The following is a 57,671-nucleotide window of genomic DNA, read 5'->3' on the forward strand; positions in this document are numbered from 1 at the left end:
CATCCGCATTCGTCTCGTGTCCTGCGCGGAAGACGCGGTCTTTGATTTCATTCGTAATGTGCGGGATAACTTGGACCGTTCCGCCCAGATAATCACCTCGGCGTTCTTTTTTGATGACGTTTGAGTACACTTTACCTGTGGTGATATTGCTGAACCGATTCAGGTTGATATCGATAAAACGCTCATAGTGACCAAGGTCAAGGTCGGTTTCTGCACCATCATCAGTTACAAAAACTTCGCCGTGCTGATAAGGGCTCATTGTTCCTGGGTCGACGTTGATATACGGGTCGAATTTTTGGATTGTCACTTTCAATCCTCGATTTTTCAGCAAACGTCCAAGTGATGCTGCTGTAATTCCTTTACCTAATGATGAAACCACTCCGCCTGTAACGAAGATATATTTTGTTGCCATGAAGTATCCCTCTTTCTATCCATTTCATTTGGTCGGCTATTCTATATATTGAAATTAAACCAGCGTCTCTATCCAAAACTCTTAACAATAAATGATAAGAGAGTCAGAAGGACAACGTTTAAAAAACAAAAAACGCTCCCCGGTAAAGGGGAGCGTTATAACGTTCATTCGAAAATTAAAGAGCCCAAATAAAATATTACCCATTTGGTCCTCGAAAGTCAACCTTAGGATTCTTCTTCCTCATCTTCATCGCCGACGAAGCTTACGTCCTCTTTGACAATCTCTTCTTCTTCCTCATCAAGCTCGTCCTCTTCATAATCACCTTCGTAATCATCGTCGGTGTCATCAAGGTCCAAGTCTTCATCGGTCAGCTCGATTTCGTCAAGGTCGTCCTCTTCTTCATCGTCAAAGCCTTCAACACCCAGCTCATCTTCAAGCAGCTTGGAAGGTTTTTTCTTTTTCTTCTTACGCTTCTGTGGAAGGGTCGCGATTTCTTCTTCCAGCTGCTCCACCGGATACCAGGATTTCAATCCCCAGCGGTTTGTACCGATAGTCATGAAGCCGCCATCAACGTTCAAATCTGTATAAAACTGCGAAATATTAGCTTCCTTCTGGCTTGCAGTGAAATTTTTCATTTTAGCAATACGCTCGAAGATTTCATTGAAATCTAACGCTTGTCTCTCATCTTTTAAAATGAGGATAGCAAGGTCGATCATGGAAATCTCTTGAACCTGCTCTTTGCTCAATTCTTTAACTGTCACGGTGCTAGCACTCCTTTATTCATTCATAGTCCATAAAAACAGCATACGAATGACATATAATCATAACCTTCATTATATGGTTAGCTTTAACAAAAATCAATCGTTGTATAAGGAATGGACGATCTTATTTGGTGCTGGTGCAATTTTGACGTAAAATAGAAGCAGATAATGAAAAAGGAGAGACATAATAGATGTTAAAAACACACCCCTTCAACTGGATCACCGCCGTTATTCTCATCATAGCACTCGGCATCTGGCTGTATATGAATTTTGGCTATATCCATGAAAAACACTTAACAGAAGCTGTCCTTGAAGAGAAATCTCATGATGATGAAGGCTACTATATTACGGTCGATGGAGAAGAAATCGTCGTAGAAGATGAAAGTCTCTGGATGGTCCTTGAGGAAGACGAGGCCTATGAGGTCACTTATGAATCGTATGGTCAGAAAAAACCGATGATCGTCGATATTAACCAGGCCCACGATGATGACTCCGTTGGTGGCGGTCACTGATAAAGGAACGAGCTTCTCACTGAGGAGCTCTTTTTTTCTTCCAATGGGTAAGTTTGAGATGGTTATACTATGTCAATTGTCTATATAGCAGGAGTGTGGGAGACTTAATTTCGAGACTTTCGTGAGTGGATAGGGCGGCGGGGAATGGCTCGCTTTCCGTGGGAGCGCGGTGAGCTTCCTCGGACGTCCCGTCCTGTGGGATCTCACTAAGCACTCTCTTCCCACAGGAGTCTCCCCATCCCCCTCCGCTCCTTCCTATATTAAGTTCTTCTCGAAATCACTTTAAGTAAGAACATACTAAATAAAATACGACAGATATACTCCTCCAAGTGTCAACCCATTATCTTCCATACTTAATGTGCATCGAACCAGTGTCGAGTTCATACGCCGCTGAACGAAACGATTCCGCTCTTACTAAAAAGTACCACATTATATTAATAAGCCATTTTCAAAATTACTGTTAAAAATACCGTTCAATGTCTTTTTTTATACTGCTTCTCTGTATCTGAGATTCTACATTGGAAGTTTCCGTTCCCTTAATCGTCGAAGAGGGCTTCGGAAATTGCGAGACTCCTATTTGGTAAGAGTATATGGTGATATTCGCAGTACTTCATCCTTAGTTATTATCATACGTCCTTGAAATTTGATCCATTTTCATACCTTAAAGTCAATTTTTTCTTAAAAAGTACGTTTCGAGCAACTTACAATCGTAAGGTGGCTTTAGAAAACGGTGAGACTCCTGCGGGATGTACATGATAGGTGAGATCCCGGAAGGCGAAGCCTGAGGAAGCCCACCACATGCCCGCGGAAAGCGATCCGTTTTCTAAAGCCACCATCTCCTCATATAAATGTCTCGAAACTGAGTCTCAAACATAAGTAGAGCTTATTATGAATACCAACACTGACATGTAATCAAAAACTAAAAAAGAACCCTCACAAAGAGGGCTCTCTACTCATCATTCCATTATGTTAGAAGGCACCTGATCCTCCACCGCCTCCGCCGACTCCAGTTCCTCCCCCCGCAACTCCGCCGGAGGAACCAGACGCAGCCGAGACTTCCTGATCAACTGTAGTAAAGCTGTTGTTTAAGGTTCCAGCGAGGACAAGAAAGATAACCCAGTCATGGTTAGACGCAGGTGTCATAGAAAGATCACGTTTCCCGAGCCCAATTTGATATAAAAGAGCAGGGAGCTGCTCATCTTTATCCCAGGATTTCCACTCGTCTCCTTTCTTCAAAGGTTTTAGATCTCCTTTTAACCTATGCCCTGTTACTGTTAAAGGTCTGTAGACGATCGAAAACGTTATAAAAAAGAGCATAAGAATTAAGGAGAAGAACATCCATGGCAGCTGACCGTTGATAGGAAAGAGAACGAGAAAAGGAAGAATGGACAGCGCAGCTATGATTGCCGTCCAGTTTAAGCCTGAAAACTTTTCCTGTAGATCATGCTGTTTGTATTCTTTCTTTACTTCTTCCTGCCACATTCTATAATGCTCCTGGTATTTTTCATGGTTCTCTTCATCTTTGGCATACGCCTCAAAATCTTCTGTGCTAAAGGTCTGTCCGTCCCCCACCTCATCAAACAGCCATTCAATCAGAATACTTTCGTGCTCATATTCCGTAGTCCTGCTGCTCAATTCGAATTCATGATCTGAGACCTTTTCAATATTTCCTTTTCGGTACAAATCTAGTAAAGCAGACGTTAACGCCTCTGTTGAAAGCATTCCGTGATTCATAAAAGCAATCATACCGGGCAGGCTTAACGAATCTTTAGGAAAACGACTGCCGCCGCTTTCCTGTCGTCTAGCTTCACGAATGGTTTCCGTTCGTTTCCTCCACGCTATAAAGGTAAGAGCAAGTGCAACGGCTAGAAATGCTCCGAAAATAGTAGGAGCCCAGTTCCCCCAACGTTCCTCACGCTGCGCTTTTTTTAACATCGCTGCATACAGGTCAGCTTGATCTTCTTTAATGGCTGGAAGTATCTCCTGGTCGCTTGAAGCCCCCGCAAAAATTGCCGCATCATAAGCGACTCTTATGTTTCCTTTGCTTCCATCAGGAACTTCACCAAGATGGAAAGTCACACTGCCATATTTATTGATTTCTTCCGTGTCATAAGCTTCCTCCTCACCGTAAGCCGCTTTTATATTTGCTGGTTCTGGCGGCACTACGGTAATGGTCAAGTTCTCGTAAGTAGACTCATTGCTGTCATCAAAGAATGGCCAATAAAACTGAGCGGCATCTGAATATATTTCTACTCCATCCTCGATCGTGTAAAAAAGATCGATGGTTACCGTTTCATCCTCTCCGCCGCGGAAGATTTTATAAAGCTCGTCTTCCTGCTCCACCTTTAAATCACTGCCGTTCTCAGCAGCCCGAAAATCTGTTATAGAAGTTCCTTCTTTAGGAATTAGACTGCGGGTAATTCCATTGAAGTCACCATCAAAACTGTACGTATGGGTTTCCTTCACTTCAACTTCTCCACTTTCCTGTAAGGAAGCTTGAATATCCGTCTGATCGATCTCAAAGTCAACCGCCAGGGCATGTATCGGCGTAACAGCGAGTAAGAAGAGCAGTATGAAGCCACCTATCCATTTTTTCATGTTCGTCCCTCGCTTTCTTGTTATATTTACGGTGTAAGATGGGAAAAGGATTCACTTTTCTTGGGTACAACCAAAAGGCCATCGTGCTGATATTCATATAGTCTACCTAATGTGGAAGATAGGTTTCGTTATTTTTCTTAGAAAAATGGGGGTCTTGGAAATAGATCGCTTTCCGCGGGGATGACGGCCAGCCTCCTCGAGCTAACGCTCTCCGGGGTCTAGCCAGTCCATCCATTCCCGCAGGAGTCTCACCATTTCCAAGACCCCATTACCATGATAAAAGCAACGAAACCACCATTAACTGAACTCAAAGAGATAACAATTAAAAGGCTATAATAGTAGTTTTATCTCTATTTTTAATATTCTAGATAAGAGTGAACCTGGTCAATTCCGAGAGTTTTTCTTAAACACAAGGGGCGGCGGGACACGGATAGCATCTTTATGTGAAGCAGTGTATGAACTAGACTGAGCTGGCGTAGATAAAGGAAACATGAAGAACGGAATGATTCAATGTTGACTTATCTTACAGAAGTGAAGGAAATTCGATAAGGAATCCTATAACTATTATACCAATACAGCTTGTAAGATATTTGATTGCCAATTAAACGTGTTCGTGAAAATGTAACCGAATATACATAGCAGAAAATACAGTGCTAATGCACCTCTTCTTTTAGAATGAGGTGCACCATATTAGGTTCATTTTAGTTTTGAGTTATATCTTTCGAATACTCGAATGTTGTTATTTCTTTTGCTACCGTTTCTTTCATTTTATTCCAGCATTCTCCACTTCACAAAGCAAAAATACCATCCGTCCCTTGTGTCTTTGCTTCAGATTCTTTAGTTGTTACTACCATCGGAACACTGGTATTTCGGGTGCTGAGCGGAATATGAATCATTCTTCCTTCACTACCTGAATAGTCTACACCTTCTGCAAATTTAACACTTAAACCGAAAACTTGATCGTTCTCTTTAATTTTTTTCATACACCAGGCACATCTCAACATATAATGTCACATCCTTTTTTATAGCTTATTAATAAAAAAGCGTGACGTTAATCCATTCCTATGCCTTCTTTTAGTAAGATCAAGCGGAGAAATAATAAGTGAGTTATTCAACAATATGGCAGGATGGTTGAAGACTTGATTTCGAGACCATCAGGGCCACGGAGAATGGCTCAGGCCACTGAAAAAACCATTCTGCCTTTGTCGTTGCTAGTCACGAATCGCTTATCGGTGGATGCTTGCCGCGGGCACGGCCTCAGCTAACTTGGTCAAGAAGAGCACTTGACCAAGTGGATCTTCGGCTCGCGCTGTTCCCGCAGGCGTCACCACCGAACGCTCATCGTGGCCTCAACAGAGGGAAAACGAAAAAAAGTGTTTTTCACTAATGTGGTTCTCGAACTTGAATCATTCCATCGTCCCGTGTCATGATGATTCCCTTCTCATTCCGAAACTCCAGCTCAGTCTAGTTCAAACCGGTCTGAACAAAGCCATGTCACATGAATAAAAGGGGTTTCGAGCTAACTTCCCGCCTTAATTATTAAGTGAAACTCTTTGGCAAGCCGCTTGAAACGAAAGGTATAGCTGCAAATGCTTTTCTATCTGTAAAGTGGTTTCGAGAGCCTTATTAGGCAGAGGGGCGGAGGGAAACGAGGAGACTCCTGGGGGATGAGCGGGACAGGTGAGATCCCGGAGAGCGAAGCTCGAGGAAGCTCACCGCCCGCCCCCCGGAAGGCGAGCCGTTTCCTGGAGCCCCTAAATTCCAACTTTGTCTCGAAACGGAGTCTTCTACATAAGGGGCTTAAATGGAATCTCAACAAGGAACTTTAACAAACACTTTATTAATAGCATATCAATTACTGGTAAAATCATTAAACCTCTTGTCGGGCTTGGAAACTGATTTAAAGGAGATAAGAGGCTCCCACAAGGATAGGATAGAAATTTGATTGCTATTACTGCCTTTCAATGTAGAACTGGGTGACTCCGGGAAAATCTATATCGCAAGGAAACGGGGAGACTCCTATGGGATATGCGGGTCAGATGAGACACCACAGAGCTCGAGGAGCCTCTGACTCTTACTATTATCTCGGAATCCATTATTCAAGCATACTGCCATATCTTTCTCTCTCTACTCGCAAACGAGAAAACCCGCCACCCCATAACTACAGGATGACGAGTTTCACTACTTACATATTCCGACGGTACTGCCCGCCTACTTTATACAAAGCATTCGTGATTTGGCCGAGACTGGCGACTTTTACGGTTTCCATCAATTCCGCAAAAATGTTCCCTCCGCCGCTTGCGACTTCCTGAAGACGTCTGAGTGCGGCATCGGCTTCTGATTCATTGGCACTCTGGAAGCTGCGCAGTTCTTTGATTTGATGCTCTTTTTCTTCTTTGGAGGCGCGTGTCAATTCCATCGAGTCGATCTCCTCTTCGGATGGCGGGTTCGGATTCAAGTACGTATTGACACCGATAATCGGCAATTCTCCTGAATGCTTTTTGCCCTCGTAATACAAGGATTCTTCTTGAATTTTTCCACGTTGGTACTGCCGCTCCATGGCGCCGAGTACGCCGCCGCGGTCGTTGATGCGTTCGAATTCCTGCAGGACGGCTTCTTCGACGAGATCGGTCAGCTCACGGATGATATAGGAGCCTTGCAAGGAGTTCTCGTTTTTTGTCAGGCCGAACTCTTTGCTGATGATCATTTGAATGGCCATTGCGCGGCGTACGGACTCTTGTGAAGGGGTGGTGATCGCTTCGTCGTAAGAGTTCGTATGCAGAGAGTTGCAGTTATCCTGGATCGCGATGAGTGCCTGCAGTGTCGTCCGGATGTCGTTGAAGTCGATTTCCTGGGCGTGCAGGGAACGGCCGGACGTTTGGATGTGGTACTTCAGCTTCTGGCTGCGTTCGTTGGCGCCGTATTTATTTTTCATGACGATCGCCCAGATTCTGCGGGCTACGCGGCCGAGCACGGTATATTCGGGATCGAGTCCGTTCGAGAAAAAGAACGACAGGTTGGGCGCGAATTTGTTGATATCCATGCCGCGGCTTAAATAGTATTCGACGTACGTGAAGCCATTCGCTAGCGTAAACGCTAGCTGTGTGATCGGGTTCGCTCCAGCTTCGGCGATGTGATAGCCGGAAATCGAAACGGAGTAGTAGTTGCGCACTTCGTAATCGATAAAATACTGCTGAATATCTCCCATCATGCGCAAGGCGAATTCCGTTGAGAAGATGCACGTGTTCTGTCCCTGATCTTCTTTTAAAATATCGGCTTGTACGGTTCCGCGGACGACGTGGATGGTTTCTTCTTTTATTTTCGCTGCTTCTTCACGGTCAGGCTCGCGGCCGTTTTCTTCCTTGAATTTATGGAGCTGCTGGTCGACTGCCGTGTTGAAAAACATCGCTAATATGATGGGGGCTGGTCCGTTGATCGTCATCGATACGGACGTGGTCGGGTCAGTTAAATCAAACCCGGCATAGAGTTTTTTCATATCTTCAAGCGTACAGATGTTCACGCCGCTTTCGCCGACTTTTCCGTAAATATCCGGACGTTCATCGGGATCTTCTCCGTATAACGTCACGGAGTCAAAAGCGGTGCTTAAACGCTTGGCATCGTCGCCTTCGGATAAATAATGGAATCGTCTGTTCGTCCGTTCAGGCGTTCCTTCTCCGGCAAACTGGCGCTTCGGATCCTCCCCTTTTCGTTTGAACGGAAACACGCCTGTCGTAAATGGAAAAGCGCCAGGAACGTTTTCCTGCATGAGCCAGAGCAGACGGTCTCCCCAGTCGTTGTAATTCGGCAATGCGACTTTAGGAATTTTCAAGCCTGATAAGCTTTCTGTCGTAATGTCCATCGTTATGTCTTTATCTCGTACTTTGAAGGTGTACGTATCTCCGCTGTACCGTTCGTGCAAATCGTCCCAGTCGTTTAAAAGGGAGGTCGGCTCGCGGTCGAGCTTCTCTTCGTAATCTTCAATCAGGCGTTCGATGCTTTCTTTGTGCTCCTCATCATCAAGCAGAGCGACCGTGCCTTTTAGCTGATAAAGCTTTCGGGCCTGCTCCGCCTGATTGTTCGAATACTTATGATAATCACGAACAGCTAACGAAATGTCGCGTAAATACTGCTGGCGGTCGTTTGGAATGATGACATTTTGTTTTTCGACTTTGTCTACACGCTCTAACGTCGTTTCATCCTGCCAGTTATAGTCTGCGTTCAGCTTATCGACGATGCCGGCGAACAGCGTATTCGTGCCCGGGTCGTTAAACTGGCTGGCAATTGTACCGTAAACTGGGAAAGCCGATGTGTCCGCATGGAACAGCATGTGACTCCGTTCATACTGCTTACGCACTTGATTTAGCGCGTCCTCAGAGCCTTTTTGTTCAAATTTATTGATGACGATAAAGTCGGCAAAATCAATCATGTCTATTTTTTCAAGCTGAGACGGCGCACCGAATTCAGCCGTCATGACGTACATCGACAAGTCGGTCACATCGGTAATCGCGGCATCGCCCTGGCCGATCCCGCTCGTTTCGATAATGATAAAATCCATTCCGGCTGCTTTCATCACTTGAATCGATTCTTCTACAGCCGTTGATAATTCAGAACGGGCGTCTCTTGTAGCGAGAGAGCGCATATACACGCGGGGGTTGAAAATGGCGTTCATCCGGATCCTGTCGCCTAATAAAGCGCCGCCGGTTTTCTTCTTCGTTGGATCGACGGACAGGATGCCGATTTTTTTGTCGGGAATTTCATTGATGAAGCGGCGGATCAACTCATCTGTCAGTGAGCTTTTTCCTGCTCCGCCTGTACCGGTGATGCCGAGCACAGGAATTTTTTTCTCTACCGCTTTTTCGAGAGCGCTTTCAAAAGTTGCCACGGCTTCGCGTTCTTCACGCGGCGTGTTTTCCACATACGTAATAAAGCGCGCGACCGACTGATGCTCGCCTTTTGTCAGACCGGCGACCGCTTCTTCGATGTTTTGCAGCGGCGGCAGGAAGTCGCATTCTTCGATCATCATATTGATCATGCCTTGCAGACCGCGTTCGCGTCCGTCTTCTGGAGAAAAAACGCGTGCCACGCCATATTCGTGCAGCTCTTTAATTTCACGAGGGATAATCACTCCGCCTCCCCCGCCGTAAACGCGGATGTGTCCCGCTCCCCGCTCGCGCAGCAGATCCATCATATATTTAAAATATTCCACGTGACCACCTTGGTAAGACGAGATGGCGATACCTTGAACATCCTCCTGGATCGCCGCGTTCACGACGTCTTCGACTGATCGGTTATGGCCAAGGTGAATGACTTCCGCTCCTGTCGACTGGAGAATGCGGCGCATAATGTTGATTGAGGCATCGTGTCCGTCAAATAAACTCGATGCGGTCACAAAGCGGACCGGATGTTTCGCTTGATATACTTCAGGCTTTTCCATAGGACGCCCTCCTCGTTAGGATAATTCTTTTTCTTCTACTTTCAATCCGTGCAGCAGCAGCTGGATTTGCTGTTCTGTATACGTTTCGAGCGTGAAGCTTCGCTGCAGGATCCAGCGCCGGAAGCCCCACATTTGTCCCTGAACGAAAATGTTGTTGGCGACTAAGGCCACTTGCTCCTGTGAGATCGTGACGGGCAAACTGTTTGTAATGACTTTTTCAAGCATGGCAACCATTTCCCGTTCCTTTTGCAGCACGTAATCCTGTGCATCCTTCGATAACGATTTGACTTCTTGATACATGACGAGTACTTCTCCCTGCATATCATCCATCAAATGAAAATAAGCGCGGATTGCAAGGACGAGGTTTGCAATGCTTTTTTCATGCTGATCGATCGACTGCTCCATCCGCTCCTTCACACGCTCATAAATCGAATCACACACGAGAAAAAGCACGTCTTCTTTTTTTCGAATGTATTCGTAAAGCGTGCCGATACTGAACCCGGAGGCTTTAGCGATTTCACGCGTCGTCGTTTTGTGGAACCCTTTTTCCGTAAAAAGAATGACAGCGCCTTTGATCATTTGCTGACGTCGTTTCTCTACAAGGCTCTCATCTTTGATCGTTGAAGGAACTTGTTTGTTCGTCATCAGTCGTCACCCTTCCATGCGTGATACCAGGAGCGTGCCAGTTGATATGGATCGGCCTCCGGGTCGGCCAGCTGTGTACGTGCGGCTTCGTTACCCTCGATATGCTGCTTTACATCCCGCCATATTTCTTCACGAATCAAATCATATACTTCGAGCTGCAGCTGCTGCTTTCTCTGTTTTTCCCCCTGGTTCGTTTCATAAAGGTAGGAGCGGTGCCTTTCCATCCCCTGCCATACCTCTTCCATTCCTTTATTCTCTGTCGAAATGGTTTTGACAATGAGCGGATGCCACCCTTTAGGCTGGGCTATCATCATGTACTCTTCGAGCGTTGCTTTCAATCGGCCGACGCCTTTTAGATCCGCTTTATTGATGATGAATAGATCCGCGATTTCCATAATTCCCGCTTTAAAAATCTGCAGTACGTCCCCGCTGTTCGGCGTAATCACAAGGCCTGTCGTATCGACGACTTTCATGATATCGAGTTCTGATTGGCCGACTCCGACGGTTTCCACTAAAACGATGTCAAACCCATAGGCATCGCACACACGAATCGCGTCTTTTGTCGCCCTTGCCAGTCCTCCGAGACTCCCTCGTGTTGCCATACTGCGGATAAAAATGCCCGGATCCATAAAGTGCTGGTTCATCCGCGTTCGATCGCCTAACAGCGAACCGCCGCTGAAGGGACTCGTTGGATCCACGGCAATGACAGCGACGGTCAGTCCTTTTGACCGCAAATGCGTGAGCAGGCGGTTAATCAGCGAGCTTTTCCCTGCTCCCGGCGAGCCGGTAATCCCGATGTGATGGGCTTTTTTTTGGATGGAAAAGATATCACTCATCAAACTCAGCTTCTCGGGATCGTCATTCTCAATTAACGTAATGGCACGAGCGAGGGCCCGCATATCCTGCTGCTGGATTTTTTCTGCTAATTGATGCATCGCCAGCCCTCCTCCTGTCATTTATTTAGTCACCATTCGACCGATAACTAAGCGCTGGATTTCATTCGTTCCTTCATAAATCTGCGTAATCTTCGCATCGCGCATATAGCGTTCCACAGGATAATCCTTCGTATAGCCGTAACCGCCGTGAACCTGTACCGCTTCAACTGTAATGCGCATTGCGGCATCACCCGCATAAAGCTTCGCCATCGCGGAAGCCTTGGCGTATGGCTTTCCTTCTGATTCTAAGTAAGCAGCCTGGTAGGTAAGCAGGCGAGCTGCTTCGGTTTCAGTCGCCATATCGGCAATTTTGAAAGAAATTCCCTGATGCTGGGCAATCGGTTTCCCGAACTGCTCGCGTTCTTTTGCATAGTTGACCGATTCATCGAGAGCTCCCTGGGCGATTCCTACGGCTTGCGCAGCGATTCCGTTACGCCCGCCGTCAAGTGTCATCATTGCGATTTTAAAGCCCTGCCCTTCATCGCCAAGCAGATTTTCCTTAGGAATCCGGCAATCTTCGAAAACCAGCTCCGTTGTCGGAGATGAGCGGATGCCGAGTTTTTTCTCCTTTTTCCCGAAGGTGAATCCAGGGGTTCCTTTTTCAACAATAAAAGCACTGACCCCGCGGCTGCCTGCTTCAGGATCGGTTTTGGCAAACACGATGTAAATATCCCCTACGCCTCCGTTTGTTATCCACACTTTGCTTCCGTTTAAGACGTAATGATCGCCGTCCAATTTGGCTTGTGTGCGCATGGAAGAGACATCACTGCCCGCTCCCGGTTCAGAAAGCGCATAAGCTCCAAGCTTTTCTCCACTTGCGAGCTGGGCAAGGAACGTCTTCTTCTGCTGTTCATTGCCGAATTTATAAATCGGCCAGCTCGCTAACGAGATGTGTGCAGAGAGCGTCACTCCTGTAGAAGCGCAGACACGGGACAGTTCTTCCACGGCAATAACGTAGCTGACGAAATCCGAGCCAATCCCTCCGTATTCTTCGGGCCACGGAATTCCAGTCAGTCCGAGCTCCGCCATTTTGTCAAAAATTTCGCGGTCGAACCGCTCCTCTTCGTCACGTTCTGCCGCTGTCGGTTCGACTTCCTTTTTGGCGAAGTCGCGGACCATTTTTCTAAGCATTTCCTGTTCTTCGGTCAGTGAAAAATTCATATCATGTGCCTCCTAATCTTTCGTTAAGTGATTACTGATGACGATGCGCTGAATTTCGCTCGTACCTTCATATATCTCGCAAACTTTGGCGTCACGGAAAAATCGTTCGACGGCATAATCCTCGGTATATCCGTAACCTCCGTGGACTTGAACCGCTTCAATCGACGTTTGAACGGCTGCTCTTGAAGCGAATAACTTCGCCATTGAGGCTTCCTTACCGCATTTCTTTCCTGATCCATGCAAGGATGCCGCTTGATAGACTAATAGTTTCGACGCTTCCACATCCGTCGCCATATCCGCTAGTTTAAAACCAATCCCCTGATGCTGGGCGATTGGTTTCCCGAATTGTTCCCGTTCTTTTGCATAAGCGACCGCATGCTCGAGGGCTGCTTCTGCTATGCCGAGTGACTGCGCAGCGATACCGATCCGGCCTGTGTTCAAGTTGGCAAGTGCAATTTTAAAACCTTCCCCTTCCTTACCAAGAAGCTGCGACTCATGGACCTTACATTGATCGAAGCTTAAGGAAACGGTACTTGATCCGTGCATGCCCATTTTCCTTTCCGCTTTTCCGACCGTAAATCCAGGCGTATCGCGTTCGATAATGAAGGCGCTGACTCCTCTGCCCCGTTTTTCATCTCGATTCGTGCGGGCAAACACGATAAACGTATCGGCCGCTCCCCCATTGGTAATGAAGATTTTTTCACCGTTCAGCACGTAGTGATCGTCTTTCTTTTCTGCCCGCGTTTTCAAACTGCCGGCATCCGATCCTGCGCTCGGTTCTGTCAGGGCAAAGGCTCCTAAATATTCTCCAGAAGCAAGCTTTGGAATGTACTTCTGTTTCTGTTCTTCAGTTCCGAAAAATAGAATCGGATTCGTTCCGACAGAGGTGTGCACGGATAAGATGACGCCAAGCGTAGCGCTCACCTTCGATATTTCATGAATGGCCATCACGTAGGATGTATAATCCATTTCCGATCCGCCGTACTGTTCAGGAATAGGAATTCCCATCAAACCGAGTTCCCCCATACGACGGACAAGTTCAGCCGGAAAACGGTCCTCACGCTCCATTCTTTCAATCGCTGGTTCTACTTCTTTTTCGGCAAAATCCCGGACCATTTTTTGCAGCATTAGCTGTTCATCCGTAAACTGCAGATTCATGTGGTTTCTCTCCCTCACCCGTTATTCGTAGCTGTAAAATCCGCGGCCTGACTTTTTACCAAGCCAGCCGGCTTTCACGTATTGTCTAAGTAGTGGACACGGGCGGTACTTGCTGTCACCGAACCCATCGTGCAGTACTTCCATAATGTATAAACATGTATCAAGACCGATAAAATCGGCAAGCTGCAACGGCCCCATCGGATGGTTCATGCCGAGCTTCATAACGGTGTCAACATCTTCAACAGACGACACCCCTTCGTACACGGTGTAAATCGCTTCGTTGATCATCGGCATCAAAATCCTGTTAGATACGAACCCCGGATAATCATTCACTTCCACCGGTGTTTTCCCGAGCTTTTTGCTCATCTCTTCGATCGCCTCGTACGTCTCTTCACTCGTTTGCAAGGCTCTGATGATTTCGACGAGCTTCATGACCGGCACCGGGTTCATGAAATGCATACCGATTACCTGAGAAGGCCTTTTTGTCACCGCTGCGATTTCTGTTATCGGCAGAGAAGACGTGTTGGAAGCTAAAATGGCGTGCTCGGGTGTAACTTCATCCAATGTTTGAAAAACTTGTGTTTTAATATCCATGCTTTCGACAACGGCTTCAATGACTAAATCACAATCGGAAGCTTCACGTAGATCTGTAGTGGATTCAAGGTTGTTCCACGCCTCTTCTTTTTCGCTGGCAGACATTTTTTCTTTTTCCACCGCACGGTTCAGGCGCTTTTCGATGCCTGACATTCCTTTTTTCAGCGCTTCCCCGTTCATGTCGTTGAGCTTGACGTGTAAGCCGGCCTGGGCGAACACTTGCGCAATTCCCGCTCCCATTTGTCCGGCTCCGATGACCATCACTTTATTAATCGACATTAGTATCGTCCTCCTGCAACTTCAATGAGAACCGCATCGCCTTGCCCGCCGCCGGAACAGATAGAAGCAATGCCTAATCCGCCGCCGCGCCGCTTTAATTCATAAGCGAGTGTTAATAAAACTCTCGCACCACTCGCGCCGATCGGGTGACCTAAAGCGACCGCACCGCCGTTGACGTTCACTTTTTCAGGGTCAAGGCCGGCGATTTCACTGCTGGCCAGTGATACTGCTGCGAATGCTTCATTCACTTCGAACAAATCGATGTCCTCGATCGATTTGCCAGCTTTTTTAAGTAGTTTATTTATGACGAGACCTGGCGTTTCCGGAAAATCCTGCGCTTCAACCGCAATTTCATCGTGGGCCAATATAGTGGCCAGTGGTTCCACCCCTAGCTCAGAAGCTTTTTCGTCTGACATCAGCAGCATCGCCGCCGCTCCGTCGTTCACCCCGGGCGCATTTCCTGCCGTAATGGTACCTGTCGAATCAAATACAGGACGCAGCTTACTGAGCGCTTCTACGGTCGTGTCACGACGCGGAGCTTCATCAACATCGATGACCTTCGGCTCCCCTTTGCGCTGAGGCACTTCCACCGGTACGATCTCCTCCGCCATTTTTCCGGAATCAATCGCGGCACTGGAGCGCTGATGACTTTGATAAGCCCACTCATCCTGCGCTTCCCGGGACAACTCGAACTTCTCCGCCGTACGGTTGCCGTAATTGCCCATATGGACATTTTCAAACGAACACGTCAACCCATCATGGACCATCATATCCTTCACAGGAGCATCTCCCATGCGCAGACCCCAGCGTGCTTTCGGCATGAAATACGGCGCGTTGCTCATGCTTTCCATCCCGCCTGCTACGATGATTTCTTCTTCACCGAGGCGGATGAACTGATCGCCCATCGTCACACTCCGCATTCCGGAAGCACACACTTTATTCACCGTTTCTGTTTTCACATCCCACGGAACTCCAGCTTCTCGAGAGGCCTGACGTGAAGGCAGCTGTCCCTGTCCGCCTTGCAAAACACTTCCCATAATGACTTCATCGATCTCTTCCGGTTTTACGTTAGCTCTGTTGATCGCTTCTTTAATGACGATTCCGCCAAGCTGTGACGCTGTCAGCGGAGCTAAACCGCCGCCGAATTTTCCAAAAGGGGTTCTTGCTCCTGACACGATTACTGTTTTACGCATATTGAGTTCCTCCTCTTTATTGTCTATCTTTATTGGGGGCAAGGTGTGGCGTTCTTAGTCGATCTTCCTTAATACCAGGCCGCTTCCGCTTTTCTTGTGTCCAGCTCCGGCTCGCAGGATCTTTCGATATAAGCAATTCGATTACGTGAAGAAAGAACACTTCACTTCATCGCCTTGCTTGGGCCCACACGACGGGGGTCAGATCGACGTTGCCACAGGATGTGGCGTTCTTAGTCGATCTTCCTTAAGATACCGCTCGCCTCCGCTTTTCTGCTGTCCAGCTCTGGCTCGCAGGACCTTTCGATATAAGCAATTCGATTACGTGAAGAAAGAACACTTCACTTCATCGCCTTGCTTATACGTCCGGTCCTACCGCTCGCCTCCGCTTTTCTTGTGACAACGCTTTCATTTTTGGGTAGGTGATTGAACGCTCGCTCGATTTGTTTCCATAAGGAAAGTGTACAAAAGATTCTGTACACTTTCCACTATTTTTTTCTAATTTTGTTTTGTTTTGCTGCTTAAATCAGACGGCTGTTTTTTCTTTCTTTTCAGGAAAGATTGATTTTGCTAAAATCTCAGCGATGTCCATTGTGCTTACTTTTTCTTCGACTTCTTTTGCTTTTGTTCCGTCAGACAGCATTGTCAAACAGAATGGGCAGCCGCTTGAGATCATGGTCGGCTCTACTTCGAGTGCCTGTTCTGTACGAGCGACGTTCATGCGGTTTCCGGATTTTTCTTCCATCCACATCATTCCGCCGCCGGCTCCACAGCACATACCATTTGAACGATTGCGCTTCATTTCAACCACTTTAACGCCCGGAATCATTTCAAGCACATCGCGCGGCGGCTGATACACTTCGTTGTAGCGGCCGAGGTAACAGCTGTCGTGATACGTAATCGTTTCATTCACTTCAGCGTCTGGTTTCAGACGGCCGTCTTTCAACCATTCAGCCAGCATTTCCGTATGATGATATACTTCCGCTTCAAAACCTAGATCCGGATATTCATTTTTGAAAATGTTGTATGCGTGCGGATCGATCGTAATGATTTTCTTCACATCATTTTTCTCGAACTCTTTAATATTTTTTTCGGCCAGCTCTTGAAAAAGGAACTCATTCCCCATCCGGCGGGCTGTATCGCCTGAGTTCTGTTCTTTATTGCCTAAAATCGCAAATTTGATGCCCGCTTCATTCATCAGCTTCGCAAACGCCATTGCGATTTTCTGGCTGCGGTTATCGTAAGAGCCCATTGAGCTTACCCAGAACAAGTAGTCGAACTCTTCACCGGATTTTTTCAATTCTTTCACTGTCGGAATATGAACCTCTTCTTCTGCATCGCGCCAGTTTTCACGATCCTTTTTAGAAAGTCCCCAAGGATTACCTTGACGTTCGATATTCATGATCGCGCGCTGTCCGTCGGTATCCATTTTCCCTTCCGTCAGTACGAGATAGCGGCGCAGGTCAATGATTTTATCAACGTGTTCGTTCATGACCGGGCAGGCATCTTCACAGTTACGGCATGTCGTACAAGCCCACAGTTCTTCTTCTGTAATGACGTCCCCGATTAAGCTTTTATTATGAACATCCCCTAAAGCAGCAGCCGCTTCATCTGTACCTTGTGCACGAGCCATTTGGGCAAGCGTGTTACCGTCCGTTCCTGAAAAAGCGTATGACGGGACCCACGGCGCCTGACCTGTGACAGCTGCACCTTTTTCTGTCAGGTGATCACGCAGCTTAATGATCAAGTCCATTGGCGACAGCATTTTTCCGGACCCTGACGCTGGACATACATTCGTACAGCGCCCGCATTCAACGCAGGCATATAAGTCGATCATCTGAAGCTGGCTGAAATCCTCGATTTTCCCTACACCAAATGAAACATCCTCTTCATCTGCTTCTTCGTCGATTTCAAAATCGATTGTCTTTAATTTTCCTGGAGGGTCCAGACGTGTTAAGAACGTGTTGACCGGTGCTGCAATTAAATGTGCGTGTTTCGATTGCGGCACGTACACGAGGAACGTCAGTAAGATCAATGTATGGATCCACCACATAATGAAAAACACAGAAGCAGCTGCCACTGGCGGCATCCACCCGAAAGCGTTTGCAATAATGCTCGCAACAGGCTCTGTCCACGTACCTTCATGGCCGTGCCAGATCATTCCCATACCGTTTCCTACAAGGACCGATACCATAAGTCCTCCAATGAATAAAAGAACTAATCCTGCTTTAAACCCGCGCTTTAAGCGGACAAGCTTTTCAACATAGCGACGGTGGAACGCCCATACTACCGCTACGAGAATCATCAGTGTTACAAGCTCCTGGAAAAAAGTGAAACCAGGATAAAAAGGTCCAAGCGGCAAGTGTGAATCAGGTGCCAGCCCTTTCCAAATAAAATCAATAGCACCGAACTGGACAAGAATAAAGCCGTAGAAAAACATCACATGGATAATACCGGACTTCTTGTCCTTTAACAATTTCTTCTGCCCGAAAACATTCACAAGCACTTTATTGAGACGCTGCTTGATTTCCCCATCAAATTCAAATTTCCGTCCCATTTTGATGTACTCGATCCTCGTACGTACGACTCGAACGAATAAGTATAAACCGTAAACCGTCACCCCTATGAATAAAATCCAATTGGCGATTAACAACGGATTCATATGTTCTCCCCCTCTGCGTTGTTCGACCAGAAATTTTCTGAATCTTATAGCTTTACTATAAATTATGAATGAGCATTCAGTCAACATATTTCCAAAAAATTTCATGTTCGACTAAAGGAAAAATAGGGAATACTATCCATACTGTTCAAGAGGAGGCTTCACATTGATTATAAGTTCGATAGCAATTGCCATCATTCTACTTATTTTACTAATCATTATAGATTTCAAATTAGGACGAAAAGATCATTTAAAAAAAGTACGTTACTTGCCCCATTCCATCACGACGGGAAATTACCAGCTGTATAAAAATGGCTCTCCCTTGTACGAAGATCTTTGTCAGGACATCGCTAACGCTAAACATAATGTCGATGTATTTTTTTATGTCATAAACAACGATAAAGCCGGGCGTAAATTATTAGACGCGTTAAAGAAGAAAGCAAAAGAAGGAGCAGAAGTCCGATTGTTGGCAGACCGGATGGGAAGCTACCAGATTAACAAAAAAATACGGCACGACTTAAGAAAAGCGGGCGTGCAGTTTAAATTCGCAGAAACGCCAGGCTTTCCGTACTTCTTTTATAAATTGAACCGGAGAAATCACCGTAAGATTTCGGTGATTGATGGAAAAATCGGCTATGTAGGTGGATATAATGTGGGACGGGTGTACATGGGTGACAGCTCGATGTTCCAGGATTGGCGGGATTATCACCTGCGTGTCACAGGACCGGTCGTTTCTGACTTACAGCGCACATTTCTGGATGACTGGGGACTGGCGACTAAAGAAAACGACCACCCTTTCATTCGGAACCGAGATGGAGAACATACGGTGCGCATCGTAGCTACAGACGGTGGAGAGCTTGAAGATGAGTATTTTGAAATGATCCAAAATGCGAGACAGGAGATTTTCATCGGTACGCCTTACTTCATTCCTACAAATATGCTGTTAGCAGCCTTAAAAGAAGCGATCGACCGTGGTGTAAACATCCACATCATGATTCCGATGAAGCCCGACCACCCGCTGGTAAAAGAAGCAGGACTGCCCTACATGTACGAGCTGGCTCGTCATGGCGGGAATGTCAGCTTTTTTGACGCCGGCTTTTATCATGCCAAAGTCATGATGGTCGACCGCACTTTTGCTTATTTAGGCACCGCCAACTTTGACCGCCGCAGTTTATATTTGAACAAAGAAGTGAACATGTACATTTATGAAGATGAATTTGTCGAGGACCTGCGCAGCGCCTATCTGGATGACGTCCGGGATTCCGTGCGGCTGGATGAGGAATGGATCAAAAATCGTCCATTCTCTATGAAAATGAAAGAACAAATCGCTAAAGTTTTCCGTCCTCTTTTATAGAGTTAATTGAAAATCGATGTAATCGACGGGCCAGCCCATGCGATGAATTTAAAACCTAAATAAATGCCAACGATTCCTGCTACCCCTGCTAAAGCGGGTGGTGCAGGAATCGGTAATTTGAATGCTGCAAAAATAGCTCCGACAATAAATCCTGCAAGCAAAGCTAATGCTACTTCTTTCATGATGAATCCTCCTTTACTTTACTATTTCCAACTTGTCCGTTTTTGATCAACGTAAAAAAGCCGCCTCCTTATTGTATGAGAGGCGGATTGTTTTGTATATTTATTTTTTTATTTTTAAGTTATGGTTCCTAATTGTTAGTTGGCGGAAAGGGTTCGGGAAAACGACTCCCTTTCCGCGGGGATGACGGCCAGCCTCCTCGAGCTAAAGCTCTGTGGGGTCTAGCCAGTCCATCCATTCCCGCAGGAGTCTCGCCGTTTTCCCGAACCCTTTATCAAATGAGAGAGCAAGAATATAGACCAACAACTGTGAATGCCTTCGTGGATAAGAATTTCTTGCTAAAGATTCTAGGTGGCTGTGGCTCTATCCAGTCTAAAGGCAACTGACCAAAGCGCTATCGCTTTCACCAAAGAAGTCTCTTCGTTTCCCAACCACTTCATTCAAAATAGAATGAATCCTTGGTACCGGAGAGTTACTTTTCCTTAATCTGTATAAAAGAAGCATTTTGCGGTTCTAGCTTTTCCCGCTTGAAGCAGCTCATCAGTGTTTCCGTTATCTTAACAAACGCAAGAAGGTCCGGGAAATTGCGAGACTCCTATGGGAGAACAGTACATGGTGAGATCCCACAGGGCGTCAGCCCGAGGAAGCTCACCGTACGCCCATGGAAAGCGAGTGATTTCCCGGACCTTCAAGCTCTACTATTTTCACGGAAACTTTCTAAAAATATTTCGAAACTTAGTATTCAAGAAAAAGAGCTTATTTGAATATCAACATGAAAATGAGAAAGGCATCGAATAAATTGTATCTTTTCCTACATTTTCTCCGGTGCAGATACCCCAATAAGACCAAGGGCGTTTTGGAGCGTGATGCGGACAGCTTTCATAAGCGCTACACGGGCAACGGTACGCTCTGGATGTTCAGCATCGATAACCTTTTCAGCGTTGTAGAAGCTGTGCAGGTTCGAAGCTAGATCGAAGGCGTACTGCGTGACGCGGTGCGGTGTCCGTTTCTCTGCTGCATCAGCGACGATCTGCGGGAATTCGCCTAGACGCTTAAGCAGGTCTTCTTCTTTTTCTGAAGAAAGCTGGGTGCCGTTGAATTCACCGGCGGCTAGTCCTTTGTCTACCGCCTGCCCTATCATCGTGCAAATGCGGGCGTGGGCGTACTGAACGTAATAGACCGGGTTTTCATTAGACTCTGAGCGAGCAAGATCCATGTCGAAATCAAGGTGAGAGTCACTTGAGCGCATGGAGAAGAAATAACGCATGGCGTCGATGCCGACTTCTTCCATCAGTTCGCGGAGGGTGACGGCTTTTCCTGTACGCTTGCTCATTTTCACTTTTTCTCCGTCCTGGAACAGGTTGACCATTTGGATGATTTCGACTTCAAGCGTTTCTTCGCTGTATCCAAGAGCCTGAATGGCGGCTTTCATCCTCGGAATGTAGCCATGGTGATCAGCTCCCCAAATATTGATCAACGTATCAAATCCACGGTCCAGCTTATTTTTGTGATAAGCAATATCCGGAGTCAAATACGTATACGTTCCATCATTTTTGATAAGAACACGGTCTTTGTCGTCGCTGAACTTCGTCGTTTCAAACCAGGTAGCATCGTCTTTCTCATAGACGTAGTTTTTCTCTTCCAGAACCTTTAACGCATCCTTGATTTGGTTGCCTTCGTAAAGGGAAGTTTCTGAGAACCATTCGTCAAAAGGAACACGGAATTCTTCCAGGTCATTTTTGATTTTATCAAGTTCGAACTTCAATCCGTACGAACGGAAGAAATCGAGACGGTCTTCCTCAGCAGCGTCGACCCACTTCTCTCCATCAGCTTCGGCCAACTGCTTTCCGAGTTCGATGATATCTTTGCCGTGGTATCCATCTTCCGGCATATCCCACTCTTTCCCTAGTGCCTGCATGTAGCGGGCTTCGACAGAAAGAGCCAAGTTCGCCATTTGGTTTCCGGCATCATTAATATAGTACTCTCTGGACACATCATATCCGGCGGCGTCGAGCACATTACATAGAGAATCACCGACAGCCGCTCCGCGCGCATGACCTAAGTGAAGCGTTCCTGTCGGGTTCGCAGATACGAACTCGACCTGGATCTTATGGCCTTTCCCGATTTCCGTACGGCCATAGTTTTCTTCAGCTTCAAGGATCGTCGGGACAAGGTCGGTCAAATATTCATTGTTCATATAAAAATTGATGAATCCAGGCCCCGCGACTTCCATTTTTTCGATAGAGGCTTTCGAACGGTCGAACTTTTCTACAAGCTCCTCCGCAATCTGACGCGGGTTCTTTTTCGCAACGCGTGCCAGCTGCATCGCCATGTTCGTGGCGTAATCGCCGTGGGACTTATCTTTCGGCTGCTCTAAAACGACGACCGGCATCTCTTCATCTGATGCTAACCCCGCTTCCTTCACGGCACGGACGATTTCATCCTTTAATTTTTGTTCCGTCTGCTCTACAATATTCATTCGCTTTCCTCCTCAATAATAAGCGTCAACCGGTGCCGCTGTGTCACTTCATGGTTCAATGTCATTTGATAACTGATAAACAGACGCCCACGAGACGCCTCCTCCAGTGAGCGGTACTCGATTTGGTCTGTAAATGTCTTCATATGAAAATCACCATAGGTATGATGATAAATATTTTCTGTTTCCAGCTGCTTTTGAAACACTTGGCGCATGTCCACTCCGCCTGTGCGTTTAATGCTTACATGTCCCGGCTTTACGGTCACCATGGTGTTGACCGGTTCACCTTCTTCAGGGTGCTCTGTAAACTTGACTACTTCCGTTTCTCCTCGCGAGAAATACTGCCCTGGCTCGGACATCGTGATCTCTTCTTTACGATCGGCATCTCTGATCTCGGTCACAAGCTTGACTCGTACATCCTTCGCTGTCATTGTATCGCTCCTTAGCTTTACGTACGTCTTTAACCTTTACATTATAAGAACTTCACGAGGAAAACTCAAGTCCCGTCGTTTAAAAGGACTTCGGCCCTGTCATGGACGGACTGGATTTCTCCAACATACGATGGCACGGTAGCGACAGCATATATTACGATAATCGCAATTGTCATCGTCACGAACCACTTGTGCGGAAATATTTCTTTAAACGGCTGGGTTTCCTTGAACAGGGAGAAAAGTATTAATGGAAACAACAAGGAAATTACAATAAGATCCTGCTGCCAGTGAGCCTTCACATCCTGAACCGCTGCCTGGAACAGCAGAATTCCGGACGTGTCCTCGGCCAGATCGGCCTGCCCCATTTCTTCACCAGAAACGCCTTGCTTTATACTCACGGTCGACCCGTTCCCTTCAAAACTGTATCCGGAAGGATTCCAATCATAGAGAAACGTCAGGACGAGCAACGCTGCCATGATCAGAGCATACACGCTCGTAAATGTAATCATCTTTTTATTCATAGGGATAGTATCTCCTTTATATCAAGTTCATTTGACTCCAATGAAAAAAACCCGCTACATAACCGCAACGGATTCCTTTCTATTCTATCATTTATTTCACAAAACCTAAAAGCATTTCACGGATGAATTTACTTGCCGCAATAGCCGTCTGCTCTGTCGGATCGTAAGCCGGAGCCACTTCTACGAGGTCACAGCCGACGACATTAACGTCAGAACCGGCAATTTCGTGGATGGCCGCAAGCAGTTCTTTGGATGAAATGCCTCCGGCTTCCGCGGTGCCTGTCCCAGGAGCGAAGGCAGGATCGAGCACGTCGATGTCGATCGTGACGTACACATTGTCTCCCGCAAGATCAGGAAGTACGCGCTTCAGCGGTTCAAGGACTTCGTAACGGTACATGTGCATGCCGCTCTCTTTGGCATACTGGAATTCTTCGCGCATGCCTGAACGGATGCCGAAGGAGTAAACGTTCTCCGGCCCAAGCAGTTCGCACGCTTTCCTGATCGGAGTGGAATGGGAAAGGACTTCTCCTTCGTACTCCTCTCTCAGGTCGGCATGGGCATCGATGTGGATAATCTTCAGATTAGACAGCGTTTCGTTAAACGCCTTAATGACCGGCCAGCTGACGAGATGCTCTCCGCCGAGTCCGATCGGAAACTTCCCTTTTTCCAAAAGTTCCTGGATGTAGTCCTCGATGATGTCGAGGCTTCTCTGGGCGTTTCCGAATGGGAACAGGAGGTCGCCGGCATCGTGATAGGCGATGTCTTCGAGGTGGCGGTCGAGATATGGGCTGTATTCTTCCAGGCCGATGGAAGCCTCACGGATACGGTTCGGGCCGAAGCGTGAGCCTGGTCGGAAGCTGACGGTATAATCCATCGGCATGCCGTAAATGACGGCTTGTGCTTCTTCTTCGGTGGCGCGGCTCATGATGAAGACTTTGCCTGAATAGGCTTCGTCAAAGCGCATAGTTATCCCCCTTTGTCACCGTTTATTCGGTGAGATCTTTTACGAACTTCGGCAGCGCGAATGAAGCGTTGTGCAGTTCGCTTGTGTAGTATTTCGTATCCATGTCGGTGAAGCGCTCGGGTTTCACTTGCGTTGGATCATAGATTTTGCTTCCCAACGTAAACGTCCACAGGCCACTTGGATAGGTCGGGATGTTAGCTGTGTATATTTTGGTGATCGGGAATGTTTCTTTAATGTCCGCATACGCCTGACGAATCAGATCGGCTTTGAACCACGGGTTATCTGTCTGCGCGACAAAGATGCCGTCTTCTTTGAGTGCGTTTGCGATGCCTTCGTAAAATCCTTTCGTGAACAAGTTCACGGCAGGTCCTACGGGTTCTGTTGAGTCAACCATGATGACATCGTATTCGCGTTCGCTTTTGGCAATATGCATGAAGCCGTCATCGACTTGCACGTCTACACGAGGGTCGTCTAATGTGCCGGCGATGGACGGGAGGTACTGCTTGGAGTACTCGATCACTTTTCCGTCAATTTCAACGAGAACAGCTTTTTCTACGCTTTCGTGCTTTAATACTTCGCGGATGACGCCTCCGTCTCCCCCGCCGACGACGAGAACTTTCTTCGGACTCGGATGACTGAACAACGGGACGTGAGCCAGCATTTCGTGGTAGACGAATTCATCTTTTTCAGTCGTCATCACCATGTCGTCGAGGACGAGCATATTCCCCCATTCTTCGGTTTCGAGCATTTCGAGCTCTTGAAAATCTGTTTGTTCTTTATGCAAAGACCGGTTCACTTTGGCGGTGATGCCGAAGCTGTCGGTTTGTTTTTCTGTAAACCATGTAGCCATTCATGACTTCCCCTTTCATTCCTGTAAACAATCAAATTATAGTGCAATCTATGGAAAAAGCAAGAGAATGTTTAATTCATCCATGATTCTCCCATAATAATAGTAATTATAACAGGTGGGAGACTAGGAGAATGCTATTATTTATTCGATTATCCTGGAAATGGACAAAAAGAGGGATCAAAGCAGCGACGGCTTGTGTTCTTTTAGGCATGATTGCTCTGCTCGGTACGCTCGCTTATGCCATCATGCTTGGCCCTCCTTCTCTATCAACGGATCAGAACACCATTTATTATCAATCGGACGGGGAAGTTATGAAGGGGCATGACGGCGGGGAAGACCGATACTGGGTCAGTTTAGAATCCATGCCTGATGAGCTTGTCGAGGCGACTCTTGCGATTGAGGACCATCGTTTTTATAATCATTTCGGTTTCGATTTGAAAAGAATCGCCTCGGCCGCTTTAACGGATATAAAAGCGATGGAAATGGTCGAAGGCGCCAGTACGATTACTCAGCAGTATGCGCGCAACTTATATTTAACCCATGAGAAAACGTGGACGAGGAAGCTGAAGGAAGCTTTTTACGCAATGCGGCTGGAAATTTTTTATGAAAAAGATGAAATTCTCGAAGGCTATCTCAATACGATTTATTACGGACATGGGGCTTACGGCATTGAATCTGCGAGCCGTTACTTTTTCAATAAGCATGCGGACGAGCTGACATTGGCGGAAGCTACGATGCTGGCCGGGGTTCCAAAAGGGCCGAGCTACTATTCTCCTTTAGCGGATCTTGAGAATGCTGAGACACGCCAGGAGCGGATTTTGTCGCGAATGAATGACTTAGAATATATTACGAGTTCTGAGAAAAACGAGGCGGTCACGGCTTCTCTTGATTATTACGATCATTCAGCCGAGGAAGCACAGGCTGTAGCGCCTTATTTCCAGGACGAAGTCGTTCGTGAAGCGGCACGGGTGCTTGATATGGACGTTGAAGAGGTAGAGTCCGGCGGCTTCCACATTTACACGACGCTTAACCCCGACCATCAGGCTGAGCTTGAGAAAGCGGTCGATGAAGAGTTCAGCAAGGCTGGTGAGATCGAAACAGCAGCTGTCATTATGGATAATGAAACAGGCGCCGTGACGGCAATGAAAGGCGGACGAGATTACGGGAGTACGACTTTTAACCGCGTGACTCAGGCGAAACGCATGGTAGGTTCAACAATCAAACCATTTTTATACTACAGCGCATTAAAAAACGGCTACACCCCGCTGACGATGATCGAAAGTAAACCGACTTCATTCCAAATGGATGATGGCAACGCTTATTCACCGAGTAACTACAACAACTATTACGCCGATGATGAGATTACGATGGCCCAGGCGATTGCGTTGTCTGATAACATTTACGCCGTGACAACGAACGTCGATTTAGGTCCGAAAAAACTCGTCGACACGCTGCATGACTTTGGCTTCAAAGGAGACTATCCGGCTGTTCCTTCCCTGGCTCTCGGAACAGCTTCTATCTCTCTATACGATATGGTGGAAGGCTATTCGCGTCTCGCCAGCGGTTCGACGGCCGGTCAAAAACATACGATTACAAAAATCACCGATCAGCGTGAGAAGGTTTTGTATGAATATGAACCTGTGTCGTCAAAAGACAAAGACAGGGAGCCGATCGATCCGAAGGCTGCGTTTTCCGTCGCTCACATGCTGACCGGGATGTTCGATCCCGCACTGAATGGTTACATGAGTGTCACAGGTTCAAGTATCGCCGATCAGCTTACACGAATGTACGGCGGAAAGTCCGGGACGACGGATACGGACAGCTGGATGATCGGCTTCAGCCCGCAGTACGTCATGGGGGTGTGGAGCGGCTATGATGATAACCGGAAAATAACGGTCCAGCGCGATCACCAGTACTCCAAGGAATTATGGGCGAACTCGATGGAAAAAATACATGAGCCGCTTCCGGTTTCAGCCTTCGCTCCGCCGGCTGATTTAAAAGGAGTCTATATCAACCCGGAAACCGGTAAATTATCGGGGCCGGCCTGTCCCGAAGAGCGTCTCGTCTACATGGATAAAAAGGATGTTCCTAAAGAAACGTGCAAAGAAAATGAAGACTCGGATATCAATGACATTGAAGAAGAGATTAATAATGATCCATGGTACAAAAACGTTGTGGATTGGTTCTGGTAGGGCTTAGCGATGTAACCTAATTATAAAAAAAGACAGAGAAAACGACCGGCATAAACCGGTCGTTTTCCCTGTCCTAGCAAATACATGTATAAACCATGTGTTACTTAATATATTCCCCCGCACGCTTCTTAGTCAACATTTTACAGTATAAAAAATTCGAACATTTTGTGAACATTATTTTTTCACACGATGGTGATGTCTGAAATTTCTTCAAGCTGGAAAGTGATCGGCTCTTTTGTTTTCCAATGTACCGCTGAAATTTTCCGCTCTCTTTTATGGATGTGTTTAATTTTCACACGCTGTTCTTCGTAATCGAATCCATTATGGACACGGATATCGACGGTCAGGCCATCGTGCAAGGCCCGCTGCATAATAAAATCGATTTCCACAGCCTTTTGCTCATCAAGTATTCCTTTTTCCACCCGCTGATCCTCTTTCCACACCTTCTTTATCATTTCGACGTGTTCGGGCAGCATAAGCGATGTCCATTTGATCGTTCCCCGGTCCCGGTTATGATTATTCATAATTACCACTCCTTTTACATGCGAACATTTGTTCTTATGATAGCACATAACTTCATTTCTTACACTGGTATTTTGCGGAAAATTGATTTTTGCGTTTGCCGAGCGATTTGCAAAAAAAGCCTTGCCATAATTTTGTTGGAGATTTGTTCGAGGTAAACTGGATTCGTTTCCGTAATAAGAGTCAGGGGTGGTTGGGAAGCTACTCGCTTTCCTGTGGGGGAACTGGCGAGCTTCGTCGGGCTAAAAAGCCCTGCGGGGTCTCGCCTACCTCCTTCTCCCACCTCTTACACTTATCGTAGTCTAGGAAGTGAATTCGTTCATAAACGTCATGGGGGACTATCCAGCTCCAGCGCTTAGCGGCTACTGAGACTTCCTTCACTTCTGTACGATAAGTCAACATCGAATCACTCCGTTCTTCGTGTTTCCTTTATCTCCGACAGCTCAGTCCAGTCCATACGCCGCTGATCGAAGCGCTTCCGCTTTTACAGAGAGTCTCGCAGCTTCCCAACCAACCCATTTAAAATGGAATGAACGAACCCCCTCGCATCAGAATAGAGAAGACTTTCGAGGTCACGTCTAAGTCGCGGATTCCAGCAATAGCTCAGCCCATACGCCGCAGAACGAAGCGCTTCCGTTTTTCACATTTCAACCCTTACGTGGAAGAGAAAAAATGAATCTTCCACCCAAAAGGAGCAGCTTCTATTACCTCTGTACTATTGGAATGAGGGTTCTATAGCAAGACTTACAATATGGAACGATCGATTACATTAATCCCCTATTATTACAGTGGTTTCGAGACACTTATATGGAAAGGGGGCGGAGGGAAACGGTGAGACTCCTGTGGGATGAGCGGGACAGGTGAGACCCCACAGAGCGAAGCTCGAGGAGGCTCAGCGCCCGCCCCACGGAAAGCGATCCGTTTCCCGCAGCCCCTAAACTCCCACTATGCCTCGAAACTGAGTCCTCAAGATAAAAGCATCATCAAAACCATTAAAAAGAGCGCCTGGATTTATATACAGGCGCTCTTTTCTATGTTATTTACTATTCTAAACATCCAGGCTGTCTTTTAATTCCTGCGCTGAGTTATCCCACAGTTGAGGTTTAAAATCACGTAAAAACTCAGCAAGGATCCGCTTTGATTTGTCATCCATATGATCGACGACAAACCGGCCTTTCAGTGACTTGTCCATATGGTTCACGTGCTCTGGAAGAAGCTTGTATCCCCTTCTGATTTCACGGTCGACGACCACTTCGCTTCCTGCTACACCGTGATAGCAAGGCTTGCCTTCTTGATAATCGACCGTCACCCATGTGATCCAATATAATTTACCATTCGGCACTTCTGAGCGGTCGGTTAAGAAGCGGATTCGTTTCTCCACCGCACTTCTGGCATGCAATGCACCCATATCCACATAGGCTTTTTCCTCGTTTGGATCGACGATGACTGGACTCATGTTCTCCAGGCTGATCGACCCCACACCGTAACCGCCGTGGCCGTCTGTAGAATCATCTTTTAAAATAGTAAATTGATTTTTCTTTTTATCGCTGCCTTGTTCTTTATTGTTTTTAAATTGGTCAAATTCCTTCATAACTCAAGTGATCCTCCTTTAAGCTTGCTGTTGATTTCATTCTAACATATGGCCCTTCCTCATTTCAGAGTGCAGCCTCTCAAAAAAAATCAATTTTTTTCATGAAAAAGGAAGGAATTCGAGATTCTTTGACGAAAGATATATTACTGTAGGGGATTTATTTATAGGTTAAAGGGGAGATCGTGAATGCCGATCGTAACAGTCCAATTGCTTGAAGGGCGTACCGATGAACAGAAAAAGGCATTGGTTGAAAGTGTGACCAATTCCGTTACAGAAACCACGGGCGCTCGCAAAGAAGCAGTGACGGTAGTGATTGAAGAAATGAAAAACAACACTACGGTGTCGGTGGAAAACGCCTCATCGATTAAAGCAGAAGCCCTCAAGCCAATCAGCTTGAGGGTTTCTCTTTATCAATCAAACGTTTGTTCAAATTCTCAAATCTCCTGTTTTAACAAGGAAAATAAGACACGGAAAGCGAGCCATTCCCGATCATCTCACCAAATCTCTAGAAATCAAGTCTTCTGCCGTAAGATAGCTTTCAAAAAAAAGACAAAAAAAAGATATACTGGAAAACCAGTACATCCCGCCTATCCTGCAAATTAATGAAACTTCCGCAGACTTTCAATAAAATTCCAACCATCTTTTATATCCTCGTCCGTGTAGTTTTGAGTGCTTTTCACGGAAAACACTTTTTCTGAAATCTCATCCTTCGGCAGATGCTCGAAAAAAAGCATCGTCGATACGAGTTCAAGAAAACGCGAGCTCTTTTCGTTCATCGCATCAATGTGAGCGTTCAAGGGCGGCAGCGATTCTTCATAATGTTCCATGAATTCACGTCCAGCGTCCGTCACCTGATAACGATATTGATAGTAATTTTTCTTTTCTTCTTTCGTTTCGCTAATAAATCCGAGGTTGCACATTTCCTCGATCCGAAGAGTCAGTTCTTCGGAATACGGGCCGTAAAAATGAAATTGATAACGTTCTTCAAACGGGACTTCACACTTTTTCAGTATGTAAATCATTTTTTGCAGTCTTTTACGGCCGACGATTGCTTCAGAGCTTGAGAAGAACTGCATCAGTTTCGCATGATTCTCCAGCATCGCGTCTCCACTCCCTATCCATACAATATTTCCATAATCCGTTTCTTCGTTTTACTGCGGCTCGACATGTTATCGAGCACGTCCTGCGGCACATACAATTTATGATCGGTACGCTTCTTCCCGGAGATGGACTCCACAATTTCCGAAAGGCGTGATAATTCCTTTAGCTCTTGATTCGGCAGTAAGAGATGTATCGGCAGACGTTCCCCTTCCTCTCCTGGACGGTAAAAGTCGTACGGCAGATCAGAACTTGAATCGACGACCAAATAATAGTCCGGGTTGAGGCCGGCCTTCTGAAACAATTTATACAACTCCATCCACTCCGCCATCTGCGAATTTGGATTGAACTCGATATATTTGAACAGCCGGCGGTTGACGAACCGGTCACATAAATCAGAGAGAATCTCATCGTCTTCCTGCATCCACATTTGAAAATAGTAAAGCGCAATCGACTCATCGAGACCTAAATATTCGCTGAGCGTCGGCTCTCCTTTGAAAAAGGAAAGGAAATGCGTCGGCTCCAATTTGAATGTGTAGTCTTTTTCATACAGCTCTTTCGCACGGTGGAGAATTTTTGACAAAATCACTTCCGCACTGCGGGTAACCGGGTGGAAATAAACTTGCCAGTACATTTGATAACGGCTCATAATGTAATCCTCGACCGCATGCATTCCGCTTTCCTTCACAACGACCTGGTCCTCCATCGGACGCATGACACGTAAAATACGCTCCATATCAAAATGGCCGTAGCTCACTCCGGTAAAATAAGCATCACGCTGCAGATAATCCATACGATCCGCGTCAATCTGACTGGAAATCAAACTGACGACGAGCTTATTTTTGTACGTTTTATTAATGACATCCGCTACGTCTTTTGCAAAATTCTTATCGACTTTATTGAGCACTTCGTTCACTTTCGTATCGCCAAGCAAAATCGCCTGGGTAAAATCCTCATGATCCAGCTTGAACACCTTTTCGAACGAATGCGAAAACGGCCCGTGGCCGAGATCATGCAGCAAAGCGGCTGCTAAGCATAGCAGCCGTTCCTTAGGATCCCAATTGGGACGATCGGTAAAATTCGACGCGATCCGGCGCACGATTTCATAAACGCCGAGCGAATGATTGAACCGGCTGTGCTCCGCTCCATGAAACGTCAAATAACACGTTCCCAGCTGACGGATTCGACGGAGCCGCTGAAATTCAGGAGTTCCGATCAAATCCCAAATCACCTGATCCCGTACATGGATGTACCGATGGACCGGATCTTTAAATACCTTTTCTTCACTTAATTGTTCATCACGATAAGCCATCAGTTGGTCCTTCCTTCACGACATTTCCTCCTATTATATACCTTATTTCGCCATAACAAAACACCTTTCCATCAATCGTCATACATGCATCCGTGCAATTCTGTTATAATGATGCTGGTCTATTAAAAAGGAGCAAGATTCCAATGAACAAACTATATGATATATTACATCCATCCACATACCGCTTCATTGATCAAAGCAATATGGGACCGACATTCTCTGCGCTGCAGTCATTTGCGATCGATGACGCCTTAGCGATTGCCGTAGGCGAGAAAGAATCACCGACCGCTGCCCGTTTGTGGGTCCACCACGATACGGTCGTCCTCGGTATTCCTGATGCCCGTCTGCCGAACATCTCAGAAGCGATCGATTATTTAAAAGAAGAAGGCTACCAGGTCGTCGTCCGCAATTCCGGAGGGCTGGCCGTCCTGCTTGATGAAGGCGTGCTGAACCTGTCGCTCATTTTTCCAGACGCCAAAGAAGTCAACATCCATGACGGCTACGACGCTATGGTCGAATTCATCAAGCACCTCTTCTCCGACCTCACCGACCAAATTGAAGCGTACGAAATCACCCAGTCGTACTGCCCGGGCGCTTATGATTTAAGCATCGGGGGAAAAAAGTTCGCGGGTATTTCCCAGCGCCGCGTCAAACGAGGATCGGCGGTGCAAATTTATTTAGACGTTTCCGGAAGCGGAGCCGAACGGGCCGCTCTGCTGAAGAACTTTTACAAAGTCGGCTTAAATGACGAGCCCACCCGCTTCCAATACCCGAACATCGATCCGAGAGTCATGGCCTCACTGAACGAGCTGCTCGGTACCGATCTGACGGTAGCTGACGTACGCAACCGAATTCTTTTTCAACTGAATGACTGGTCCGACCACATCGTCGCCAATTCATTAGAAGGAGAAGAAATCGAGACGTTCACGAAGCGCTTTGAACAAATGATCGTCCGCAATAAAAAAGCACTGGAGCAGATCAATGAATGACAGCTCCAGTGCTTTTTTTATCCCTTACTCAGATGTTTTTATTCAATTCGGAAGTCATTCTTTTTAAATAAAGACCGATGAAAAACCAGAAAACAAAATAAATCGTTATAAAAATAGCCGTACTGATCAGAAGCGCCTTCCATTCAAATGGCACCCAGCCGACAACGCCTGCCAAAGTGTAAAATACAGCGAGTGAAATACTCAGGTGAATAGACGTTTGTTTCAAAGGGCTCCATGATTCTTTTTCAAAAATCAACGAAGCGACGCTGAAGTACACTCCCATAATAATCGCGCCTAACATGTTCTGCCAGAGGACCGCTGCCTCAACATCCACGCCGTTGACCATAATGATCGTTACGGCAATAAAATTTACAATTCCTGCAAAACCGAAACCCACCCATATTCTTTCTGCGATATGATGCTTCATTTCAGTTTCCACCTCCGGTTAATTTTTCCTTCAAGCTGCGAACATACCTGCGAGAGACATATTCCTTTTGACCAGAAGTAAAGTAAACGCAGAGGTTTCCGTTAAAAGATAATTCGAAACGCTTAACGTGATTGATGTTGCCGATAACGGATTTAGAAAAGCGTCCGAACTGATGGGACATAAGCAAGTCTTCCACTTCATAAAGCTTCATTTTAAGCTCTACCTTCCGTTCTCCATCGAAAGCGAACACTCTGCCGTTTTCTGAATACACATACTCGATATCAGCCGGCTGCATAAGTACGGACTGTTCGCCATCCATCCCGATCAATCGCTTAGGATGTGACCCATTGATCATTTGTACAAGCTGCTCCAGCTCAGCACTCCACTCTTTTGCATGAATGGTGATCGAGACCTGCTCATAATCCTCGTGTATATCAATTTTCACATTCATCCTTATCACCTCATCTACTTTACTCTAATTCCATTATAATCAGTAATTTCCTGCATTTATGTAAAAATCGATCAGCGGTCGTTTTCTGAAAGTAAGTGGCATGGGATTCAACTTAAACGGCCGAACAATAAAAAAAGGCTCAAGGACGCGATGGTCCTTGAGCTTTTTTCTTCTATATTATAGAGATTGAGCTGCTGTGATGATCGCCAGCTTGTACACATCGTCTGCGTTACAGCCGCGGGAAAGATCGTTCACAGGCTTGTTTAATCCTTGTAAAACCGGTCCAACTGCGTCAAAGTTACCTAGACGCTGAGCGATTTTATATCCAATGTTCCCTGCTTCAAGGCTAGGGAAAATGAACGTATTCGCTTCTCCTTTTAATGGAGAATCTGGTGCCTTTTTCTCAGCAACAGATGGAACAAATGCTGCGTCGAACTGGAATTCTCCGTCAATCAGCAGGTCAGCGTTCTGCTGTTTCGCAAGCTCAACCGCTTCACTGACTCTTTCTGTTTCAGGAGATTTCGCTGATCCTTTTGTAGAAAAGCTCAGCATAGCCACTTTCGGATCGATATCAAATAAAGCAGCTGTATCCGCACTGGCCAGCGCGATTTCAGCCAGGTCCTGGCTGTCAGGAGCAATGTTGATCGCACAATCAGCGAACACATATTTCTCTTCATCGCGAACCATGATGAATACGCCGGACGTCTTCTTGATGCCTGGCTTCGTTTTAATGATCTGCAAAGCCGGACGTACTGTATCTGCCGTAGAATGAACCGCTCCGCTGACGAGACCGTCCGCTTTGTTCATATATACGAGCATCGTACCGAAGTAGTTGCCGTTCTGCAGGATATCACGCGCTTGTTCATCCGTCGCTTTACCTTTACGGCGCTCTACGAAACTTGCGACCATTTCGTCAAACCCTTCGTAGTCTGCTGGATCGAGAATTTCAGCGTCTGACACATCCACGCCAACTTCCTGGGCTTTCTGTGTTACTTCTTCTTTATTTCCAACTAGTACAGGTTTCACAAAACCTTCAGAACCAAGTTTACTTACAGCTGTCAGGATGCGTTCGTCTAAAGCTTCAGGGAATACGACCTTCTTGCTTTCGCCGCTCATCTTCGCTTTTAAAGTATCAAATAGGTTACTCATGATTTAACCCTCCCATTTCTTTTCTGTACTATATGATAAGACCTTTTGTGTTCAATTGAAAGTGTTTCGATAGTAAAATTTATGATTAAGCGATTACATCTTATCTTTACCCTAATTATGTGTTCACAATACTTTCAAATTAGCTGAAATGATAATGAGGAGCCACTTGTGTTATATTGAAAAAGGATGAAATTACTATGACACTTACTATAAAGGAGCGATCACACCATGCCAGAATCCGTAGTAACGATGGATGGTTGGTATTGCCTGCATGATTTTCGCACGGTAGACTGGACGTCCTGGAAATACGCAAGCAGTGAAGAACGTGAATTGGCGATCAGCGAATTCCAGCAGCTTATCGGCAAATGGGAAGATACAGAAAAAAGCAAACAAGGAAGCCATGCTTTATACACAGTCGTCGGACAAAAAGCCGACTTCATGATGATGATTCTTCGCCCAACGATGGAGGAATTGAATGAGATTGAAACAGCGTTCAATAAATCCAAATTAGCTGAATTCACGACGAAATCATACTCATACGTTTCCGTTGTGGAGCTGTCAAACTACATGGGCAACGCAGATGAAAACGACCCTGAAATCCAGGGCCGCTTAAAGCCGATCCTGCCAAAATGGAACCATATCTGCTTTTACCCGATGGACAAGCGCCGCCAGGGTAATGACAACTGGTACGTACTTGAAAAAGATGAACGTGCTAAGCTGATGTATGCGCACGGCATGACCGGCCGTCAATATGCCGGGAAAATCCGTCAAATCATCACAGGCTCTATCGGATTTGATGACTGGGAATGGGGCGTGACGCTTTTTGCTCATGACGTTCTACAGTTTAAAAAGCTCGTTTATGAAATGCGTTTCGATGAGGTTACTTCCCGTTACGGCGACTTCGGTTCGTTCTATATAGGGAACCTGTTGAAAACGAGTGAAGTTCCACAGTTTTTATATGTGTAACATGTGTAAAGCTCCGCTTATTGGCGGGGCTTTTTGTTTAATTTTCTTTTAGAAGGTGGGGTTCGTTACTGGAGCAAAGTGGTGGTTGGGAAACAACTCGCTTTCCTGCAGGAGTCTCGCCCTTTCCCAACCATTCATTCAAGATGATTTGAACGAACTACTGAAATTGAAACAGAGAAAGCTTTTGCTTTTCCGTCATCTTAATAAGTGGAAGGCGGTTTTAGGAAGGGGCTCGCTTTCCGTGGGAGTGCAGTGAGCTTCCTCAGGCTAACGCCTTCCGGGATCTCACCAATCACTCTCTTCCCACAGGAGTCTCGCCCCTTCCTAAAACCGCCTTATTTAAAATTTCAGAGACGGAACAAAGAACATGAAGATAAAAACTCTCATTCACCCACGTTTGTAGAATGTTTCAGATTAACTTTAGAAAATATTAACTACCTCTCCTTAGTACTATGGATAATACCGAGCAGGGAATACTAACCCTCTTCTCGAAAAAAACAAACATTCTCGGCATATTCTTAGTAAAGTAAATCTTGGCATCAGGATGGAAAATATTTAAATTTTAGCATTTAACGGCTCATTAAACTTCTTTCACTTTTGTACGATCATAGAATCACTTCGTTTATCTTTTTCCCTCAACCTCCGACAGCCAGTCCAGTCCATACACCGACGATCGAAGAACTTCTGTATTCACAAATGAAGGCTTTTCGTTTCTCAACCACTGAACGAAGGCATGTCGTCGTATGTTTAATCCTCCCTACGTAAAGAGGGTTGATTTACTAGTGTATAGTGTTGTTGGATGTAGAGAGATTCTTAAGCTAACATTGTGTTAGGTTTACCAAGAAGGGTTGTTGATTTGAATGTATTGGACATTAAGAACACCTCTGCTATTGGGAATTATAGGTGTTATATCGGGACTTGTTCAGAAGTTTCCGAGTTTATTTCTTATGAATACCTCGTATTTCATTAGAAGTGCTGTTTTTATTGGTTTAATTGGTATCATTTTTACTATTTTAGAGAAAACAAATTGAATGAAAAAAAGGTTCATTTTACGATTGGAGCTGGAACAATCCTTTTTGGTGTTATAATCGACTATCTAATGGCTTAGTTTTTTTGTGCTAATGGAATGTTGGATAATGAGCACAGTCGCTTCCATGCAGTATCCTTACCGGAACGCTCCCTTTATTATCAGATTATATGGTTTCGTTCCTCAGACCATGGTAATGGGGTCTTGGAAATTCCAAGACCCCATTTCTACACGTAAAAGCAACGAAACCTAACATCAATAAGATGGAAATTTTCTTTTGATTAAACCGCTTTCCGCTGTATGCTCATGCTTCCGGCGATATAAAAGATAACGAATACTACTCCGATCGCTACGAGTAATGATTCGGCGGGCACGGTGAAAAATCCATCCTCTTCTCCCTGCATCATCATAAAAGGCTGCACCCATGGATACCACGGGCGGAAGGTTTCAGAGTTTGCGACGAGCATGTTCGGCAGCGTCAGAATTACATTCAGCGTGAAGGGGGCTACAAAACTGGACCAAATGGTCGCTACCCAGAGCGTAAGTGCGATTAAAGGTAACGCTGCGATTAATCCGCCTGCTAAGCATTTAATTAAAATCTCGCCAGGTACGCTCCCCTCCAATCCCTGCATATACCCCATACCTAAATAAACAGCTGAAAACATCAATTGATTAAGTGCCACAAGCGAAAAGACGACGATGAATTTAGCTAAGTACACGTTCTGTCTCCCGACCGGCATGCTGAACATCCTGCGCCACCCGCCGTTTTGGTGTTCATATCGACAGATGAAACCTGAAAATACGCTAATCATTAATGGGAAAATCAATAACGAATGGGAAGATGTCATCATGAACAGCAGATACGCCCAGCCTCCCTCAGAAGGGATGTCTGATAAATAACCGACGATCGCCGCCAGGATTGGACTGAGGAATAATAAAAGCCACACTTTCGTTTTTCTTATTTTTAAAAGTTCAGAACTAATTAATGAGCGCAGCATCAGGCTACATCCCTCCTTCTAAAATCCATAACTCCAGCCAAAAGGATCACGGCACCAACGAGCACCCCAAGCCCGACGTACGGAAGAGGATCCTTGCCTGGATAGAGAAGCGGCCATTTCCAAATCAGCCAATTTGGAGCTAGATGGGCATACGTCGAAAATACCGCTCCGAAGATTCCAATCGCCAGAGGACCTGCCTGATTTTTCTGCACGATCGACATCCACAGCTGTAAAGCGAGAACCGGAAGCGCCGCAAAAAATGGATAAAAGCTGTTTTTAAGTATGTCACTTACTGAAAAATTCCAGCCGAAGCCGAGTCCGATACCAAGCACGACCGTCCCTATACATAGGAGGAGAGCTGATATGAAGATCATACCGCTTGTAATGATGAATTTTGAAATGTATACGTCACGTCTTTTTACCGGCAGGGCGAGCAGCTGCTTCCAGGCGGTTTCTTTATGTTCAATCGACGCAATCTGTGAAGCTAAAATAGCCATGCCAAGCAGTAAAGCAGGGGCAACAAACATATTCACACTTTGAATCAGTGTCGCCCATTGATCGTCCGTGCGCGAGGTGATCCACTCGTAGCGAACGCCATAATTGACAACTTGCAGCCCTATGACACCGAACGGCCCTAGAAAAACGAGCAGCCAGAACCATTTTCGCTTCACTTTTAATAGATCAGCTTGCAGAATGGGAAGCATAGGAACCCTCCTCATCCTTCGTCAAATCCAGGAAAATGTCCTCCAGAGACTGACGCTGTTCTTCGATCCGATATACAGGAATCTTTTCTTTTACGAGAGTACTTACGACTGAGGCGATCTCATCATCATGATGGACCTCTACATAAATATACTCTTCCTCCGCTTCGGCGACATGCCCATGAGGGAGCAATTTTTTCTTAGCGATTTCTCCATTTCCGACTCGCAGGCGTATCCGATGCTGAGCTTTACTTTGTAGTTTTTCAATCGAATCCTGATAGATAAGTCTGCCTTTAGAAATGATCCCGACCTGGGTAGCCATTTGTTCAATTTCACTTAACAAATGACTGGAAATCATTATGGTGATTCCGCATTCTTCAGGAAGAGATTTGATCAATTCACGGATTTCCTGGATGCCTGAAGGGTCAAGACCATTTGTCGGTTCATCCAATATGAGTAATTCCGGTTCACCAAGCAAAGAAGAGGCGATGCCGAGCCTTTGTTTCATCCCGAGAGAATATTCTTTGACCGGCCTATGGGCATCTTTAGTTAAACGGACGATCGCCAGGACTTCATCAATTCTGGATTTCGGTACTTGCAGCACTTTCCTTAAGGCTTCAAGGTTCTCCCGCCCGTTCAAATGGTCGTAGTAGGAAGGCGACTCTACAAGGGATCCTACCTTTCTTAAAATTTCAATTTTGCTGGATGTTAAACTTTTCCCGAAAATAGAAATCGTTCCTGCGCTTGGTTTCATTAATCCTAATAGCATGCGTATCGTTGTCGTCTTACCGGCCCCGTTAGGCCCTAAAAATCCATAGATTTCGCCTTTTCTAATCGTAAGATCGACTCGATCCACTACATTTGTCCCTTTGAAGCTTTTCACTAATCCATCGGTTTGAATAATGGTTTCCGTCATGTTTTATCACCTCTCCTACATCGTAAGGAGCGGAATTTAAATGACGAGAAAGGTTTTGTTTAAATTTTGTTTAATTTTCTTATTCAAAACTATGTTAAACTTCTTTGTTGATTTTAAAGTTATCCTTTCTAAGCTGCTTTCTTCGCAATTTTCACGATTGTTCCTTGATCATTCGACTGGATATGGAGACGAAGGTTCATTTCTTTTGCCATTAAATCTACGATCGACAATCCGATTCCAGCTCCGTGACCAGCATTCTCCCCCTGCATGCCGGGACCACGATCCTCCAGCATAATCTCCGATTCATTCACTGCTATGCGGGCGTATTTTCCTTCTGCTGCATAGCGGACAAGGTTTTGCAGGAGGTTATCAAACATCCGCTCCATCCATTTCGGATCTACGTCCCAGTACACTTCCCGTGTGGTTTCTAAATCGACTTCTATTTGGCGCTGTTCCAGGGTCGGATACCAATGAGCGGCAATTTCCTTCATCAGCCGATTCACTTCCACTGTCTTAGGCTTGTAAGGATATTTTTTTCCGGAAAGCAGGGTGAAAGAAAGCAGGTTATCGATCAGATGGCTCAAGTAGTCGATTTTCTGATTGACGGACGCCAGCTTTTGCTGGGCTTCATTGCTCGTCACTTCATCCGTTATTCCCGATAGAGAGGCACGAATCGTCGTTAGCGGTGTGCGCAAGTCATGCGATAAATTCGCAATCAGTTCACGGCGGATTCTCTCTTCTTGCTGTTCCCTCATCCTGCCCTCTTCCAGCTGATGAATCATACGGTTGAAGCTGACTTCAAGCTGGCCGATTTCATCATCATTCGATCGCTGGACGGGTAGTGGAATCCCGCTGTCATTCTGTTGCTCCATCGCATGCTTCAGCTTCATGAGGCGCTTGTGAAATTTTCTGAAGAACAGCCAGGACATGGTGATAAACCCCAGCATCGCCAGCCCCATCCCCACGTAAAAAATAATACTGTACCAATCATTCAGCCGCTGGATTGGCGGCCCAACCATTACACGGTCTACTTTTGTCACCATAAAGCCTTCGTCTTGAGAAGAATCTCCGATGAACGCGACGACAGTTAAGGGGTCTGTATCATAATGATCTTTCATAAAATCAACGGTATAGGAAGAAGTCCATACCTCCGGCAGATTGTCTTCATAGTTCATTACATCTCTCGTCTCGCCTTTCTCGTCGACCCAAAACATACCGGCTTCAGGGAACTCTTTTGAAAGGACCTCTAACCGCTGTCCAATTTTCTCAGGCGGCGCCCCGCTCAATTTCCCGGCTTCCTCATGCCATCTATCCTCATAATTCCCAGCACTTCCGTAAGGTTCGTCTGTATCTTCTATCAGGATGCCTGGTAAATACACAAAAGCAGACATAATCGGCAGAGCAATAGGGATCGCAAGAACAGCTGTCAAAATGATGAATAAATACTTAGCCTGCAGAGATTTAAACCATTTCTTCATCCTCTCACCCGGTATCCGATGCCGCGAATCGTTTCAATGACTTTAGGATTGGAGGGATCCTGCTCCAGCTTTTCCCGCAAGTGACGGATGTGTACCATGAGCGACTTGTCACCATCTCGGTAAGGTTCCCCCCATACACCTTCATATATTTGTTCCTTGGTTAAAATTTGATTGAGGTGTTTTAGAAAAAACTTAAATATGTGGAACTGTTTTCCCGTAAGGATGATCTCTGCTGATGTCGTTTCATCCTGGATGACCTGCTGATCGAGGTGCACGTTTAGATGACCGATCGAGAGAGTCTGTTCGTTCGTCCGCTCGAATTTACGAAGCTGAACCTCTATTCTTTTCAGAAGTTCTTCCGGATGAAAAGGTTTGGTTATGTAATCATCAGCGAACTCCAGCCCTCCCAACTTATCATCAATTGCTGTTCTTGCTGACAGCATAATGACTGGTAAGTGGGGGTAATTTCTTTTCAAGCGCCGGCCTATAGAAAAACCGTCCAAGCCTGGAAGCATGACGTCTAAAATCGCTACATCGTAAGGGTTGGCATCCCCGGTGAAACGGGATCCTGATTGAAGCCAATGGACATCCAGTGAATGTTCCTGCAGCTTCCTGACAACCCATTCTCCAATTTCTACGTCATCCTCTATGTATAAGATTTGCATCAAGCAGCCTCCTCCACTCTTCATTCACTAATATCTTACATCAAGAACCAATTTCGTGTCCTCCCCTTCACACAATTTTTACTCATATCTTAGGCAGGCTGTTTCATATAGTGATAGAGAGTCAGCTTTTTCGAAACGAGGTGAAAGCATGGCTGTCGTTCCTTCCAACGAAGAAGACGTTAAATTATTGGCACGGTTGATGAGAGCGGAAGCCGAAGGAGATGGAAAACTGGGGATGCTGATGGTCGGGAACACAGGTGTAAATCGTGTAAGAGGTAATTGTATTGATTTCAAAGATATCCGCTCTATCCGTAATATGGTTTTTCAAAGTCCGGGTGGATTCGAGGCGACGCAGAAAGGATACTTTTATCAACGGGCTAGACAGAGGGATATTGATTTAGCACGTCGTGTAATCAGAGGGGAACGTTTTCATCCCGCCACGAACACTCTATGGTTTTTTATGCCCGAAGGTGACTGCCCAGCTACCTGGTTCGACCAGCCTAATGTCGGCAGGTATAAATCTCACTGTTTCTTTGCTCCGACACGCGCAGATTGTCCATCCGTTTATTAATTCATTGAAGGAGTGATTGGCTTGGCGAAGAAGTATCAAGGCATGCAAGGAGTTCAAGGAATGCAGGGGATGCAAGGGATGCAAGGAATGCCTCATGGCAATGTTCCGTACTACCCTGGTAATCCGTATATGTATCAACAAGGTATGGGAGGCTCGAACGGAGGTACTGTAGCCGGCGCAGGCATGCAGGTGCCTACGACTTCCAACGGTTTCAATTATGGAAGTGGGAGTGGGAATTCGCAAGGGATGCTCGCTTTAGAAGAATCCTATATCGAAAATATTCTGCGATTAAATCGCGGAAAAGAAGCCACGGTTTATATGACTTTTGAAAATAATGAGGAGTGGAATGCGAAAGTTTTCAAGGGGATTATCGAAGCCGCGGGACGCGACCATATCATTTTAAGTGATCCAAAAACAGGTAAACGGTATATTCTATTGATGGTATACCTCGACTACATTACGTTTGATGAAGAAATCAACTACGACTATCCGTTTAACGGCGGCATGACCAGTTACTCTCCTCGTTAAACCACCTGTTCTATACTACTAGAAAGGGGTGATCGTATGCGGCATCCCTATGCACCATTGATGCGCCTGGAGCTTGCCGCTCTTGGTCTGGCATTACTGCTGGCAATCGTAGCTTTCTTCCATTTGGAGCACCAATGGATCGTGCTGTTCATGTTATATATTCTTAGTATCAGCTTACTGATTAATGGTTATATAGAATTAAAAAAGCAGCAGCTAGCTTCTTGTATAAGCCAGTTGCTGCGTGCTGTTATTTTATTAGTCTTCACGACCATTTTATATTTTTAAACGTGCTTGATGATGGCATATCCAAGCAGAATCCAGCCGATGAGAAAGGATAAGCCGCCAAGCGGGGTAATCATCGCAAAGGTTTTGATCCCTGTAGGAGCATACGCGTATAAACTGCCTGAGAATAAAATGATTCCAGCGACGAAGAACCATCCGGCTCCTGTCATCAGTCCAGTCTGGATTTTGCTCATTAATAATGCGGTAACGAACAGAGCCATCGTATGGAACATTTGATAATCGACGGCTTTTTCCCATTGGCTCAGCCCTTTTTCAGAAACTTTGCCTTCCAGTCCATGGGCGCCAAAGGCTCCGAGGGCAACGGCTAAGAAGCCATTCAACACACCTAAAATTAAAAATATTTTCAACGTCTGTCACTCCTTAAAAATCAAAAATGGATTTGCCGTTCGCCTCATCATGTCCATCCGACTGTGGGGCGGATGTTTGTTTTTGGACAGGCTGATCGTTCCCCATCATTTGTCTGATTTCCTCCACTGTCGGCTCCTGAACGGAACTTTTCTGCTTTGGAACCGCCTGGGAAGCGCTGTCCTGATCAAGCACCAGATCCGCCAGTAGTTTAACCGCGCGGACATGCTCACGCACACGATGGTCATCGCCATGGTTCAGCATGGCTTCTTGTATCTCGCTCGACATTTTTTTGAGTATCGTTTGATTTGAAATCGTCATATGATATGACTCCTTTTACAATTGATAAAAAACTTCCGCACTTATCATAACATGCTTACGTAAGTATGAGCTAACCAGGACCGCAATTCCTCTAGATTTTTTGTCAGCAAAAAGAGACCCTCCCTAAAGAGTCCCTTACGAAGTCATCCAATAGTCGACGAGCATAATCACGAACATGACGGCACTCGGAGAACTGATGACAACCAGCTTCAACGTCAGGCTGTTTTTGAACGCACGATCCCGCTTTGATTCCGTATGGAAATTCGCTCGATGGCGATCTCCGCTTACTAAAGCTCCTGTAAGTATTCCAGCCAAAAACAAGGGTATGCCTGCTGAAACAGCTATCGTTCTGACGAATAAATTTTCATCCCCCGTCATGAACCATACGACCCCTGCTCCTGCCAGAATAATAAGTCCTTTAGCAAAATATTTAAACAAGGAACCGCCTCCTTTATTATTCTTACGTATCACCTGCTCTTCACGTTTCATTCTGCAAAATTCTGTTAAATGTCCAGGAAAGGATAATGGGCGTAAGGTTGAAACCTCTGTGCACCCTGTTGAGACTCGCCACGTACTGCACTCTCATAAATCTCCTCCGCGTTCACCCTGTTTTTCACCAGGCAATGTTAAAGGTGGTTGTTGAATTAAATAAGTGAGTTATTAAACAATAGGGCAGGATCGTTGAATACTTGATTTCGAAACACTCGGTAAGTGGATCAGGGCGGCGGGAAATGGCTCGCTTTCCGTGGGAGCGCGGTGAGCTTCCTCGGACGGCCCGTCCTGCGGGATCTCACCCAGCACTCTCTTCCCACAGGAGTCTCCCCATTCCCCGCCGCCCTTCAAAACAAATGTGCTTCTCAAAATCACTTGAATAATTCTACCGTCCAGTGTAATGATACTTTCTAATTCCGAAACTCCAGCTCAGTCCAGTTCAAACCGGACTGAACGAATTCTTTTCACATGAATAAAAGGGTCTTAGCATCTATCTTTCTCCCATAACTAATGAGTGAAACTCCTTGGCAAGCCGCTTGATAAGAAAGGTATAGCTGCAATTGCTTTACTATCTGTAAATTGGTTTCGAGAGTCTGTTTAGGTAAAGGGGCGGAGGGAAACGGAGAGACTCCTGGGGGAAGAGTGGGACAGGTGAGATCCCGGAGAGCAAAGCTCGAGGAAGCTCACCGCCCGCCCCCAGGAAAGCGAGCCGTTTCCTGGAGCCCCTAAATTCTAAATTTGTCTCGAAACTGTGTCTTCCAATAAAGGAAACTTATATGAATATCAACACGGACCTTTCACAAAAAAAAGCTTCACCCCTCGCAGGGTGAAGCTGCTTCCATCTTATATAAAACCTAAAGCATTTAAGAAAATTAAAACGATCAATACCGGCGCTAGGAACTTGATGATTAAATACCATACTTGCCCAATAGATGAGCCTGTGAAGTCTGTAGCCTCGAGTGCCTGCTGTTTCGTGAAATACCAGCCGACAAACAACGCCATCGTCAATCCTCCTAGTGGCAGCAGGATATTAGAAGCCACGTAGTCCATTGAATCGAGAATACCTAAATCTCCAATTGGAGTCACTCCCGACCAAATACCGAAGCCTAATGATACGATGATTCCCAGGCAGAACATGATTGCACCCATTACAACACTGGTGAATTGACGCGGCCAGTTGAACACACGCATAAAGTAAGCGGTCGGTACTTCCAAAATCGATACAGAAGATGATAAAGCCGCTAGCACTAATGCGAAAAAGAACACCAGCCCAACAAACCCACCTAAAGGCATCTGCTCAAAAATCGTCGGCAGCGTAATGAATACAAGCGGAGGACCCGAAGCAGGGTCGATTCCAAATGCAAACACGGCCGGAAAAATCACAATTCCTGAAATGATGGCGAAAAACGAGTCCATCAGACCGATTCCCATCGTCGCCCCAGGGAGTTTGTGTTCTTTTGATAAATAACTTCCATACGTCAACATCGCACCCATTCCAAGACTTAGTGAGAAAAAGGCTTGTCCTAAAGCAGCAATATAAATGGAAGGGTCACTAAAAGCGGACCAGTCTGGAGAAAATAAGAATCGCAGACCTTCAGACGCTCCCTCAAAGGAAACGCTGTAAAATGCAAGAACAATTAGTATAATAGCTAATACTGGCATGAATATTTTATTAGCCGATTCGATCCCTTTCTTGACCCCACTGACAACAATGATGATCGTAAGCGTCATGAATAAAGCGACCCAGAACAACGGCTGCCACGAGTGAGAAGTAAAGGCACCAAATGCCTCCCCATATCCCGCTTCAGGCTGCGCAGCAAAACTGCCGGTGATATAATTCCAAAAGTAGAACATCGACCACCCAGCGACTACACTATAAAACCCTAAAATCAAAAAGGCGCTGAATACACCAAAGAAGCCTGTTAGAAACCACGGGGTTCCCGGTGCCAATTTTTTGTAAGAACCTACGACGTCACTCTGTGCTTTACGTCCAATACTGACTTCAGTCAGCAAAAGCGGCACAGCAATCAGAATCACAAACAAAAGGTATAAAATTAAAAAGGCGCCTCCTCCATTGTTTCCTGCTACAAAAGAGAATCGCCATATATTGCCCAGCCCGACAGCAGATCCCATAGCAGCAAGCATGAAACCAAGCTTCGTGCCCCATTTTTCTCTTGCCATTTTCTATTCATCTCCTTTCATTCTCGTACTAAATATTCATCAGCATACCACATTTTATTCATAGAGACGATATATAATCTGACATTACATTTTATTTACAGCTGAATGTCCAACCTAGAGGACGACCGCTGCTTTTTCTTCTCAGTCTGCGTGGTCTTTGGACGGAACTGCAAACATGGCGTGCCTGTCGTTTTCAACACGGTCTGTGAAGGCATTTCTCTTCCTTTAAATCCATAAGCTTTACATCCCCGAGGAAATTGCGGGTTCCACGTTGAAAAAAAATGCTTACATTTGAAACAGTTCACTCTGTCCATAATACCCCTCTTCCCTTGGTACAGGTATGATAGAATCATAGCACAAGAAATAAAGTTCAACTAGGATGTGTTCCTTATGCAGCAATGGTTCGGCTTAACAAGTGACCACGCTTTTGAAATGTTCGGATTCAGCCATGTCACCATGCTGGCTGTCTTTGTACTCGGCTTTCTTCTTATCGTTGTCTACGCTCCCGCTTTAAGAAAAGGGACGAAGGCTCATCAATGGGTACGCTGGATTTTATTCATTTTCCTTTTTTTATCGGAAGCCAGTTACCAATTTTGGGCTCTTCACCATGGTCTGGCGTCATCAGCCGAGCATCTGCCCCTTCATTTATGTGGAATCGCTTCTCTGTTCGGCATGATCAGCCTGCTCACTTATCATAAAAAACTCATTCAAATGAATGTGTTCATAGGTATTATTCCTGCCCTTATGGCTTTGATCACCCCTGAAATCCCTCACGGGTACGAGCATTACCGCTACTGGAAATTTTTCGTACACCATATGGCCATTCCCTGGACAAGTTTATTCCTGCTCCTGACGATGAGATTTTCGATTAATTTGAAGGTTATGCTCGAGACTTATATGTACTTAGTGGTCTACGCTGTAGCGATTGGCGTCTTTAACCGGCGATTTGAAACTAATTATTTGTATTTATCTCACCCGCCCCAGGCCGCTCCCTTCTTAAATTACCTCGCTTTTGGAGCGGGTTATCAAATCAACCTGGCACTCTTGACACTCACGGTTTTTTTACTGATATTAGTATTCTATAATGGAATAGTTAAGATGAGGAGGCGTTAAGACGATGAATTTTAAACATATGGAAGACTTTAAGACGTATACGGATATACTGAGCCGCTGCTACCCGATGATGGAAATTCGGACGTCTGAAGATAAACAAGAAATGATCAAGCACCGTGAACGTATGGAAGCTTACGATATGGTCTCCCATACCGCCGTTTATGAAGATGATCAGATGCTGGGCGGCTACATATCGTACGCGTTACCAATGAATGTTTATGAACAGACGCTTCCTTCTGTCGGAGTCGGTACGCTCGCGGTCGACCTTCCTTATAAAAAAAGAGGAATTGCGAAAAAAATGATGATCAATGCCATCGGTAAATCTCGCGAAGAAGGCTTCCCTCTTATGCAGCTCTACCCCTTCCGGCCTGACTTTTACCGGAAGATGGGCTTCGGTTTCGGACCTCAGCTGAACGTGTTCCGTGTTTCTCCAGACCAGGTCCCTTATTTTAATGAGGCGGAAGCTGTCATGCCTTTGAACGAAAATCATCTTGAAGACATTAAACGCTGTTACCACGACTGGGCGGAAGATCATCATGGAGCCTGTGATAAACAGGAGTATGAATTCCGTCATATTGCTGCCGAACATACGCATACGGTCGGCTGCCGGGTAAACGGGCAGTTAAAAGGGTACCTTGTTTATGAAATGAAGCAGGATAGCAGTTTTAAGCATGATTTAAAGATTATCGACTGGTTCAGCAATTCTAATGAAGCTTTTCAATCACTGCTTACCTTCCTTCATCAGCAGAAGGACCAGGTGTCGAGTATCGTTTTCCCTACCTTCGATGATGACTTAGCCTTTATGTTCAATGATCCTCGTCACGAGTCGAAGCAATTGATCCATCGTATCTATCATGGCACTCATGAACGGGGCACAGGGCTCATGTACCGGATTGTGAACGTTCCTCTATTTATGATGTATATTGCCGATCATTCTTTTGGACAGCAAACGGTGGCCATCAACTTTAAAGTGACTGATTCGCTGTTGAATGAAGAAAGTGCGCATAGTATCCAATTTCAAAACGGCAAGCCTCAGATGAGTGATGAGCACCTTGGTCACGGGATCAGCTTGTCTTTAGATATTGCTGATCTTTCTTCTCTGCTGATGGGATGCATTTCCTTACAGAAGCTGCTTGATTATAATAAAGCGGACGCTGATGGGAACCATGATGAGATCGCTAAAGCCATTGAATTGTTTGGCAAACCGACTAAACCAGTAAGCTGGACGTTTTTTTAAGTTAGTATTTGCCGAGTCTTCTGATACGCGCCCTTCAGATAACTAGTTTCCATATTTGGGGTAAAGGATCAAACACCTATGATAGAAGTTCCTTTGAATTGCTCGCTTTATGCCAAGAAATGGTTTCGTTCCTCAAATTATCGTAATGGGGTCTTGGAAATGGTGAGACTCCTGCGGGAAAGGATAGACTGGCAAGACCCCGCAGAGCGTTAGCTCAAGGAGGCTTGCCGTCTTCCCCGCGGAAAGCGATCCATTTCCAAGACGCCATTTCTCTATACAAAACAACGAAACCAGGTAATTCGTCCACTAACCACAAAAAGACTTCCGGAAAACTCAAATTTTCTCTACTAACTTAAACAGCCCTTTTCTTCAACAAAGAAAAGGGCTGTTTCTTTACTGTTTGTTTTGATTTTCCAGTCGCTGCAGTCTGGCTTCTAGTAATTCATATTCTTCGCGGGTGACAAAACCGAGCTCTTTAACATGGTCCTGCATTCGCGCCTGGGCTTGTTCATTCCATTCTTTATTTTTCACTTCTCCTTTGGCCAGCCAGGCATTCAGCATTTCTCTTGCTTCCGCCGGGGATACATCGCCTTTTCTGACCATCTCGTTCAGACCTTTTTCGAATTTCTCTTTTCCGCTGATAGCTGCGCCTAATCCCAGGTAAAACCCTTTCCTTAACAAACTCATACTGATTCCTCCTTTTATTGTCTAATCCTTTTGATCATACGGTAGTGTTTGATGAGGATGATGAAGAGTCCCGCTCCGGCGATAGCTGTGACGGCCCACGCCAAGTTCAAATAACTCGAAACCCCTGTTTGTTGTAAGAATATGACACCACCTGTTCCAATTAGAAGCAAAATGAACGATAGCCAGGCATAAAATAGAAAGAATTGATGAAAAAGGTTCTGCTGCTGTTTTACAGACTTCCACTCTCTTTCTTTATCTCCATCCTCTAAGTATTCAACAAGAGCCCGAGGCAGGGACATCAAAGGTTTAGCTGTATCTTTAGCTATTTCTTTATAAAGAGAGAAGCTTGAATTCTCACCTGTCATCCATTTCTTGATGACGGGCCGCCCCCACTCCACTAAATCTACTTGAGGATAAATCGACGTCAGCACTCCCACGATAATGGAGGTAGCTCTTCCTAAGAAAGCATAATCCGCCGGAAGCTGAATCGGCTGTTCTTTGATGAATTCCTGCAAGTCTTCAAGAATATCATTCATCAAATGAGCATCCAGTTTCTTGAGGTCTCCCTCCAAATACATGTCTGTCGTCTGCTTGATCATTTTTTTAACCTTTTCTGTATCTGCGTTATCTAATAAAAAGTCCATTTCCCGTAATGCGTCGATTACGCGGTCATAATCATCCATGATAAAGCCCTGGACCATCATGCGGATCGAGTTGGCATCCTGCTGTTTGATTTCGCCTACCATACCGAAATCAATGATCACTACGGTCCCGTCCGGTTTAAGCATCAAGTTTCCTGGGTGAGGATCCGAGTGGAACATCCCGGCAAACAAAAATTGCTCGACACATAAATCAAACAGGATTTTAGCAATCCGTTCCCTTTCAATGCCATGACGCTTCATGAAATTGAGATCAGTAATCTTCTCCCCTTCAATCCACTCCATGACCAGCACTCTCTTCGTCGAAAGATCACGATAGTATTCCGGAATATACACATCATTGAAATCTTTGAATCTTTTTTTGAAATGATTGCCGTTCTTCAGTTCCATCGTGAAATCCAGTTCATCAGTAATGACGGCTACGACTTCACGGTATAAGGCCGGAAGATCGGCTTTCTTCCCATACTTTGTGAATTTCCCAAGAATGAAAAAAACGATTCTCAATGCTTTGAAATCCATCTGGAAAATCTCTCGTACCCGGTAGCGCTGTACTTTTACCGCAACTGACGTGCCATCGAGCAGCTCTGCTTTGTAAACTTCTCCTATAGAAGCCGAAGCTATCGGCTTCGTATCGATCTGTCGGAAGTGGTCGTCGATCGATGCATTCAAGTCTTCTTCAATCGTCTGCTTCGAGTATTTGAACGGGACGGGCTTGACCCGGTCTACTAATCCTTCCAGTTCACGAATGAAAGACTGAGGAAGCAAATCTCCTCTCGAGCTAAGAAACTGACCGAACTTTATAAGCAGTCCCCCTAACTGGATAGCCTTACGCCGGTATTCTTCAGCTTGGCTGACAAGCAAGGACTCCCACTTCCGTTTCGTTTCCTGGTCCCAAATCCTGTGTCTCTTTTTGAACCAGAAGATTTGAATGAGGAATTTCAGAGCCATCCATACAATGACGGTTATTCGATAAAGCGATATGTATTTAAAACGTGCCTTCATGATAACCTCTCCATTCTATCCATTCGACATTTATATTTACCCTAAGACGCCCTGTCAAAATCCTCTCAATAATAAACACGAAAATTAAGTCTTTCAGCCCCCCTTTTACCTTTTCGGAATAAGCAAAGGTTTATACACTGATACATTAAGGTTTTCACAAAATAAAAACCAATATTCATTCTACATCTTCCAGCAAAATTAGTATAAATTAGCTATTTATAAGGACTTTTAATCGACATACTTATGACATGTTTAGTTAAAAAATACTTCCAATTTACTATTCGAAATATTTTGAATATTTTTCATGTACGCCTTATAATGGAAATTGCGGGTCACGAAATAAATTCCATTAGGAGGTATTCATGCACATGAAAAAACAGATGACTGCTTTATTATCAGTCAGCGCTTTGACTTTGTCTTTATTTGCGCCAGCCGCAAATTCAGATGTCAGCGCAAGCTCAAAGTATGAGAACTGGAACAAAGAACGCTATGGCGATACGATCGATATTGACGGAAAGCTTGAAAAAGAAGAGAACCAAGAAGGTTTCCAGCAAGAGGCTGATCAGAAGATAAAGGAAAATGCTGAGGATACGAATTTCAATGAGGGTGAGGATTCAGACTCCGAGAGTAATTTTACATATGATGGAGGAACGAAACAGTTCCTTGACCGAGATCTTGCATTTAAAGAATTCACTCTTAGAAGTGAAAGCGAGCATGCAGAAGTATGGGTAGCGAACGACCTTTCTTTTGCGGAGGACGATCCGCGTGATCCACACGTCATTACTCAGGACCAGGTTGACACAATGGCGGAGGAATTCGATACGAACATGTACCCTGTAGCCACGGATTTCTTCGGCAGTCCAGACAGCCTGGACGGTACCGAGTCTGGTCTTGCAGATTTAGGAATAGTTCCTGAAGACTACTACGAAGGAGACGGAGACAAAGTCCTTATCATGGTAGATAACGTCAAGGATGACAACTACTATGATCCGGAGTATCCATTCTTCGTTGCCGGTTTCTTCTGGCAGACATTAGAGAACTATACCGATCGTAATATGATCACGATCGATTCCAGAGACTGGGATACGCGTCTGGAAAGCACATTCTTCAGCACAACGATTCATGAGCTGCAGCACTTGATCCACGCAGATAACGATTCTGATGAGACGAGCTGGCTCAATGAAGGCATGTCGACTTTCTCTGAGTTCTTAGGCGGGTACGGGATGTCTGAGGGGTCTATCAACTTCTTTCTGGATCACCCCGAGAATTCTCTTACCAACTGGGACGAACACGTAGACGCTGAAACGGGCCCAGAAACCATTGCGGACTATGGCCTAGTGCAGCTTTTCACTCTTTATAACTATGAAAGATTCGGACAAGAGTTCATCCGCTATATCGCGAAAAGCGAATTGAACAGCATTGAAAGCTATGAAGATGCTTTTGAAGAATTCGGTATCGATACAACCTTTAACGAAGTGTATCAAGACTTCACTTCTGCTTTAGTGTTAGACGATAATAAATACAAAGACGGCCTGTATGGCTTTGAAAACATTGACCTGCGCGATCTTCCTGTAGATGGACAGGACGAGCCTCGCGGAATGACGGTTGATTTCGAAAAAGCAAAGGATTATGAAAAAGACGGCGTTCCTGCCTGGGGTACTGACTTTAAAGAATTCAACATCGAGCCTGGTCAAAAAGTAGAAGACTTCAGCTTCAACGGCATCGACTTCATGCCGATTCAGTGGGAAACAGTGGAAGACCCGCTTGGAAGCGGCGAGCAGGTTCTGTTCGGCGGCAAAAGCGATGAAGCTGATAATAAGCTGATTTTCGAAGCTGATTTAACCGGATTAAACGAAGCTACCCTTACCTTCGATCACTATGCAGATATCGAAGAACAGTGGGACTTCGGAGTCGTTCAGGTTTCCACAGATAACGGCGACACTTGGACCTCACTTGAAAATGACAATACGCGTTCCGATGTTGTAGAAGATGGATATCCAAAGATCAAAGAAAACGTCCCTGGATTTACAGGCACATTTGATGGATATCAGAACGAAACGTTCGACCTTTCTGAATATGCCGGCGAAGAAGTACTCGTTTCCTTCCGTTACCTTACGGACTGGGGAACAACAAATAAAGGCTGGTTCATTGATAATATCACTGTCCCTGAAGCGAATATTTCTTTAGATGGAAACAGTAATATCGCTGAAGATTTCGTGAATGAAAATGAATTGAATGAGGAATTCATCAATTACGGAGTTACCTTCATCAAGGAAAATAAAGGCGGCAAGCATCAAGTCATCGAAGTCGATCCTTTTAACGTAACTGAGGAAGATGCATTGAATATCCAAAAAGCCTTCCGCCCTGGTAAGACTTATATGACTACGTACTATGCCGCTCCACAAGACCAGTTGAATCCTGTACCTTTCGAATATGAAATCACATACAAGGATAAAGGGAAAGATAAGGATAAGCCTGGTAAAGGAAAAGGGAATAAGTAATACGTAATTTAAACCAACCAGTTCCCCGCACTGGTTGGTTTTTTTCTATTGAATTTACTTTACTCCCCTACCTTCTTATGGCATGATTTTAGCAAAAGGGAGAAAGGTGATTGATTTGCAGATTACGGAGTTAGAAGTAAAACAATTACATACGGTTGCTGAGTGGCTGCACGGCATGAACGAGCAGGATCAACATTATGTTGCCTGGCTTGCTTCAGATCCCGATGAAATATTTGAACAAATTTGGACTCTTACTCAATTTCAGGAACCGCTTGCTTATGTCGCCTGGGAAAACGAAGAAATCATAGGTTTCATTGGCATCCTGCCATTTTTCGAACAAAAGCTATGTCGTTTGCTCGGCCCTTTTTCTCTTCGGAAGGGAACAAAAGTGATCGAAGGTTTATGGGAGAAGGCTTCGCTTACCGTCCAGCTGCATTTTGACGCCGTCAAGGTCGCTTGTTTTGAAGCGAACAAGGATTTAGTTTCCTTTGCCGAACGTCACCATTTCCAGCTTTACAACACTGAAAAGACGCTGGTCCTTCACCAATCTCATTATACGCCTTCCCGTGAAAAGAACTCTTTTATTGAAGAAATTCAAGATTATGAGCATGCTGCTTTAGATGAGCTCCACCCGGAGGGAGCCTATTATACGACGAGAGAAATGGTAGAACTTTCTCAAGAAGATACAAATAAATTATGGGGCTATAAGCAAAATGGTGAGCTGATTGGTTATTTATATTTTGAAATGATTACGCCTCAGGAAGGTGAAATATGTTTCGTCAATGTATCTCCTTTTGAACGCAGCAGCGGCATTGGTTCAGCACTGATCGACCATGCTCTCCAGTACGCCTTTTATGTGTTCGACGTACAAGTCGTCACCATTTCCGTTCGAACAAACAATAAACAAGCCGAGGAACTGTATGAAAGCCTGGGGTTTGAAGAAATCCACACCATCTACGCCTATGAGAGAGAAGCTAAATATGAGGATGTCAAACCTATCATCCATTAAAAAATCAGAGCCCCCGCTCTGATTTTTTCTTTTTCAAGGTTGTGATTTCGTCCTAAAGGGTATAAATGAATAACTGCATAATGAGGAGGTCATGTATGAAAAGAGAGATAAATCGTGTACTACATAACCTGAGAGATGATAGCGAAGTAGAAAAAATCCGTTCGGTCAGCGGTGGAGATATCAATGAAGCTTTCTATGTCCGCACAGGCAGCCGCGAGTACTTCATAAAGGGCAACCGTAACGTCCCTCCCCACTTCTTTAAAGCAGAGGCGGCGGGATTACAAATGATTCAAAAATCAAACACCATAGCTGTGCCGGACGTTTTTTATTATGATGAACCTCAATCCAATGAACCCGGGTTTCTCGTTCTCGAATGGATCGAAGGCCGTAAGAAGTCTGATACTGGACAAAAACTCGGAACCAATTTAGCACTCATGCATCAGCACACCTCAAACGCTCATGGGTTTGGGGAACCGACGTTTGTCGGAGAACTCGATCAGCCGAACGACTGGCAGAATTCCTGGATCGAATATTACCGCAACTTCCGCTTGCGCAACCAGCTGCAGATCGGTGTAGAGAACGGAAACATCAAAGGGAAAAGAAAACAGCAGCTAGAGATGCTGATTCAGCAGTTGGAACGATGGGTACCTGACGTCTCCTCCCCTTCTTTACTGCATGGGGATTTATGGGGCGGAAATTATATAGCAGGGCCAGAAGGCGAGCCTTACTTAATTGACCCTTCTGTCTTATACGGAGATCCTTCCTTTGAAATCGCCTTTACTGAATTGTTCGGCGGCTTCCCAGAAGAGTTCTATGATGCTTATCAAGAGGTTTCTCCTCTCCCCGAATACTACGAGGAAATCAAACCTCTCTACCAGCTTTTTTATTTGCTCGTCCACTTGAATATATTCGGTGAAAGTTACGGTCCCTCGGTGGATAGAATTCTACATCATTATATTACCTAATATTTTCTATTGGCTTTTTTCTCTAATCGTATTAAAATAAAAAACGCTGTATATTTATTCTTTGTTATTTAGCTATGGTAAACGTCGTTATTGATTTTTCATAAGAGTGTTATTCTTGGATACGGCAGTTGTATAGAAGACTCGGTTCTAAGGTAATGGAGTTTCGCAGCCATATAAGATTAGGAAGCTCACCGTACGCCTATGGTAAGCGAGTGATTTCCCGGATCCATTCTTAGAAAAGGAAATAATCTAAAAGCTGAGTTATCAAGGTATGGCAGCTTATATGAATATCATCACGGAATTTTTACAGAGCCTATTATTTACAGACGGGAGAGTTCTTATATGAAAGCAAGTCAATTCCGGGCTTCTTCTCATTTGAAATTTATTATTCCTTCATTGATCGGGATCATTCTCTTCATGGTTCCCTTCTATGATAGCGAAGAAGAAAGCGTCACTATATTAATTGCTATTTTAGCTAACTGGCTGCAAGATACTTTAGCATCCTCTATATCGCTGATTATGATGCTGATCATTTCCATTACAGCGATTATAACCGTCGCTGTTAAAGTGGCAGGACCAGAGAAATTAAACGGCACACCGTTTTTCAAATCTCTTTTCAACGTTCCTCCCGTATGGGTCGTCACCCGAGTTCTCGGCATGATTTTTGCCATCATGGTCTATTTTCAAATTGGGCCGGATGCTATCATTTCCGATGTCACCGGCGGACTACTTTTAGGAGACTTACTACATGTACTGTTCGCTGTTTTCCTTTTTGCAGGCTTGTTCCTTCCGTTACTATTGAACTTTGGACTCCTTGAATTATTTGGGGTCATCTTGACTAAGGTGATGCGTCCCTTGTTCAAACTCCCGGGACGTTCCTCGATCGATGCTCTTGCTTCGTGGCTTGGAGATGGAACGATCGGCGTGCTGCTTACCAGTAAGCAATATGAAGAAGGATATTATACAAAAAGGGAAGCTGCAGTCATCGGTACAACGTTTTCTATCGTATCGATCACGTTCAGCTTAGTTGTTATTTCCGAGGTCGATCTGGAACACATGTTCATTCCGTTTTATCTGACAGTTGCCATTGCAGGGTTCATAGCTGCTTTGATCATGCCTAGAATACCTCCTTTGTCTCGTAAAGCGAATACGTATGTAACGGAAGAAGCCGATGACACCACAGAAGAAATTCCTGATGAACATAACACGGTTACTTATGCTTACACTAAAGCTGTAGAACGCGGAAGCAAAGCAAAGGGACCCGTGCAATTTTTCAAAGAAGGCGGCCAAAATATCCTGGACATGTGGATGGGTGTAGCTCCTATTGTTATGGCACTTGGTACCATCGCATTAGTCATCGCTGAATTTACACCGGTGTTCACGTGGTTAGGTTATCCGTTCATTCCATTCCTTCAGCTGCTGCAGATTCCTGATGCAGCGGCAGCTTCGGAAACGATTCTTGTCGGTTTTGCTGACATGTTCTTACCGGCAATTATCGGAGCAAGTATCGAAAGCGAGATGACGCGATTTGTTATCGCCAGTTTATCTGTTACTCAGCTTATCTATATGTCCGAAGTCGGCGGCTTGCTGCTTGGCTCTAAAGTTCCAGTCAATTTGAAGGATCTTTTCATTATTTTCCTATTACGTACGATTATTACGCTTCCAGTCATCGCACTGATTGCTCACCTGATCTTTTAAACGAAAGACGGGGCTGTCCCAGAAGTCTAAGATCCAGACTTTTAGGGACAGCCCTGTTTTTTTCTATACAAAACTTCAAAGGACCGATTCCGAGACATTAATGAGAGTTAGGGCTCCGGGAAACGGTTCGCTTTCCGTGGGCGTGCGCTGAGCCTCCTCAGGCTTCGCATTCCGGGGTCTCATCTAACCCGCGTATCCCACAGGAGTCTCACCGTTTCCCTACGCCCTTTGCGTTATAGATGTTCTCGGAATTAATCCTATCCATTAAGTTAAAGATTGCTCTCACACCCACGGTAATGCATGTTCTACATTAAATTCTGTATTACATGCAAAGGTGGTTTCGTTCCTCTAAACAGAGTAATGGGGCCTTGGAAATGGTGAGACTCCTGCGGGAAGGATAGACTGGCAAGACCCCACAGAACGTTAGCTCGAGGAGGCTTGCCGTCTTCCCAGCGGAAAGCGA

The 57,671-nt window shown here is 45.4% G+C and carries 50 protein-coding genes and 1 pseudogene (1 of these 51 only partly in view); 15 read left to right on the forward strand and 36 right to left on the reverse strand.

Going from position 1 to position 57,671, the window contains the following annotated elements:
- A protein-coding gene (gene pyrG / locus O2Q26_RS12035) for a CTP synthase (protein WP_289216134.1) crosses the window boundary here: on the reverse strand, positions 1 to 412 show its 5' end (the start). It extends 1,190 nt beyond the left edge of the window; the window shows 412 of its 1,602 coding nt (coding positions 1-412); it begins with the start codon at positions 410 to 412; the stop codon falls past the left edge of the window.
- Positions 413 to 636: 224 nt separating this feature from the next.
- Positions 637 to 1,173: a DNA-directed RNA polymerase subunit delta gene (rpoE, locus tag O2Q26_RS12040; RefSeq protein WP_289216135.1), complete on the reverse strand. Its 537-nt coding sequence runs from the start codon at positions 1,171 to 1,173 to the stop codon at positions 637 to 639.
- Positions 1,174 to 1,364: 191 nt separating this feature from the next.
- Here rpoE and O2Q26_RS12045 point away from each other — a divergent pair, with 191 nt between their 5' ends.
- Complete coding sequence (locus O2Q26_RS12045; protein ID WP_289216136.1) at positions 1,365 to 1,685, forward strand: hypothetical protein; 321 nt, start codon at positions 1,365 to 1,367, stop codon at positions 1,683 to 1,685.
- A 969-nt stretch (positions 1,686 to 2,654) separates the two neighbouring features.
- Here the strand turns inward: O2Q26_RS12045 and O2Q26_RS12050 are convergent.
- The 10 genes from O2Q26_RS12050 to O2Q26_RS12095 all read right to left on the reverse strand — a co-directional run bounded on the left by O2Q26_RS12050 (position 2,655) and on the right by O2Q26_RS12095 (position 18,341).
- Positions 2,655 to 4,283 (reverse strand): DUF2207 domain-containing protein, encoded by a 1,629-nt coding sequence (locus tag O2Q26_RS12050; protein WP_289216137.1) that lies wholly within the window; start codon positions 4,281 to 4,283, stop codon positions 2,655 to 2,657.
- Between the two features lie 788 nt (positions 4,284 to 5,071).
- Positions 5,072 to 5,266: a hypothetical protein gene (locus O2Q26_RS12055; protein WP_289216138.1), complete on the reverse strand. Its 195-nt coding sequence runs from the start codon at positions 5,264 to 5,266 to the stop codon at positions 5,072 to 5,074.
- Between the two features lie 1,202 nt (positions 5,267 to 6,468).
- Complete coding sequence (gene icmF / locus O2Q26_RS12060; RefSeq protein WP_289216139.1) at positions 6,469 to 9,717, reverse strand: fused isobutyryl-CoA mutase/GTPase IcmF; 3,249 nt, start codon at positions 9,715 to 9,717, stop codon at positions 6,469 to 6,471.
- Between the two features lie 15 nt (positions 9,718 to 9,732).
- Positions 9,733 to 10,362 (reverse strand): TetR/AcrR family transcriptional regulator, encoded by a 630-nt coding sequence (locus O2Q26_RS12065; protein ID WP_289216140.1) that lies wholly within the window; start codon positions 10,360 to 10,362, stop codon positions 9,733 to 9,735.
- Positions 10,362 to 11,297, reverse strand: a complete 936-nt coding sequence (gene meaB / locus O2Q26_RS12070) for a methylmalonyl Co-A mutase-associated GTPase MeaB (protein ID WP_289216141.1) — start codon at positions 11,295 to 11,297, stop codon at positions 10,362 to 10,364. Before meaB ends, O2Q26_RS12065 begins: the two co-directional genes overlap by 1 nt.
- Positions 11,298 to 11,318: 21 nt before the next feature.
- Positions 11,319 to 12,458, reverse strand: a complete 1,140-nt coding sequence (locus O2Q26_RS12075; RefSeq protein ID WP_289216142.1) for an acyl-CoA dehydrogenase — start codon at positions 12,456 to 12,458, stop codon at positions 11,319 to 11,321.
- 12 nt (positions 12,459 to 12,470) lie between these two features.
- Positions 12,471 to 13,616, reverse strand: a complete 1,146-nt coding sequence (locus O2Q26_RS12080) for an acyl-CoA dehydrogenase (RefSeq protein ID WP_289216143.1) — start codon at positions 13,614 to 13,616, stop codon at positions 12,471 to 12,473.
- Positions 13,617 to 13,637: 21 nt separating this feature from the next.
- Complete coding sequence (locus tag O2Q26_RS12085) at positions 13,638 to 14,489, reverse strand: 3-hydroxybutyryl-CoA dehydrogenase (RefSeq protein WP_289216144.1); 852 nt, start codon at positions 14,487 to 14,489, stop codon at positions 13,638 to 13,640.
- Positions 14,489 to 15,682 (reverse strand): acetyl-CoA C-acetyltransferase, encoded by a 1,194-nt coding sequence (locus O2Q26_RS12090; protein WP_289216145.1) that lies wholly within the window; start codon positions 15,680 to 15,682, stop codon positions 14,489 to 14,491. Before O2Q26_RS12090 ends, O2Q26_RS12085 begins: the two co-directional genes overlap by 1 nt.
- Before the next feature lie 523 nt (positions 15,683 to 16,205).
- Entirely contained in the window at positions 16,206 to 18,341 is a 2,136-nt protein-coding gene (locus O2Q26_RS12095; protein ID WP_289216146.1) for a heterodisulfide reductase-related iron-sulfur binding cluster, read from the reverse strand.
- 163 nt (positions 18,342 to 18,504) lie between these two features.
- Between O2Q26_RS12095 and cls the strand changes: the two genes are divergently transcribed.
- The gene (gene cls / locus O2Q26_RS12100; protein ID WP_289216147.1) at positions 18,505 to 19,692 is read left to right on the forward strand and encodes a cardiolipin synthase; all 1,188 of its coding nucleotides are present in this window, start codon (positions 18,505 to 18,507) and stop codon (positions 19,690 to 19,692) included.
- Positions 19,693 to 19,694: 2 nt separating this feature from the next.
- Here cls and O2Q26_RS12105 read toward each other — a convergent pair whose 3' ends face one another.
- From O2Q26_RS12105 to speE, 6 genes are all read right to left on the reverse strand, one after another.
- Complete coding sequence (locus O2Q26_RS12105; protein ID WP_253937157.1) at positions 19,695 to 19,874, reverse strand: XapX domain-containing protein; 180 nt, start codon at positions 19,872 to 19,874, stop codon at positions 19,695 to 19,697.
- Between the two features lie 809 nt (positions 19,875 to 20,683).
- Positions 20,684 to 22,351 carry an arginine--tRNA ligase gene (gene argS, locus O2Q26_RS12110; protein ID WP_289216148.1) on the reverse strand — a complete coding sequence of 556 codons (1,668 nt, stop codon included), beginning with the start codon at positions 22,349 to 22,351 and terminating at the stop codon, positions 20,684 to 20,686.
- Entirely contained in the window at positions 22,348 to 22,779 is a 432-nt protein-coding gene (locus O2Q26_RS12115) for a YwiB family protein (protein ID WP_253937449.1), read from the reverse strand. Before O2Q26_RS12115 ends, argS begins: the two co-directional genes overlap by 4 nt.
- A gap of 65 nt (positions 22,780 to 22,844) precedes the next feature.
- Entirely contained in the window at positions 22,845 to 23,300 is a 456-nt protein-coding gene (locus O2Q26_RS12120) for a hypothetical protein (RefSeq protein ID WP_289216149.1), read from the reverse strand.
- Positions 23,301 to 23,391: 91 nt separating this feature from the next.
- Positions 23,392 to 24,264 carry an agmatinase gene (speB, locus tag O2Q26_RS12125; protein ID WP_289216150.1) on the reverse strand — a complete coding sequence of 291 codons (873 nt, stop codon included), beginning with the start codon at positions 24,262 to 24,264 and terminating at the stop codon, positions 23,392 to 23,394.
- Positions 24,265 to 24,286: 22 nt separating this feature from the next.
- Positions 24,287 to 25,114 carry a polyamine aminopropyltransferase gene (gene speE / locus O2Q26_RS12130; RefSeq protein ID WP_289216151.1) on the reverse strand — a complete coding sequence of 276 codons (828 nt, stop codon included), beginning with the start codon at positions 25,112 to 25,114 and terminating at the stop codon, positions 24,287 to 24,289.
- Positions 25,115 to 25,245: 131 nt separating this feature from the next.
- On the opposite strand from speE, the gene O2Q26_RS12135 reads away from it, so the two are divergent.
- Positions 25,246 to 27,306 (forward strand): transglycosylase domain-containing protein, encoded by a 2,061-nt coding sequence (locus O2Q26_RS12135; protein ID WP_289216152.1) that lies wholly within the window; start codon positions 25,246 to 25,248, stop codon positions 27,304 to 27,306.
- 182 nt (positions 27,307 to 27,488) lie between these two features.
- Here O2Q26_RS12135 and O2Q26_RS12140 read toward each other — a convergent pair whose 3' ends face one another.
- Both O2Q26_RS12140 and O2Q26_RS12145 read right to left on the reverse strand, forming a co-directional pair.
- Positions 27,489 to 27,830: a YolD-like family protein gene (locus O2Q26_RS12140; protein ID WP_289216153.1), complete on the reverse strand. Its 342-nt coding sequence runs from the start codon at positions 27,828 to 27,830 to the stop codon at positions 27,489 to 27,491.
- A 1,046-nt stretch (positions 27,831 to 28,876) separates the two neighbouring features.
- Positions 28,877 to 29,419: a YwhD family protein gene (locus O2Q26_RS12145; RefSeq protein ID WP_289216154.1), complete on the reverse strand. Its 543-nt coding sequence runs from the start codon at positions 29,417 to 29,419 to the stop codon at positions 28,877 to 28,879.
- A gap of 186 nt (positions 29,420 to 29,605) precedes the next feature.
- On the opposite strand from O2Q26_RS12145, the pseudogene thmT reads away from it, so the two are divergent.
- A pseudogene (gene thmT / locus O2Q26_RS12150) lies at positions 29,606 to 29,787 on the forward strand (2-hydroxymuconate tautomerase).
- A gap of 231 nt (positions 29,788 to 30,018) precedes the next feature.
- Here thmT and O2Q26_RS12155 read toward each other — a convergent pair.
- Positions 30,019 to 30,519, reverse strand: a complete 501-nt coding sequence (locus O2Q26_RS12155; protein ID WP_253937457.1) for a YwgA family protein — start codon at positions 30,517 to 30,519, stop codon at positions 30,019 to 30,021.
- Positions 30,520 to 30,533: 14 nt separating this feature from the next.
- Positions 30,534 to 31,829 carry an HD domain-containing protein gene (locus tag O2Q26_RS12160; RefSeq protein ID WP_253937458.1) on the reverse strand — a complete coding sequence of 432 codons (1,296 nt, stop codon included), beginning with the start codon at positions 31,827 to 31,829 and terminating at the stop codon, positions 30,534 to 30,536.
- 143 nt (positions 31,830 to 31,972) lie between these two features.
- Between O2Q26_RS12160 and O2Q26_RS12165 the strand changes: the two genes are divergently transcribed.
- A complete protein-coding gene (locus tag O2Q26_RS12165; protein ID WP_289216155.1) occupies positions 31,973 to 32,818 on the forward strand; it encodes a lipoate--protein ligase family protein in 846 nt (281 codons plus the stop codon).
- A gap of 28 nt (positions 32,819 to 32,846) precedes the next feature.
- On the opposite strand, the gene O2Q26_RS12170 is transcribed toward O2Q26_RS12165, so the two are convergent.
- The 3 genes from O2Q26_RS12170 to pta all read right to left on the reverse strand — a co-directional run bounded on the left by O2Q26_RS12170 (position 32,847) and on the right by pta (position 34,845).
- Entirely contained in the window at positions 32,847 to 33,245 is a 399-nt protein-coding gene (locus tag O2Q26_RS12170; protein WP_289216156.1) for a DUF3021 domain-containing protein, read from the reverse strand.
- 1 nt (position 33,246) lies between these two features.
- On the reverse strand, positions 33,247 to 33,696 hold the full coding sequence (locus tag O2Q26_RS12175) for a LytTR family DNA-binding domain-containing protein (RefSeq protein ID WP_289216157.1): 450 nt from the start codon (positions 33,694 to 33,696) through the stop codon (positions 33,247 to 33,249).
- A gap of 177 nt (positions 33,697 to 33,873) precedes the next feature.
- A complete protein-coding gene (gene pta, locus O2Q26_RS12180; protein WP_289216158.1) occupies positions 33,874 to 34,845 on the reverse strand; it encodes a phosphate acetyltransferase in 972 nt (323 codons plus the stop codon).
- A gap of 228 nt (positions 34,846 to 35,073) precedes the next feature.
- Here pta and hemQ point away from each other — a divergent pair, with 228 nt between their 5' ends.
- The gene (hemQ, locus tag O2Q26_RS12185; RefSeq protein ID WP_253937463.1) at positions 35,074 to 35,811 is read left to right on the forward strand and encodes a hydrogen peroxide-dependent heme synthase; all 738 of its coding nucleotides are present in this window, start codon (positions 35,074 to 35,076) and stop codon (positions 35,809 to 35,811) included.
- A 1,308-nt stretch (positions 35,812 to 37,119) separates the two neighbouring features.
- On the opposite strand, the gene O2Q26_RS12190 is transcribed toward hemQ, so the two are convergent.
- The 5 genes from O2Q26_RS12190 to O2Q26_RS12210 all read right to left on the reverse strand — a co-directional run bounded on the left by O2Q26_RS12190 (position 37,120) and on the right by O2Q26_RS12210 (position 41,596).
- Positions 37,120 to 37,836, reverse strand: a complete 717-nt coding sequence (locus O2Q26_RS12190) for an ABC transporter permease (RefSeq protein ID WP_289216159.1) — start codon at positions 37,834 to 37,836, stop codon at positions 37,120 to 37,122.
- Complete coding sequence (locus O2Q26_RS12195; protein ID WP_289216160.1) at positions 37,836 to 38,540, reverse strand: ABC transporter permease; 705 nt, start codon at positions 38,538 to 38,540, stop codon at positions 37,836 to 37,838. The genes O2Q26_RS12190 and O2Q26_RS12195 overlap by 1 nt, the downstream gene beginning before the upstream one ends.
- Positions 38,518 to 39,453: an ABC transporter ATP-binding protein gene (locus tag O2Q26_RS12200; protein ID WP_289216161.1), complete on the reverse strand. Its 936-nt coding sequence runs from the start codon at positions 39,451 to 39,453 to the stop codon at positions 38,518 to 38,520. Before O2Q26_RS12200 ends, O2Q26_RS12195 begins: the two co-directional genes overlap by 23 nt.
- 128 nt (positions 39,454 to 39,581) lie before the next feature.
- Entirely contained in the window at positions 39,582 to 40,931 is a 1,350-nt protein-coding gene (locus O2Q26_RS12205; RefSeq protein WP_289216162.1) for a sensor histidine kinase, read from the reverse strand.
- Positions 40,928 to 41,596 (reverse strand): response regulator transcription factor, encoded by a 669-nt coding sequence (locus tag O2Q26_RS12210; protein WP_289216163.1) that lies wholly within the window; start codon positions 41,594 to 41,596, stop codon positions 40,928 to 40,930. Before O2Q26_RS12210 ends, O2Q26_RS12205 begins: the two co-directional genes overlap by 4 nt.
- A 148-nt stretch (positions 41,597 to 41,744) precedes the next feature.
- On the opposite strand from O2Q26_RS12210, the gene O2Q26_RS12215 reads away from it, so the two are divergent.
- The 3 genes from O2Q26_RS12215 to O2Q26_RS12225 are packed head-to-tail and all read left to right on the forward strand — an operon-like array spanning position 41,745 to position 42,980.
- Positions 41,745 to 42,167, forward strand: coding sequence for a cell wall hydrolase (locus O2Q26_RS12215; RefSeq protein WP_289216164.1), 423 nt, complete (start codon positions 41,745 to 41,747; stop codon positions 42,165 to 42,167).
- Between the two features lie 42 nt (positions 42,168 to 42,209).
- Positions 42,210 to 42,695, forward strand: a complete 486-nt coding sequence (gerQ, locus tag O2Q26_RS12220; RefSeq protein ID WP_390216186.1) for a spore coat protein GerQ — start codon at positions 42,210 to 42,212, stop codon at positions 42,693 to 42,695.
- Positions 42,696 to 42,731: 36 nt separating this feature from the next.
- A complete protein-coding gene (locus O2Q26_RS12225; RefSeq protein WP_289216166.1) occupies positions 42,732 to 42,980 on the forward strand; it encodes a hypothetical protein in 249 nt (82 codons plus the stop codon).
- On the opposite strand, the gene O2Q26_RS12230 is transcribed toward O2Q26_RS12225, so the two are convergent.
- The 4 genes from O2Q26_RS12230 to O2Q26_RS12245 all read right to left on the reverse strand — a co-directional run bounded on the left by O2Q26_RS12230 (position 42,977) and on the right by O2Q26_RS12245 (position 46,337).
- Positions 42,977 to 43,345, reverse strand: coding sequence for a DUF423 domain-containing protein (locus O2Q26_RS12230; protein WP_289216167.1), 369 nt, complete (start codon positions 43,343 to 43,345; stop codon positions 42,977 to 42,979). The genes O2Q26_RS12225 and O2Q26_RS12230 overlap by 4 nt on opposite strands.
- A gap of 13 nt (positions 43,346 to 43,358) precedes the next feature.
- Positions 43,359 to 43,664: a YwdI family protein gene (locus O2Q26_RS12235; RefSeq protein ID WP_289216168.1), complete on the reverse strand. Its 306-nt coding sequence runs from the start codon at positions 43,662 to 43,664 to the stop codon at positions 43,359 to 43,361.
- A 135-nt stretch (positions 43,665 to 43,799) separates the two neighbouring features.
- Positions 43,800 to 44,102, reverse strand: a complete 303-nt coding sequence (locus O2Q26_RS12240) for a DUF5316 family protein (protein ID WP_289216169.1) — start codon at positions 44,100 to 44,102, stop codon at positions 43,800 to 43,802.
- An 897-nt stretch (positions 44,103 to 44,999) separates the two neighbouring features.
- Positions 45,000 to 46,337, reverse strand: a complete 1,338-nt coding sequence (locus O2Q26_RS12245) for a sodium-dependent transporter (protein ID WP_289216170.1) — start codon at positions 46,335 to 46,337, stop codon at positions 45,000 to 45,002.
- A 390-nt stretch (positions 46,338 to 46,727) separates the two neighbouring features.
- Between O2Q26_RS12245 and O2Q26_RS12255 the strand changes: the two genes are divergently transcribed.
- Both O2Q26_RS12255 and O2Q26_RS12260 read left to right on the forward strand, forming a co-directional pair.
- Positions 46,728 to 47,450, forward strand: coding sequence for a YwaF family protein (locus tag O2Q26_RS12255; RefSeq protein WP_289216172.1), 723 nt, complete (start codon positions 46,728 to 46,730; stop codon positions 47,448 to 47,450).
- 4 nt (positions 47,451 to 47,454) lie between these two features.
- Positions 47,455 to 48,687 carry a GNAT family N-acetyltransferase gene (locus O2Q26_RS12260; protein WP_289216173.1) on the forward strand — a complete coding sequence of 411 codons (1,233 nt, stop codon included), beginning with the start codon at positions 47,455 to 47,457 and terminating at the stop codon, positions 48,685 to 48,687.
- Positions 48,688 to 49,080: 393 nt separating this feature from the next.
- Here O2Q26_RS12260 and O2Q26_RS12265 read toward each other — a convergent pair whose 3' ends face one another.
- Together O2Q26_RS12265 and O2Q26_RS12270 are read right to left on the reverse strand one after the other, a co-directional pair.
- Entirely contained in the window at positions 49,081 to 49,374 is a 294-nt protein-coding gene (locus O2Q26_RS12265; protein ID WP_253936983.1) for a phasin family protein, read from the reverse strand.
- 14 nt (positions 49,375 to 49,388) lie between these two features.
- Entirely contained in the window at positions 49,389 to 51,035 is a 1,647-nt protein-coding gene (locus O2Q26_RS12270) for an ABC1 kinase family protein (protein WP_289216174.1), read from the reverse strand.
- A gap of 368 nt (positions 51,036 to 51,403) precedes the next feature.
- On the opposite strand from O2Q26_RS12270, the gene O2Q26_RS12275 reads away from it, so the two are divergent.
- The 4 genes from O2Q26_RS12275 (at position 51,404) to O2Q26_RS12290 (ending at position 57,208) form a co-directional block, all read left to right on the forward strand.
- Entirely contained in the window at positions 51,404 to 53,536 is a 2,133-nt protein-coding gene (locus O2Q26_RS12275) for a M6 family metallopeptidase (protein WP_289216175.1), read from the forward strand.
- A 106-nt stretch (positions 53,537 to 53,642) separates the two neighbouring features.
- Complete coding sequence (locus tag O2Q26_RS12280) at positions 53,643 to 54,545, forward strand: GNAT family N-acetyltransferase (RefSeq protein WP_390215988.1); 903 nt, start codon at positions 53,643 to 53,645, stop codon at positions 54,543 to 54,545.
- A gap of 95 nt (positions 54,546 to 54,640) precedes the next feature.
- Positions 54,641 to 55,510, forward strand: coding sequence for a fructosamine kinase family protein (locus tag O2Q26_RS12285; RefSeq protein WP_289216177.1), 870 nt, complete (start codon positions 54,641 to 54,643; stop codon positions 55,508 to 55,510).
- 342 nt (positions 55,511 to 55,852) lie between these two features.
- The gene (locus O2Q26_RS12290; RefSeq protein WP_289216178.1) at positions 55,853 to 57,208 is read left to right on the forward strand and encodes a YjiH family protein; all 1,356 of its coding nucleotides are present in this window, start codon (positions 55,853 to 55,855) and stop codon (positions 57,206 to 57,208) included.
- Positions 57,209 to 57,671: the final 463 nt, after the last annotated feature.

This window comes from Halobacillus campisalis, assembly GCF_030345335.1.
In the GTDB taxonomy this organism is placed as follows: Bacteria; Bacillota; Bacilli; order Bacillales; family Halobacillaceae; genus Halobacillus_A; species Halobacillus_A campisalis.

Bases quoted from the DNA above. Each gene is read 5' to 3' on its own strand.
- O2Q26_RS12045 (WP_289216136.1), top strand. From the start codon at position 1,365: ATGTTAAAAACACACCCCTTCAACTGGATCACCGCCGTTATTCTCATC.
- O2Q26_RS12050 (WP_289216137.1), bottom strand. From the start codon at position 4,283: ATGAAAAAATGGATAGGTGGCTTCATACTGCTCTTCTTACTCGCTGTT.
- O2Q26_RS12055 (WP_289216138.1), bottom strand. From the start codon at position 5,266: ATGAAAAAAATTAAAGAGAACGATCAAGTTTTCGGTTTAAGTGTTAAA.
- icmF (WP_289216139.1), bottom strand. From the start codon at position 9,717: ATGGAAAAGCCTGAAGTATATCAAGCGAAACATCCGGTCCGCTTTGTG.
- O2Q26_RS12065 (WP_289216140.1), bottom strand. From the start codon at position 10,362: ATGACGAACAAACAAGTTCCTTCAACGATCAAAGATGAGAGCCTTGTA.
- meaB (WP_289216141.1), bottom strand. From the start codon at position 11,297: ATGCATCAATTAGCAGAAAAAATCCAGCAGCAGGATATGCGGGCCCTC.
- O2Q26_RS12075 (WP_289216142.1), bottom strand. From the start codon at position 12,458: ATGAATTTTTCACTGACCGAAGAACAGGAAATGCTTAGAAAAATGGTC.
- O2Q26_RS12080 (WP_289216143.1), bottom strand. From the start codon at position 13,616: ATGAATCTGCAGTTTACGGATGAACAGCTAATGCTGCAAAAAATGGTC.
- O2Q26_RS12085 (WP_289216144.1), bottom strand. From the start codon at position 14,489: ATGTCGATTAATAAAGTGATGGTCATCGGAGCCGGACAAATGGGAGCG.
- O2Q26_RS12090 (WP_289216145.1), bottom strand. From the start codon at position 15,682: ATGCGTAAAACAGTAATCGTGTCAGGAGCAAGAACCCCTTTTGGAAAA.
- O2Q26_RS12095 (WP_289216146.1), bottom strand. From the start codon at position 18,341: ATGAATCCGTTGTTAATCGCCAATTGGATTTTATTCATAGGGGTGACG.
- O2Q26_RS12105 (WP_253937157.1), bottom strand. From the start codon at position 19,874: ATGAAAGAAGTAGCATTAGCTTTGCTTGCAGGATTTATTGTCGGAGCT.
- argS (WP_289216148.1), bottom strand. From the start codon at position 22,351: ATGAATATTGTAGAGCAGACGGAACAAAAATTAAAGGATGAAATCGTC.
- O2Q26_RS12115 (WP_253937449.1), bottom strand. From the start codon at position 22,779: ATGACAGCGAAGGATGTACGAGTCAAGCTTGTGACCGAGATCAGAGAT.
- O2Q26_RS12120 (WP_289216149.1), bottom strand. From the start codon at position 23,300: ATGAATAAAAAGATGATTACATTTACGAGCGTGTATGCTCTGATCATG.
- speB (WP_289216150.1), bottom strand. From the start codon at position 24,264: ATGCGCTTTGACGAAGCCTATTCAGGCAAAGTCTTCATCATGAGCCGC.
- speE (WP_289216151.1), bottom strand. From the start codon at position 25,114: ATGGCTACATGGTTTACAGAAAAACAAACCGACAGCTTCGGCATCACC.
- O2Q26_RS12135 (WP_289216152.1), top strand. From the start codon at position 25,246: ATGCTATTATTTATTCGATTATCCTGGAAATGGACAAAAAGAGGGATC.
- O2Q26_RS12140 (WP_289216153.1), bottom strand. From the start codon at position 27,830: ATGAATAATCATAACCGGGACCGGGGAACGATCAAATGGACATCGCTT.
- O2Q26_RS12145 (WP_289216154.1), bottom strand. From the start codon at position 29,419: ATGAAGGAATTTGACCAATTTAAAAACAATAAAGAACAAGGCAGCGAT.
- O2Q26_RS12155 (WP_253937457.1), bottom strand. From the start codon at position 30,519: ATGCTGGAGAATCATGCGAAACTGATGCAGTTCTTCTCAAGCTCTGAA.
- O2Q26_RS12160 (WP_253937458.1), bottom strand. From the start codon at position 31,829: ATGGCTTATCGTGATGAACAATTAAGTGAAGAAAAGGTATTTAAAGAT.
- O2Q26_RS12165 (WP_289216155.1), top strand. From the start codon at position 31,973: ATGAACAAACTATATGATATATTACATCCATCCACATACCGCTTCATT.
- O2Q26_RS12170 (WP_289216156.1), bottom strand. From the start codon at position 33,245: ATGAAGCATCATATCGCAGAAAGAATATGGGTGGGTTTCGGTTTTGCA.
- O2Q26_RS12175 (WP_289216157.1), bottom strand. From the start codon at position 33,696: ATGAATGTGAAAATTGATATACACGAGGATTATGAGCAGGTCTCGATC.
- pta (WP_289216158.1), bottom strand. From the start codon at position 34,845: ATGAGTAACCTATTTGATACTTTAAAAGCGAAGATGAGCGGCGAAAGC.
- hemQ (WP_253937463.1), top strand. From the start codon at position 35,074: ATGCCAGAATCCGTAGTAACGATGGATGGTTGGTATTGCCTGCATGAT.
- O2Q26_RS12190 (WP_289216159.1), bottom strand. From the start codon at position 37,836: ATGCTGCGCTCATTAATTAGTTCTGAACTTTTAAAAATAAGAAAAACG.
- O2Q26_RS12195 (WP_289216160.1), bottom strand. From the start codon at position 38,540: ATGCTTCCCATTCTGCAAGCTGATCTATTAAAAGTGAAGCGAAAATGG.
- O2Q26_RS12200 (WP_289216161.1), bottom strand. From the start codon at position 39,453: ATGACGGAAACCATTATTCAAACCGATGGATTAGTGAAAAGCTTCAAA.
- O2Q26_RS12205 (WP_289216162.1), bottom strand. From the start codon at position 40,931: ATGAAGAAATGGTTTAAATCTCTGCAGGCTAAGTATTTATTCATCATT.
- O2Q26_RS12210 (WP_289216163.1), bottom strand. From the start codon at position 41,596: ATGCAAATCTTATACATAGAGGATGACGTAGAAATTGGAGAATGGGTT.
- O2Q26_RS12215 (WP_289216164.1), top strand. From the start codon at position 41,745: ATGGCTGTCGTTCCTTCCAACGAAGAAGACGTTAAATTATTGGCACGG.
- gerQ (WP_390216186.1), top strand. From the start codon at position 42,210: ATGCAAGGAGTTCAAGGAATGCAGGGGATGCAAGGGATGCAAGGAATG.
- O2Q26_RS12225 (WP_289216166.1), top strand. From the start codon at position 42,732: ATGCGGCATCCCTATGCACCATTGATGCGCCTGGAGCTTGCCGCTCTT.
- O2Q26_RS12235 (WP_289216168.1), bottom strand. From the start codon at position 43,664: ATGACGATTTCAAATCAAACGATACTCAAAAAAATGTCGAGCGAGATA.
- O2Q26_RS12245 (WP_289216170.1), bottom strand. From the start codon at position 46,337: ATGGCAAGAGAAAAATGGGGCACGAAGCTTGGTTTCATGCTTGCTGCT.
- O2Q26_RS12255 (WP_289216172.1), top strand. From the start codon at position 46,728: ATGCAGCAATGGTTCGGCTTAACAAGTGACCACGCTTTTGAAATGTTC.
- O2Q26_RS12260 (WP_289216173.1), top strand. From the start codon at position 47,455: ATGAATTTTAAACATATGGAAGACTTTAAGACGTATACGGATATACTG.
- O2Q26_RS12265 (WP_253936983.1), bottom strand. From the start codon at position 49,374: ATGAGTTTGTTAAGGAAAGGGTTTTACCTGGGATTAGGCGCAGCTATC.
- O2Q26_RS12270 (WP_289216174.1), bottom strand. From the start codon at position 51,035: ATGAAGGCACGTTTTAAATACATATCGCTTTATCGAATAACCGTCATT.
- O2Q26_RS12275 (WP_289216175.1), top strand. From the start codon at position 51,404: ATGAAAAAACAGATGACTGCTTTATTATCAGTCAGCGCTTTGACTTTG.
- O2Q26_RS12285 (WP_289216177.1), top strand. From the start codon at position 54,641: ATGAAAAGAGAGATAAATCGTGTACTACATAACCTGAGAGATGATAGC.
- O2Q26_RS12290 (WP_289216178.1), top strand. From the start codon at position 55,853: ATGAAAGCAAGTCAATTCCGGGCTTCTTCTCATTTGAAATTTATTATT.